Raw genomic sequence first — 56,437 nt, forward strand, 5'->3', positions numbered from 1 at the left:
CGGATGTCGTCCTGGCCGGGATAGTTGGTGCCGTCGGAGAACCAGAGCTTCAGGTCGCGGGAGCCGGTGCGGTCCATGATGTCCACGCACTCGATCAGGTGGTCGATGGCCTTGCGGCGCACCCCAGGGTCCGGGTTGGTGACGCTGCCCAGCTTGTAGTCGTTGTCCTGGAAGACGTTGGCGTTGATCGCGCCCAGGCGGACATTGTGATCCCCCGCGTACGCGGCCAGATCGGCGTAGTCGTCGACCCGGTCCCACGGGATGTGCAGCGCCACCGTGGGTGCGATGCCGGTGAGCTGGTGTACGACCGCCGCGTCGGCCACCTTCTCGTACGGGTTACGCGGCACCCCCTCCTGCGGGAAGACCTTGAAGCGGGTCCCGGAGTTGGCGTACGCCCAGGATGGCGTCTCGATGCGCTGGGACCGCAGGGCCAGCTTGACCCTTTCGAGGGTCTGCGCGTCGGGCTGCGTCATGGTGTCTCTCCCGTCGGCTCCCCCGGTCGGTGCACGGCGTGCACCGACCGGGAGTGCGGTCAGAACTGGAACTGGTCGATGTTGTTCTTGTCGAACACGGTGGGTGGGCCGAGGATGACCACTCCGTCCTTCGCGACGGTGAACTCGCCGAGCTTGCCGGCCTTGAACGTGTCGCCCTCGGCGCCGGTGATCTGGCCGGAGGCCAGGGCCGCACCGGCGTACGCGGCGAGGTAGCCGAGGTCGGCCGGGCTCCACAGGGCGAACGCGTCGACGGTGCCGTCCTTGACGTACTGACGCATCTGGTTCGGGGTACCCAGACCGGTCAGCTTGACCTTGCCCTTGTACTGCGATCCGCTGAGGTAGCGGGCCGCGGCGGCGACGCCGACCGTGGTGGGCGAGATGATGCCCTTGAGGTTCGGGTACGACTGCAGCAGACCCTGGGTCTCCTGGAAGGACTTCTGGTCGTCGTCGTTGCCGTACGCCACGGTGACCAGCTTGATCTTGCTGTACTCGGGCTTCGCCAGCTCGGTCTTCATCAACGCGATCCAGGCGTTCTGGTTGGTCGCGTTGGCGGTCGCGGAGAGAATCGCGATCTCTCCCTCGCCGCCGATCTGCTGTGAGACGAGCTTGACCTGGTTTTCCGCGATGCCCTCGGCGGTCACCTGGTTGACGAAGATCTGGCGGCACTCCGGCTTGGTGTCCGAGTCGAAGGTGACGATCTTCGCGCCGGCCGCCTTCGCCTGGTTGAGCGCCCCGCAGATGGCATTGGGGTCGTTGGCCGAGGTGACGATCACGTCCATGCCCTGCTGGGACAGGGTGTTGATATAGCTGACCTGGGACGAGGCGCTGGCCTCGGAGGGGCCGACCTCCTTGAACTCACCCTTGATCTCGGTGACCGCGTCCTTGCCGCCATTGTCCGAGACCGTGAAGTACGGGTTGTTGAGCTGTTTCGGCAGGAAGGCGATCTTCAGCCCTTCCTTGAGGGCGGCGTTGGGATTGGCGGCGCCGCTCGCCTGGTTGCCGGCGCCGGTGTCCTTGTCGGTGTTGTCGCGGGTGGTGCCGCCACAGGCCGTGGCGCTGAGCAGCAGTGCGGCGAGAGTGAGGCTGGTGGCCCCGACACGGAGCCCTCTGCGGTACGCGGACATCGTCATCCTTCCGGGGGGTGGGTGGTACGCGGGGGAGGTCACGGCACGACGGGGTGCCGCTGTCGTCGACGGTGCAGCCGGGCGCGAACGTCCGCGACGGCGTTGGGCAGTACGACGGATGCGATGAGCAGCGTGCCGGTGACGATCGTCAGCGCGTTGGCGTCGATGTCGGCGAGCTGCAGCGCGTTGCGGAGGACGCCGAGGAGGAGGACGCCCGCCAGCACGCCGAGCAGACCACCTCGACCACCGAAGATCGACACACCCCCGAGCAGTACGGCGGTCACCACGGTCAACTCCAGGCCGGTGGCGTTGTCGCCGCGGGCACTGGCGTAGCGGAGGGTCCAGAAGATGCCGACCAGCCCGCAGACGGCACCCGAGACCACGAAGAGCCAGAACTTCGTCCGGGCCACCGAGACGCCGGTGAACCTGGCGGCCTGATCGTTGTTGCCCATGGCGTAGAGCGCCCGCCCGGCCGGGGTGGCGTGCAGCACGACCGCGAAGACCACCGCGAGCAGCAGCAGCGGCACCACCACGACCGGGATCGACGTACCGGGAATGTCGCGCACCACGGCGGCCGTCCAGTCGGCCGGGAAGTCCGCGACGGCCTGGTCGCCGAGCACCACGAAGGACAGCCCCCGGTAGAGCGCGAGCGTGCCGATGGTGACCGCCAGCGACGGCAGGCCGAAGCCGGTGACGAAGAGGCCGTTCACCCCGCCGAGCACGGCGCCGAGCAGCACCACGAGAACGCAGATCAGCTCCAGGGACAGCCCGCTGGAGAGCCAGAGCTGGCCCATCAGGCTGCTACACAGGCCGACCATGCTGGCCACCGAGAGGTCGATCTCACCGGTGATCACGATCAGGGTCATCGGCAGCGCGATGAGCGCCAGCGGCACCAGATCGAGCAGCAGGAACTGCGCGTTGCGACCGGTGGCGAAGTTCTCCACGGTCAGGCCGGCAATCAGCACGGCCACCACGAGAGCGGCGACGATCACCGCGTCCCAGCTACCGAGCAGCCCGCGCAGGCTGGCGATGCGGCCCGCGCCGGGCTCGGCCTCCGCGGTGGGCGGTGCCGCGTACAGGCTGTCATGCGCCATGGGCGCTTCTCCCTCGGAGCCGGGCCGCCACCCGCAGGGCCAGGAGCCGGTCCAGCCCGATGGCGGCAAGGATGAGTGCGCCGACCACGGCCTGCTGCCAGAACGGGTCGATACGCAGGACGGCGAGTGAGCTGCCGATCGTGGTCAGCAGCACGGCGCCGAGCGCCGCGCCGTAGGCGCTGCCGCTGCCGCCGAAGATCGCCACCCCGCCGACCACCGCCGCTGCGACGACCTGGAGTTCCAGACCTGTGCCGGCGGCCGCGTCCAGGGTCCCGAACCGGGCCGCGTAGAGCACGCCGGCGAGGCCGGCGAGCGCGCCGTTGGCGACGAACACGGCGAACACCCGCCGGCCCACCGGGATGCCGGAGAGCCGGGCGGCGGCCGGTTCGGAACCGATCGCGTAGAGCTCCCGGCCACTGCGGTACGACCGCAGGTAGAAGCCGAGGGCGGCGACCACGACCAGCGCGACGAGGAACAGCACGGGTACGCCGAGCACCGTCTGGTTGCCCAGCCGCAGGAACGACGGGGGCATGTCGGCGGCGTTGATCTGGCGCCCGGACGCCCAGTAGTAGTCGACGCCGCGGAAGGCGTAGAGGGTGCCGAGGGTGATGACCAGGGCGGGCACCCGTGCCACCGCGATCAGGCCACCGTTGACAACCCCGCAGAGCGCGCCCAGCGCGACGCCCAGGACGAGCGCCACCGGCCACGGGGTGCCGGGCGCGGAGACGAACAGCGTGCCGGTGGCGAAGGCGACCAGACCCAGGATCGAGCCGACGGAGAGGTCGACGTTGCGGGTGACGATGACCAGGGTCTGGCCGACCGCCAGGATCACCAGGATCGCGCAGCCCAGCAGCAGGTCCTTGACGCTCTGGCCAGTGAGGAACCGGTCGTTGCGCAGGGTGGTGACCAGGACCAGCAGGCCGAGCGCGATCAGCAGGCTCAGCTCGCGTACGGCCAGCAGCCGCTCGGTGAGGCCGCGGCGCTGCCGGCCGGGGTCGGTCGGGCCGTCCACGGCGGCCCGCTCGGGCGCGCCGGCGTCAGTGAGGCTCATACGGTCGCTCCTTGACCGGTGGCGGCGAACATGATGGAGGTCTCGTCCGCCTCGGCCCGGGACAGCTCGCGGACCAGTCGCCCCTCGTGCATGACGAGAACCCGGTCGGCCATGCCGAGCACCTCGGGCAGCTCACTGCTGATCATGAGGATGGCCAGGCCCTCGCCGGCCAGCTCGGAGAGCAGGCGGTGCACCTCGGACTTGGTGCCGACGTCGATGCCACGGGTGGGCTCGTCGATGATCAGGATCTGCGGTTCGGTGGCCAGCCACTTGGCGAGTACGACCTTCTGCTGGTTGCCGCCGGAGAGGGTCGCCACGGGCGCCCCGAGTCGGGCGGCCTTCACCTGCAGCCGCCGCGTCCAACGGTGGGCTTCGGTGCGCTCGGCGCCGCCGAGCAGGAGGCCGAGCCGGCTCAGGGCCCGGCGGCGGGCCAGGGTGGCGTTGCGCTCGACCGACAGCTCCATGACCAGGCCCTGCTGTCGGCGGTCCTCCGGGACCAGCGCCATGCCGGCGGCGATCGCCCGACCCGGGTTACCGGCCCGGACGGCGCGGCCGGCCACCAGCACCTCGCCCGCGTCGTAGCGGTCGACTCCGAAGATGGCGCGGGCGACCTCGCTGCGCCCAGCGCCGACCAGCCCGGCGAGGGCGACGATCTCCCCACCTCGTAGGGAGAACGACACGTTGGTGAAGACACCGGCGCGGGTGAGCCCACGGACCTCGAGCAGGGTGTCCCGCAGCTCGGCGTCCTGTTTGGGAAAGAGCGAGGAGACGTCCCGACCGACCATGCGTCGCACCACCTCGTCGACGGTGAGGTCTGCGGTGTGATCGCTGGAGACCCAGGCGCCGTCGCGCAGCACGGTGATGCGGTGGCAGAGCTCGAACACCTCGTCGAACCGGTGCGAGATGAACAGCACCGCCGCCCCGCGCTCGCAGAGCGACCGGGTGACCGCGAACAGCCGCTCGACCTCCACACCGGACAGCGCGGCGGTGGGTTCGTCCATGACCAGGACCCGGGCATCGAAGGAGATCGCCTTGGCGATCTCGACGAGCTGCTGATCGGCGATGGAGAGCCCGCGAGCGGGGCGGGTCGGGTCGATCCGGACGCCCAGCCGCTGGAAGAGCCGCTCGGCATCTCGGTGCATCGCCGCCGTGTCGATGCGGCGCAGGCCGCGCAGCGGTTGCCGGCCCATGAAGATGTTCTCCGCTACCGACAGATCCGGGAAGAGCGTCGGCTCCTGGTAGATGACGGCGATGCCGGCGGCCCGGGCGTCACCGGGGCCGCGAAGGCGCAGCGCCTGCCCGTCGAGGGTCATCTCGCCGGAGTCCGGACCGTGCGCGCCGGCCAGGATCTTCACCAGGGTGGACTTGCCGGCCCCATTCTCGCCGACCAGGGCGTGAGCCTCACCGGAGTGCAGCTCCAGGTGCACCTCGCGCAGCGCGGCGACGGCCCCGAAGGACTTCGTCACGCCGTCGAGTACCAGCAGCGGAGCGCGGTCCGTGCCTGGTGCTTCGGCGGTCATCCGACCCCTCCTGAATCGTTTCATGCGTCGTTCATGGACGGTAGGGGCCGCCCTTCGAGAGCGTCAAGAGTTTCACCGCCATTTCTTCCTTGTTGCCGGTCCGGGCTGTCCGACCGCTCCGGCACCGCCCGCCCGATGACGGCCCGCCGCGCGGCACCTCGGACCGAATGGATGAAACGTTTTAGCCGCTATAGACTGCCGGGGCGATCTGGTCGTGCCGTCCCACGCCACCCGTGACCGGCCTTCCGGGGACCACCGCGACCGCGCTGCCCGACGCCGGGCGCGGGCCGCGACCACCGCACCAGGCATCGAGGGAGTCATGGCAACGGCGAACATCAAGGAGGTCGCCCGGCACGCCGGCGTCTCCCTCGGCACCGTGAGCAACGTGCTCAACCGGCCCGACATGGTCGCCCCCGCCACCCGCCAACGGGTGCTCGACGCCATCACCACCCTCGGCTACGTCCGCAACGACTCCGCGCGTCAACTGCGTGCCGGGCACAGCCGCACCGTCGCCATCGTCGTCCTGGACGTGGCCAACCCGTTCTTCACCGACGTCGTCCGGGGTGCCGAACAGGTGATCGAGGAAGCCGGCGCCATGCTCGTCGTCTGCAACAGCGGCGAGGACAGCGCCCGGGAGCGCCGCCACCTGGAGTTGCTGGAGGAGCAGCGGGTCCGCGGCGTCCTCATCACCCCGGTCGGCCACGGCCCCCAACCCAACCTGGACAAGCTCATCGAGCGGGGCATCCCCGTGGTGCTGGTGGACCGGGGCACGGGCCGGGCGAACCGTTGCTCGGTGGCGGTCGACGACGTCCTCGGAGGCCGACTCGCCATGGACCACCTGCTGGACCAGGGCCATCAGCGCATCGCCTACCTCGGTGGCCCGCTCTCCATCGCCCAGGTCGCCGACCGGCACGCCGGGGCCGCCGCAGCGCTGGAGGAACGTGGCAGCACAGCCGAACTCCGGGTGGCGGTGACCACCAGCCTGACCGTCGCCGCCGGCCGACGCGCCGCCGAAGAGCTGCTGGCGTTGCCGGTCCGGCAGCGCCCCACCGCCGTGTTCTGCGCCAACGACCTGATCGCCCTCGGCGTACTCCAGGAACTGACCGCGCGTGGGTTGCGGGTGCCGGCCGACGTGGCCATCGTCGGCTACGACGACATCGAGTTCGCCGACGCGGCGGCGGTGCCGCTGTCGTCGGTGCGCCAACCCCGCGACCAGCTCGGCCGCACCGCAGCGGAACTGCTGCTGGAAGAGGCCGAGTCCGGCGACACCCACCGGCACCGGCACGTGGTGTTCCAGCCCGAGCTGGTCGTCCGCCGCTCCAGCGACCAGCCCCGACGCGCCCGGCGCTGACCGGCCTCGGCGACGACCGAGAAGACGGGCGGATGCCCGCCCGCCTCCCCTCTGCAACACCCGGTTGGTCAGGCCGCCGGGACGGGCATCGACCAGACGTCGGCGATCGACGGGTCATAGCCGGTGCCGGTGTCCTGGTACCGCACCCGCACCACGCCGTCCCGGGTCGCGTCCGGCAGGTTGACGACGAACTGGTAGCTGACCGCGCCGGGCCCGCCCGCCGTGCGCTGCCACGAGCGGGTGTGCGCCACCACCCCGTCCACGACCACCTGGTAGTCCTTGAGCTGTGGCCCGTCGTACGTCTCCACCGAGCGCAGCACGAACGGTTCACCGGGCCGGACCGCGAGATCGAACTCGAACCAACCGCCGGGGCGGGTCACGTCGGTGTACCGGCGGGTCAGCCCGGCCTCGGTGCTGGTGGCCGAGTAGGTGGAGGCGGTGAGGCGGTGCGCCTGCTCGGACGCCGCAACGCCGAGGTCGACGTGGTCGTACGCGCCCGTCGGTGGGACGACCGCGAAGGAGTAGGAACCGGACCCGATCTCGTACACGGCGACCGCGCCGTCCATCCGGACGAACCGCACCCCGTCAGCCTGCTCCGCCGGCCGGCCGCCCTCGGTGACCGCCTCGCGTCCGGGCGCCGGGAAGCGCACCGTCGCCGTGGTGTTCGCCGGCAGGGTGAGGCGCAGCCGCATGTCGCCGCGCGCGTCGATGTCCCAGTCGCTGCCGATCGTCCCGTACGCCGAGCGATACGACGCCTTGGCCGAGGTGAGGTTGCCACCCGGCTGGGGGGCGAACGTGACGTGCGCGTACCCGGGGTTGGCGGCGTCGGGCTGGATGCCGGCAACCGTCCGATACATCCAGTCGCCCACCGCGCCGTACGCGTAGTGGTTGAAGGAGTTCATCCCCACGTCGCCGAAGCTGCCGTCGGGTTTGATCGAGTCCCAGCGCTCCCAGATCGTGGTCGCGCCCTTGGCGATCTCGTAACCCCAGGACGGGTAGGTGTCGTTGAGCAGCAGCCGGTAGGCGACATCCAGGTGCCCGGTGGCGGTCAGCGCCGGCAGCAGGTCCGGGGTGCCGAGGAAGCCGGTGGAGAGGTGCCAGTCGTGCCGTTGCACGTTGGCGACCAGCCGGTCGGCGGCCCTGGCCCGCAGCGGGTCGGTCAGCAGGCCCATGCCGATGGCCAGCACGTACCCGGTCTGGCTGTCGCCCTGCACGGTGCCGTCGGCCGCGACGTAGCTGTTGACGAACGCCTGGGTGATGGTCCTGGACAGCGCCGCGTAGCGGGTCGCATCGGCGTTGCGCCCGATGGCGGCCGCCAACTCCCCCAGCAGCCGGATGCTGTACGCGTAGTAGGCGGTGCCGACCACGCCGGCCGGCGTCACATCGTCGAGGTTGAGCCAGTCGAGGTACGGGCCGGCGTTGGTCCGCAGGTTGCCCGAGCTGGTGCTCTCCAACCAGGACGCGTACCGCACCATCGAGGCGTAGTGCTCCTCGACGACCCGGGTGTCGCCGTAGCGCTGCCAGAGCGCGTACGGCACGGTGATCCCGGCGTCGGCCCAGCCGGTCGCGCCATCCCCGCAGCAGGCGCGCGGTGCGACGTCGGGGTACGCGCCGTTGGCCGACTGCGCGTCACGCAGGTCCTGCAACCACTTGCTGAGGAACGTCAGGCTGTCCATGTTGAACGTCGCGGTGTTGGCGAAGACGTTGATGTCGCCGGTCCAGCCGAGCCGTTCGTCGCGGGCCGGGGTGTCGGTCGGAATGGACAGGAAGTTGCCGCGCTGCCCCCAGGTGATGTTGCTGTGCAGCTTGTTCACCATGGCGTTGGAGGTCTGGAACTCGCTGGTCAGCTCCCCGTCGGTGTGCATGACCAGGCCGGTGACCGAGGACAGGTCGGGGGTGCCCGGGTAGCCGGTCAGCTCGACGTAACGGAAGCCGTGGAAGGTGAACGTCGGCTCGTAGACCTCGGCGCCGCCGCCCCGCAGCGTGTACAGGTCGGTGGCCCGGGCCGAACGCAGGTTGGCGGTGTACGCGGTGCCGTTCGGGTTGAGCACCTCGGCGTGCCGGATACGGACCGTCGAACCGGCCGGGCCGTTGACCTTCAGCCGCACCTTGCCCACCATGTTCTGACCGAGGTCGAAGATCCAGGTGCCGGGAGTGGGCTGGGTCAGCGCCCGGGCCGGCAGTTCCTGCGTGACCCGCACCGGCGGGTCGACCTGGGCGACGATCTTGTCGGTGGCGTCGACGTCGTCGACGGTGGCGGGCTTCCAGCCGGCGTCGTTGAACCCCGGCTGGTTCCAGCCGGCCGGCAACCGCCGCGCGTCGTAGGTCTCGCCGTGGATCAGATCGCTCTGCAGGAACGGCCCGGCCGTGGCACGCCACGACCCGTCGGTGCCGATGGTCGCGCTACGCCCGTCGGTGTAGTCGATCAGCAGTTGGGCGCTCAGATGCGGCCGGGAGCCGTAGTTGTCGGTGCCGAACCAGGCGATGCTGCCCGCGTACCAGCCGTCGCCGAGCAGGGCGCCGAGGGCGTTGTCGCCCGCACGGAGCTGGCTGGTCACGTCGTATGTCTGGTACTGCACCCGCTTGTGGTAGTCGGTCCAGCCGGGCGCCAGCTCGTGGTCGCCGACCCGCTGGCCGTTGAGGGAGAGCTGGTAGACGCCGAGCGCGGTGGCGTAGATCCGAGCTCGGGCGACCGTGCCGTCGACCCGGAAGGCCCGGCGCAGCAACGGGTTCGCGTCCAGCGCGATGAGCATGGCCTCGGTGTCGCCGCCGACCCGCAGGCCGGCCGAGGTGACCGTGCCCGCCCCGAACGGGTTCACCCCGTCGGTGAGCGGGGCCGCGAAGAGCGTCTGACCACCGCTGGTCACCGAGAAGTTGGAGAAGACGCCGGACTCCAACCCGTTCGTCCGCAGCCCGACCGAGCCGGCCTGGTGCGCGGTGCTGGTGGTGACGTCGACCTGGGTGCCGTCGACCCAGGTGGTGATGGTGTTCCCGGCCACGGTGATGCGCAGGGTGTGCGGCGTGGTCAGCTTGTCGGCCGGTACGACACCGCTGAGCGACACTTCCTTGAGCACCGTCCAGGCGCCGTTGACCCGGGCGTGCGGGCGCAGTTTCGCGCTGCCGTTGGTGATGGAGAACTGCCACATGTACGCGTTCGCCGCGCCCCGGGCACGTAGGTAGATTCCGGCCGCGTCGCGTTCCAGCCGTACCGTCGTCTGCACGGTGTAGTCGGTCCAGGCCTCGGTCGGCGACGGCATGCCGATCCAGTCGGCCTGCCAGCCCGCACCACCGCGTACGCCGGTCTCCCAGGACGCGGGCGCGCTCCAGCCGGACGCGTTGCCGGCGGTGTCCCAGACCTGGACCTGCCAGGCGTACCGGGTGCGGGGTCGCAGTTGCGGGCCGGCGTACGGGACGAGGGTGCTCTGCCGTGACCGGACCCGGCCGCTGTCCCAGACGTCGGGGGCGCCGAGGCGATCCGCGCTGGTGGCGACGCGCACCTGGTAGGACTCCTGGAGCACGCCCCGGGCGGTGGCGTCGATCCGCCAGCCGAGGCGGGGTTGTGGCACGTCCAACCCGATCGGTGCGGTGGCCCGTTCAGCGGTCAGGTCGGTCGCCGTCAGCGCTGCGGCGGCCGGCGCGGCGGTGGCCGAGCCCGGCACCACCATCGGCGTCAGGCCGAGCAGCAGCACGAGAAGCGCGGAAAATGCGGCGTGGCGCCGCGACGTGCGCATCATTCCTGGTCCTCTTCCTTCTCTGCGTGGTTCGGCAGCAGGAGTACGTCGGGTCGCGTCGGCCTCCGCCCAATGAATCGTTTCAGGTAGGCTACGCGCTCGTTTTGGTCAAGTGAAGACGTTCACGTCGATGAATCTGTTCTGCCTCGACGGGTGATGATCGACGGCCGACACCAGCGGTGGAAACTGTTATCCCGGTGCGGCCGACCAGTCTCCTGAGGGGAGGCATGTAGCGGATCTTCCGCCACCCCCCACGACAGGTAGCGGTACGACCACAAGAAGGAGTCGAGACGATGCGCGGAACCGGTCCGGATGGAGCCGACACCGCAGTGGTGACCGGTGGCGCCCACGCGCGACGCCGGCGCGGGCTGCGCGGTCGCCTCCCGAGTGGCGCGACGCGTCTGCTGTGGCCGCTCGCCGTGGCCGCCCTGGTCGCCGTACTGGTGACCGGTGTGATCGTCGTGGTGCAACCGACCGGGCCGACGCCCGCCCCCGCGGCGACGCAGGCGGTCGACGCCCTGACGCCCACGGGTCCGGAGCCCAGCCCACCCACCGCGACCACGCCCGCCGCCACGACGAGCCCGGCGGGGGTGACCCCGACGGCAACGCCGACGGCGAAGCCGACGACCGGGCGTTCGGTCGCCCCGGCAGTGCCCGCGGTGACCTCGAAGCGCAAGGGTGTCGGGGTGTGGACCTTCGACGGCGTCAGCCAGGCACTGGCCAACTCCGGAGCGAGTTGGTACTACACCTGGGACGTGGCCCACCAGGGCGTCACCAGCCCGAAGGACGCCGAGTTCGTTCCGATGATCTGGGGGGCGAAGAGCGTCACCGCCACCAACCTGCAACAGGCCAGGAAGAACGGCCGCTACCTGCTCGGGTTCAACGAGCCGGACATGAATGGTCAGGCGGAGATGACCGTGGAGCAGGCGTTGGAGCTGTGGCCGCAACTGGAAGCCACGGGCCTTCCGCTGGGCAGCCCGGCGGTGGCGTGGGGCGGTGACCGGCCGGGCGAGTGGCTCGACCGCTTCATGGCCGGCGCGAAGCAGCGCGGTTACCGCGTCGACTTCATCGCCCTGCACTGGTACGGCGGCGACTTCACCACCGCCAACGCCGTCAACCAGCTCAAGTCGTATCTCCAGGCCGTGCACGACCGATACAAGCTGCCGATCTGGCTCACCGAGTTCGCCCTGATCGACTTCTCCAACGGCGTTCGCTTCCCGACCCAGGCACAGCAGGCCGCGTTCCTCACCGCGGCCACCCGGATGCTGGGCGGCCTGTCCTGGCTACAGCGGTACGCGTGGTTCGGCCTGCCCGCCACGGACAAGGACCAGACGGGGCTCTTCCGCACCGGCAGCACGGCGACCGCCGTCGGTCGCGCCTACCAGGCCGCACGCTGACCTGGACTACGTCTGGTCCACGTGGTTCCGCCAGGAGTGGCGCGGCTGGTAACCCAGCACCCGTCGCGCCTTGTCGATGCTGAGCAGCGTTTCGTGCTCACCAAGCTCCTTGCGGACCTCGACGCCCGGGTGGACCTCGGCCATGAGACTGGCGCTGGACCTGCTCATGACGGTGTCGGCGTTGGCGATGATGAAGACGTCGGCACCGGGCTGGTCGTGGGCGAGCGCACGCTCGACCGCCTGCGCCCCGTCGCGGGCGTCGATGTAGCCCCACAGGTTCCACCGGCGCAGCTGCGGGTCGGCGTCGAACGAGGGGAATGGTGCGTAGTCCTCGACGTCCATCACGTTGGAGAAGCGCAGACCCACCATGACCAGCTCCGGGTCCCAGCGGCAGAAGTGCCGCGCCATCTCCTCCTCCAGCGCCTTGTTCAGCGAGTACGTCGACTCCGGCCGCGGCGCGTACTCCTCGTCGACCGGCGCGTACGGCGGCGGGGTGTCGAACGGCAGCCCGAGCACCGTCTCGCTCGACGCCCACACCACTCGCTTGATCCCGGCCGCCCTGGCCGCGGCGAACACGTTGTACGTGGCGGCGGAGTTGTTCGCGAACGTGGTGGCGTTCGACATCAGCCCGGGGGCGGGGACCGCCGCCAGGTGCACGATCGCGTCGACCCCGTCGGCGTGCTCGTCGGCGCCCCCGGTGAACGCCTCCACCACCTGCCCGTAGTCGGTGAGGTCGACGAGGAGGAACTCGCCTGCCATGTCGCGGGGGTCGCGTCCGCCGGCGCGGTCCACCGCCAGCACGTCGACGCCCACGGCGCGCAGGTGGGCGACCACGGCGCGGCCGAGCTTGCCGGTGGCACCGGTGACGACAACACGCCTGGGCAGTGCGGAGTTGGTCATGACCACATCCTCTCCGGCAAGGCGCGATGCCGCTCACGCGGGTGCAGCTCTCTTACGCCATGCGCCGCCACGCTTTCTGCTAGCAGCAACCGGCCCTGTTCGACACCTACCCGACCGCGCGGCAACTGGATCAGGTTCCTCCGGAGCGGTACCGCTTCTGGTTCCTCGTAGCCCGGTACGCCTCGACAGCCTTGCGGGAACTTCGCCAGATGCCGTCCGACCCCTGCACTGCGTCGAGACGCCCGCGCTGGGCAGCCTGTCGCAACGCCGGAAGGCTGAACTCCGTTGTCACGAGGGCCGCGAGCGGCACGAGGCGGGCAGGGCCCGCGACGTTCGGCACAATGAAGCGATTTAGGTTGTCATACATTGCACGCGCGATGAGCTCTCCCAGCGCACCATAGTCTCCGACGTCCGCCCTCTGCATCGCGGCAAGATAGGCGTCACGCTGGCGCTTGAAGATGATCACGGGTGGGTAGCCGAGGCGTACGAGGATCAGGTTGAGCAGTAGCCGCCCCGCTCGCCCGTTTCCGTCAATGAAGGGGTGCACCCGCTCGAAGTCGTCGTGCAGCCGGGCGAGTTCCTCCGGCAACGGCCGATCCAGCGAGCCGCCGGCCGCAAGACGCTCCCCGGTCTCGCAGGCTTCCTCGACCCACTGGTCGACCTGGGCCGGCACCAGGGGCCATGCTGGCGGGGCCATCCCTGCGGAGAACGGGCGGATGTCATGCCGCCGGAAGTTTCCGGGCCCCTCGCTGCCGGTGGCCTCGGCGGGAGGTTCAACGTCCCAGACGGGAGTCATAGCGGTGCGATGGACCTGGCGGACCTCTGTGACGCTGACCAGACGGCCATCGTGCCATCCGTCGGGTTCCAGGGCCTGGCTGTAGACCCACCGGGCGGCGTCGGCATAGCCGCGGACCTCGTTGTATTCCCTCAGCGGCTTTGACCCGACGGCCCGGCCCCGTTCCAGTAGCGCCTGCACCTCGCGCAGCACTAGCGTGTTGCCCTCCAGCGCAGTGGAGTGGTGGGCCTCCTGGTGCCAGATGTCTTCCCAGATCGTCTGCGCCTCCTTTGGGTTAGGAAGGCCACCGAGACGCTGGTTCAGTTCCCCCAACGCGTGATCGAGCCGCAGGTAGACGGTGGCGCGGCTTGGACGACCCCTTCCGACCACACACACCTCTTCTCAAGCTATCTGCCGATCGGATATCGATGAACAAAACTTGTCACAGGATTCCGCTGGTCAATTGAACTTATCAAGTTCTGCGCATCGTTGAGGGAAGGCGCGCAGCAGGAGTAGCCACGCTGGTAACCGACCGAGCTACTACCTCCGCCACGATTCAGAACACAGGGCGACGGAGGAGCCGGGTGCGTAACGTGCAGGGGTAACCGCTGACGCGACGAGGAGACTTCATGTCCAAGCCACCGCTTCCCGAGGCCGCGGTCGCCATGCTCCAGAAGCCGAACCCCGCCGTGATGACCACGCTTCGCAACGGTGGTCAGCCGGTGTCCGCCGCCACCTGGTACCTGTGGGAGGACGGCCGGATCCTGGTGAACATGGACGAGAGTCGCCGCCGGCTGGAGCACGTCCGCAACGACCCCCGGGTGTCCCTCACCGTGCTCGACGAGGCCGGCTGGTACACCCACGTCAGCATCATCGGGCACGTCGCCGAGTTGCGCGCCGACGAGGGCCTCGCGGACATCGACCGGCTGTCTGAGCACTACACCGGTAACGCGTACCCACGGCGGGAGCGCGCTCGGGTCAGCGCCCTGATCGAGATCGACCGCTGGCACGGCTGGGGCTCGCTCAAGGACAACAGCCAGATCGGCTGAGAGGCTGGCCCGGTCAGCTGGGGGGTTGACCGGGCCAGCACCGGCGTCGGTCAGGGCGTCAGGGTGGCGGCGGATCGGGTGCCGACGCGGGTCACCAGGTAGCCGAAGGCCGCTGCGGTGAAGAACATGACGATGCTGTAGACGGCCCCCGGGATCGCCATCTGGGTGCTGTTGAGCAGCGCCGGGCTGAGCGCGATCGTGATGGCCAGGGTGCTGTTGTGGATGCCGATCTCGAACCCGGCGGCCGTCGCGGCGCTCCGGTCGACCCCGGCGAGTCGGGGCACCCCGTACCCGATGGCGAGACTCAGCAGGTTGAACGCGAGCACGGCCAGGCCGACCGAGACGAAGTAGTCGGCGATGTTCTCCCGTTCGCCGAGTACGGCGCCGGCGATCACCGCGACGAGCACGATGACGGACAGGATCCGGACCGGGCGGTTCAGGCGCTCGGCGACCTGCGGCAGCCGGGCCCGGATCAGCATGCCGATCGCGACCGGGACGAGCACGATGGCGAAGACCTGCAGCACCTTGTCGAACTGCAGGCCGAGGCTCCTCCCGTCCGGCAGGAAGTACGCGGCCGACAGGTTGACCAGGATCGGCAGGGTGAACACGGCGAGCACCGAGTTGATGGCGGTCAGGGTGATGTTCAGGGCCACGTGCCCGCCGAACAGGTGGCTGAAGAGGTTGGCCGTCGTGCCGCCGGGCGAGGCGGCCAGCAGCATCATGCCGACGGCCAGTTCCGGTGCCAGGTCGAAGGCGAGGACGAGGCCGAAGCAGAGCGCCGGCAGCACCAGCACCTGGCACACCAGCGCGATGACGGCGGCTCTCGGGTGCTGGGCCACCCGACGGAAGTCCGCAATGGTCAGCCCGAGACCCAGGCCGAGCATGATGATGCCGAGAGCGATGGGCAGACCGATCAAGGTCAAGGCTGAGTCCATGGCACAACATCGTTACCACCCGGTAACGCGTTCACAATCCCCCGTGTGGCTGGCCGGCTCTTGACCGAGCACCGTGATCGGCTTAACTTCATCAATCAGATAAGTCTCTTAACTAATTCTGCTTGATTCCTCATGGGAGTGTGCCGATGCGACCATTCCGCCACCGCCGTCTCACCGCCGTCGTGGCCCTGGCGACCCTACTGATCACCGCCGCCCCGCCCACGGCCGCGAGTGCGGGCGACAACCAGCAACGCCGCGCCGGTTACCACCGCGTCGGCTACTTCACCCAGTGGGGCATCTACGGCCGGGCCTTCCCGGTCAAGAAGCTCGACACCTCCGGGGCGGCCAGCCGCCTCACCCACGTCAACTACGCCTTCGGCAACGTCAGCGAGGACGGACGCTGCTACGTCGATGGCGGGCCGGGCGAGGGCGACGCCTGGGCCGACTACCAGCGACCCGTCCCTGCGGAGGAGAGCGTCGACGGCGTCGCGGACGCCCCCGGCCAGGCGCTCAACGGCAACTTCGGGCAGCTCGCCAAGCTGAAGGCCAAGCACCCCCAACTGAAGGTGCTGATCTCGCTGGGCGGCTGGACCTGGTCGACGTACTTCTCGAACGCAGCCCGCACCGATGCCTCCCGCAAGGCGTTCGTCACGTCCTGCATCGACCTGTACCTCAAGGGCAACCTGCCGGGCGGCCCGGGCGCCGCCGCCGGTGTCTTCGACGGCATCGACCTCGACTGGGAGTGGCCCAACTGGGAAGGTGAGCCCGGCAACGTCATCCGTCCGGAGGACCGGGAGAACTTCACCAAGCTGCTCGCCGAATTCCGCCGGCAGCTCGACGCGTACGGGCGCACGACCCGCGCGCACCACCCGCTGACCGCCTTCCTGCCGGCCAACCCCGCCACCATGGACGCCGGCTACGAGGGCCGCAAGATCTTCAAGTACCTGGACTTCGCGACCGTGCAGGGGTACGACTTCCACGGCGGCTGGGACGCGGTGACCAACCAGCAGTCGGCGCTACGCGTACCAGCGGGCGCTCCCGACAACCCGGACTTCTCCGCCGAGGTGGCCATCGACGGCTGGATCGCCCGTGGTGCCCCACGCGACAAGCTCGTCCTCGGCATCCCGTACTACGGTCGGGGCTGGACCGGCGTCACCGGAGGCGGCAACGGCCTGTTCAAGCCCGCCGCCGGGCCCGCACCGGCCACCTTCGAGGCCGGTTACGAGGACTACAAGAAGCTCAAGACCCTGGCCGGCAACGGCTACGCCGTGCACCGCGACCTCCGCACCGGGCACGCCTGGTTGTTCGACGGTACGACGCTCTGGACGTACGACGATCCGGCGGTCGTGCTGCAGAAGATGCTCTACATCCGGAAGGCTGGTCTGGGCGGAGCCATGATCTGGTCGCTGGACGGTGACGACGACAACGCCACGCTGACCAAGACGATCGGCCTCGGCCTGACGACCTGGTAGGCGCACCCGGCGTTGACGGTGATCAAGCGATGAGAAGCAGGTCGTGAGACGGAGCGGCTGTTCGTCAACCCGTACTGCCTCGTCGATCATGGAGTTGTGGTGGGCGACAAAGCACCCGTTATGTGGCCAAGTGCAGGCACCACAACTCCATGATCGGCGGGGCGGGGGCGGGGCGGGGGCGGGGCGGGGCGTCTAGGTCTCGGGGGTTACCGCGCGTATGGCGGCCTCGATGAGCGCGGTCACCTGGTCCATGTCCCGGGCCCGGCGTACGTCCAACTCGGCCGACCAGCCGTCTGGACAGGTGAGTCTCACCGTCACATCGTCGCGGCGGTGGGTCAGCCAGCTGGCGATCGCCTGCACCAGCACCATGACGGTGCCAGCGCCGTCGACCGTTACCCGCAGCACGTCCGCGCCGGCCGCCGACACCTCGTCCGGCGGCGTCGCGGTCACCCTCTCGCGCAGCCGGTCCTCGGCGCGCAGCCAGGATGCCAGAGAACGCCGTGCATCGGCGGAGGGAAGATCCGGGTGAGCCGAAAGTGTGATCGTCTCCAGAGACGGCGGCAACGTCTCCTCCTTCCGGTTGCGGACAACGAGTACGGACACGACAACCAATAGTGATCTATCTACCGCGCGGATCCCAGTGCCGCGTTCGTACCATCACGGCTGCGAGTTCTCGCCCGCTGACTGCCAGTGCCTCAGCACCGTGCGTGCGGCGGGCGGGGCCGGCCAGAGCTGGATGCGGAGGCGTTCCATGGTCGCCGAATCTTCGGCCGAGTCGATGTCGGCGGCCTGCGCCGCGGCGAGGTTGGCGCGGGACGCCCGGACCCGCAGCCAACCGGCGGGCACCTCAACCCGGGTGGCGTCCGGCAGGTAGTCCGTGCAGCCCATGACGACGAGCCGGCCCGAGCTGACCTCGATGCTGCCTTCGACCACGTGATCGAACGCCGCGACGTCGTCGACCGGAGGCTGCGCCGACACCTCCACCAGGACGGCCACGTCGACGCTGACCTCCGTGCACACAATCAGCGCGCAGCGGCCCACCACCAGACCATCGCCGAGCGCCTCGTCGGTGATCTCGTCGTCGAGGTCCTCGTCGGCAGCCTCATCGAACACGTGGATCTGCCGATAGTCGGCGAACAGCGTCAGCTCCGGCACGTCACCATCCTGCCAGCCGGCTCCGACGCCGGCATCCCACGCAATCACAGAAGTCGATCAGCTCTTGACCGCCGTATCGACGGTTCATAGGCTCCGGCCACTGCGAGGCTTTCCCCCGAGAAGGGAACCCGAGACATGGCTCCATCGTCGCGTCCGTTCTGGACGGTCCCCCCGAGGCGGCTGGCGAGTGCCGCCACGGTCGCGCTCCTCCTCGGCATGACTCCCCTGCTCAGCGGCACGTCGGCCGCGAGCGCCGCCCGCCCCTCCCCCTGTAGTAACGACCCGACCGCCCGGCTGAGCGCGGTGCCCACCCCGGAGGCTGTGCTCGGCTTCCCGCTCGGCGCGGGGCAGGAGCGGGTCGTCACGAACGCCGAGGTCCGGACCTATCTTGGGGCCGTGGACGGCGCCTCCGACCGCGTCACCACCGGCGTGCTGGCCACCAGTGTGCTCGGCCAGCCACTGCCGTACGCGGTGGTGTCCAACGAGCGCAACGTACGGCCCGCCGCGCTGCGTGAGATCGCCGACGATGTCCGGGACCTGCGCGACCCGCGCCGGACCAGCGCGCGGACAGCCGCCCGGACGGCGAAGGACAGCCCGGCCATCGTCTGGGTCACCGCGAACGTGCACGGCGGCGAGAAGAGCGGCACCGATGCGGCACTCAAGACGCTGTACGAGCTGGCGGCGGGTCTGTCCTGCGAGGTCGCCAAGCGCAACGACAACCTGGTCACCATCATCGTTCCCACCCAGAACCCGGATGGCCGCGACGCGACCCGGCGGCAGAACGAGTTCGGCTTCGACATGAACCGGGACTGGTTCGCCCGCACCCAGCAGGAGACCGACGGCAAGCTGGAACTCCTGCGCCGCTACCCGCCGCAGGTCTTCATCGACGCCCACGAGATGGGTGGCCGCGAGTACTTCTTCCCGCCCAACGCGGACCCGATCCACCACGAGATCGCCGGTGAGGCGGTGGACTGGATCAACCGGATCGGCGAGGCCAACAAGGCCGGCTTCGGCTACAACGGCGCCTGCGACGAGACCGTCACCACCGAGTGCTACTTCAACTACGACACGTACGACATGTTCTTCATGGGTTACGGCGACACGGTGCCGACCACCGGCTTCGGTGCGGCCGGTATGACGTACGAGAAGGGCAGCGCGTCGGCGGTGGCCGACCGGGTTCAGCAGCAGTTCAACACCCAGTGGTCGACGCTCGGCTGGGCCGCCGCGAACAAGCGTGAGGTGCTGAGCGGCTACTTCGACATCTGGACCGACGCGCTGGCCCAGGGCAGGGCGGGCACGCTGGAGCCGAACGAGGTGGTGCAGCCCACCAACGAGGTGCAGTTCCCGGTGCCGGACGTCAAGATCCGCTCGTACTTCCTGCTGCCCGACCGGCAGCTCGCCGACGTCCGCCAACTCGTCGAGCGGCTACGCCGCATGGACGTCGAGGTGTACGAGGTGCAGAAGCCGACCCGGGTGCCCACCGCGCGGGTCTTCGGCGGGCGGACGGCCACCAACCTGACCGTGCCCAAGGGCGCGTACTGGATCCCGATGGACCAACCGCAGAAACACTGGATCCAGGCCATCATGGGCGAGGATCCGTACACCCCGTTCCCCTACTTCTACGACGTGTCGTCCTGGAGCAACCCGCTGCTGATGGGTGTCTCCGCGATCTACACCGGAGACAACGTCCGGCCGAAGGCCGAACTGGTCCGCACGATCTCCGGCGGCCGGACCGCGCCGGCGTGGCCGTGGGGCTCGTACACGTACCCGCTGGACTCGGCGGCGGCGGCGGAGTTCACGTTCACCCTGCTCGGACGCGGCGTCCCCCTCGTCCGTGACCTGAAGACCAGCAGGGTCGCGCTCCCGGCGACCAAGCTGAGCCGTACGGTCGACGAGCTGGCCGAAAGACTCGGGGTGACCCTCACCCCGGGCGGGCGGCCCGCCGGCACCCGCCTCGACCTGCCGAAGGTGGGGCTGTTCCAGGGCACCGGCATTTCCACCACGTCGGGCTCCCACGGCGAGGCCCGGTACGTGCTCGGCAAGCGTTGGGGGCTCGACCTGACGCCGGTCACCACGGCCGACATCAACGACAACACCGAGGCGTTCACCGGACGTACCGTGCTGTTGGTGCCGGACGGCAACAGCGCGACCGGCGGTCTGACCGCCACCGGCCAGGCAAACCTGCGCGACTGGATCGCCCAGGGCCACACCTACGTCGGGTTGCGCAACGAGGGCACCCGACTGGCCCGCGCCGCCGGGCTCACCTCCACCACCGAGAAGACCAAGCCGGCTGACTACACGGTGATCGGCTCGCACCTGCGGGTCGACGTCGACCAGGACAGCCCGGTCGCCCTGGGTCGCCCGACGGAGGACTTCGAGTTCAACAACAGCGACCCGGTCCTCAACCCGAGCACCACCGGGATCAACGTGCTCAGCTACCCGACGGGTGACACGTTCTGGGCCAACGGTTACACCGTCGGCGAGGACACGCTGAAGGGGACGGCCGCCGTGGTCGACGAGCCGACCGGGGCTGGCCGGGCGGTGCTGTTCGCGTTCAATCCGCTCTTCCGGGCGTACAACGAGAATGGTCTGCACCTGGTCGCCAACGCGCTGCTCTACCCGGCGGGTGCGACCGCCGCGCCGGACGCCCGGCGCTCCGCCGGGATCGACCCGGCGCGCGCCAGCGCCGCAGCCGCGCCGGTGACGCCGGAGCTGGGCGGCGGGTGGCGGCCGATCACCATCGAGGTGGCGGCGGCGGACCTGCCGCGCACGACGGCGATCGTCGAACGCTTCACCACCGACGCGGAGACCTCCGCGAAGGGCAGTTCGGTGTACGTCGTGATCCCGAACCCGGAGGGACTCCAGTTCGACGAACACCCGTTCGCGGGAGATCTGGTACGCGCGCTGCACGCCGCCAAGGTGCCACTGCGCTCGATGGTCGGCTGACGGACCCTGCACAGCGAAGCGCCCGTCCCCTCGATTGGGGGCGGGCGCTTCGGCGCGTTCGGGGGGCTATGACTGCTGGGCGACTTCGGTGACGAACGCCCGCCAGGCGACCGGCCCGAAGACCAACGCTGGCCCTTCGGGGTCCTTGGAATCCCGCACACCGACGATGCCGGGCAGATTGTCCGCAACCTCGACGCAGTTGCCGCCGCCGGAGCCGCTGCGGGTGGACTTGCGCCACGTAGCACCGATCAGGTCCATGACGTCGCAACTTCCTTCATCAGTTCGATCGACTGACGGCGGGGTAGCGCCTCGCTGCGAACCATCTCCCACCTCGACATCAGAGTATCCACATCGTCGTCGCGGTCGATGACAACCCCGCCGAGCTGATTCTCCATCTCCCCCACCCACTTGTGGTCGGGCAGGCGCGCCAGGCTGAAGGGCCCGGTCAAGCCGACGTGCATGCTGACGTCGTCCGGCAGCACGTGAACGCTGATGTTCGGCCGCTCGGCGAGGGTGGTCAACTGCTTTATCTGCCCCGCCATGATGTCGCGGAAGTCCGCGCCGGCGCGGCGGAGCACCGCCTCGGCGATGACGGCGATGAACTGCGGCGCGTTCGCCTTCGTGATGATCTCCTGCCGGTCGATCCGGTTGGCCAGCCGCTTCTCGACCTCGTCCTCGCTCAGCGTTTCGTTGCAGCGGATGACGGCGCGGCCGTAGTTCTCCGTCTGGAGCAGGCCCGGAACAAGGTTCGGCTGAAAGGACCTGAGCTGCGTCGCCGTGCGCTCCGCGTCGAGCCACGGCAGGAACCAGGACGGGGCACCGAGCTTTCCCACCATGCGCTCGAACAGCCCGGCATTGTTCAGTGCTCGGTCCGCGCCCTTGATGAAGTCCATCGTCAGCGCTCGCGTCTCGCCCTCCACGGCGCTGACGTGCGATGCGCTGAAGCCGGCGCCCCGACCGAAGGCATCCTGCGTCATTCCGGCGGCCCCTCGGGCGCGGCGTATCTCGGCCACGATGAACGCGGCGAGCGGGTGCGGCAAGTCGGGCATTCGGCACTCCCCAAACCGGAAGATCAATTACTCACGCCGCCACCCGGCGTGGAACGTGTCGCCAGCTCAGCCCGAACCGGCGAACCACCTTCCGAGGGTAGTGGTCTCCACAGCAGAGTGTCACCAGCGGCGCGGCCGGTGGAGGACCCGAGACCCGGCGGACGCGTTCGTACCGGGGCCGCCCCTCTGGGCGAGCACTCACGGGGCGGCCCCTCCCAACGCGAGCCGGGGGAGGACCATGTCCACAGACCAGCCAACGCAGGTGCGGTCCGGTGATCTGCTGCACCTGACCCGTACCGCGAGCCCACAGTTCGCTCGACCCATCACCGTCCGGGTGATCCGCGCCCTCACCGACCGACACACGTACCACGGTTGGTTGTGGATCGACGCCTACCAGCTCGGTTCGAACGGTGACGCCATCGCGCGCCGCGAGCTGTACCTGATGCCGGCCGGCGCACGCTGGCTCACCTCGCTGCCCACCCCATTTGCTCGGCCCGCTGCCCGGCGTCCGATCCGGCAGGGTTCGCTGAGGGTCGGCTGATGGCCCGGCGCACCTCCGAGCATCGGCCGGCCCGCCCGACGTGGCGCTGCGGAACGTGCGGCATCGCCTGGCCCTGCTCCCCCGCGAAACTTCGGCTCCTCGCGGAGTACCGGCTCGACCGCGCGGCCCTGCTCGTCCACCTGGCGACGCTTCAGGCCGAGGCCGCCAGCAACCTGGCCGCGCTGAACCCGACCGCGCCGCCGGCCAAGCTGACCGATCGCTTCACCGGCTGGGCGTCAGCCCGATAACAGACCGCACTCCCGCAACGGCAGCGCGACGTCCCCGCAGATCTTGGACAGTTTCCGTTAACGGATAACGGAAACTGTCCAAGATCTGGCGCGGCGGGACGGCGGCGCGGCGGCGGCACGGGCGGCGCGGCGGCGCGGCGGCGGCACGGGCGGCGGCACGGCGAATAACGGGAACTGTCCAAGATCTGGTGGCGCGGCGGCGGTCCGGCGGCGAAGGCTGTCAGGATGCTGCCCGCCGATGACGCTGACGCACTCGACTGGCTCGCCTTCGAACAGGCGGGCGTGCTGACGACCGCACAGGTCTCCGGGCTGCTCAGCGAAGGCACGGTGCGCGGCCGGATCCACTCCGGGCGCTGGCGGTCGATCTGCCGAGGAATCCTGCTGACCGGCAACGGCCGACTGACCCGCGACCAACAGCTCTGGGTCGCGGTGCTGGCAGCCGGGCCGGGGGCGGTGCTGGCCGGGGTAACCGCCGCCGCAGAAGCCGGGGTACGGGGACTGCGGCGCGAGCCACTGCACGTGCTGGTGCCGGCCGCCCGCCGGGCCGCGCGGACCGCCCTGCGTCGACTTCCGATCGACATGCCCGCGGTGATCGTGCACCGCACGTCGGTGCTGCCCGAATCTCATCGTCAACTCGCTCGCCCGCCGCGCACCACGACGGCCAGAGCACTCGTGGACGCGGCGGGCTGGGCGGTTGGCGTGGACGAGGCGCAGGGGTTGCTGGCCGCCGGTTGCCAGCAGCGCCGGGTGCTGCCCGAGGAGTTGCAGGCGGTGCTCGACGTCCTCCCTCGTGCGCCCCGCCGGCGGCTGATCGGGCAGACCGTCAGCGACATCGCGGGCGGCGCACAGGCGCTCTCCGAGATCGACTTCTTACGGCTGTGCCGCCGGCATCGGCTTCCCGCCCCCGACCTGCAGGAACACCGGGTCGACGCGGCGGGCCGGAACCGCTGGCTGGACGCGTACTGGCGGGAGTGGCGGGTGCAGGTGGAGATCGACGGCGCGCATCACATGGACGCCCGGCAGTGGGCGGCCGACATGCGTCGGCAAAACGACGTCTGGACCAGCGGCGACCGTATTCTGCGCTTCCCGGCCTGGCTGGTTCGGGCCCGCCCCGACGAGGTCGCCGAGACCGTCCGCCGCGCACTCGTCGCAGCCGGCTGGACCCCAACCCCGCCCCTGCGCCACCCCGCACGCCAGTGACCCACAGCTAGGGCTTGCGGCCGACGCCGCTGTAGCCGGTGCGGGCGACCACCGGATCCTCGGTGGCCGGCGGCTCGGCGTGCGGCCACATGTTGACCAGACCGGGCGGTTCGAGGACGAAGTCGCCGAAGAACCGGGAGACGTCCGCGTGACTGCGCGGCACGAACGGGCTGTTCGCGCGCTGGTAGATCGCGGAGATCTGCGCCATCAGGTCGGGGTGCACGTCGGTGCTGGCGTGCGACAGCGCCAGATAGCTGCCGGGGGCAAGAGCGCCACGGTACGCCGTCACGATCTGCTGCGGATCATGGTCGTCGGGCACCAGGTGCAGGACGAACATCATGAGCACCGCGACCGGGCTGCCGAAGTCGATCGCGGCGCTGACCTCCGGGTGGCCGAGGACCTGCTCGGGGTTCCTCAGGTCGGCCTGCACCACCGACACCGTCTTCGTGTCGGCGAGCAGGGCACGCCCGTGGGCGCAGACCACCGGGTCGTTGTCGACGTAGACGACGCGCACGTCCGGGTCGATGCGGTGGGCGATCTCATGCACGTTGTCCTTCGTCGGCAGGCCGGACCCGAGGTCCAGGATCTGCCGGACGCCCCGCTCCCGCACGAGGTGGCGGACCGTCCGGGCGATCAGGTCGCGGCCCTGCCGGGCGGCCTCGGGCATCCACGGCGCCACCTGCAACACCATCTCTGCGGCAGCCCGGTCGGCGGCGAAATTGTCCTTGCCCCCGAGGTAGTAGTCGAACATCCTCGCCGCGTTCGGCTTGTCAGGTTGCAGGCCAACCTCGGGCTCCGACTGCGTCATCAACGACCACCTCTCCCCCGCCGATCCCGCAGCATAACGTCCACGCTGGTCGATCAACTGTCCCTCGCGTCGGCTAGCGGACACCCTCCGGGCCGTATCACGACAGCGGTCACGACACCCTGCGGCGCAGGCTGGCCGGGATCTTCGACTAGTGACCCACCCGGAGGAGGCGCGCGGCCCATGGGCGTACCCCGGGCAGGGTCGGCGGGCCGAGGCATGCTCGCCGGCTGCCTCGCTCTGCTGCTGATGGTCACGGCCGTCGGGTGCAGACGGTCCCGTCCCACCCCGGCCTCGACCGGCGGCACCGCGACGGTCGGTCTCAGCGTCAGCGCCTCCCAGCCGACGTACCGGGTGGGTGAGCAGGTCAACCTGCGGCTCAAGCTGGTCAACAACCGCGACGCCGAATGCCAACTGAGTCGGGTGCCGGACGGGGCGGTGACGGTGATGTCGCTGACCCGCGACGGCGCTGCGGTGGCACCCGCGGTCGGTGGTGCCACGTACTACCGGGACTTCACCGCGTACCTCATCGAGAACCTGGTGCGGGTGCCGCCGCGCGGGTCGGTGGAGCTGACTCTGGGCAGCGACCCGCAGAGCCCGATCGGCGCGGCGCTGACCACCTCCGCGCCGGACGGGCGCGGCGGGGCCACCGTCACCTGGTGGCCCGTCGACCAGCCGGGGGCGTACCGGCTGGTGCTGGGCTACCTGCGGGCGCCGCTGCGGGGTGTGCCGGCGGACGCCTGCGCCGCGACGACCGAGCAGGGCACGGTGACGTTCGAGGTGAAGGGCGGGTGACCGGGTTGCGGAGCCGAATACGGCTGGTTGTCGTGCTGGCGGGCGTCCTGGTGCTGCTCGCCCCACAGGCGGCGTCCGCCGTGGTCAGCGTCAACGCCGACCTGCAAACGGAGTACGCGGGCTGCGTCGGACAGATCCGCGGCTCCGGCAACGGCGCCGTGCTCGACGAGCTGGAACGCTCCGGCAAGCAGATCACAGTGCGGAGACCCATCTTCGGTACGGAGAGCAGCACCACCACCTACGTACCGGGCAGTGACGTGCAGATCAACTGGTGGCCGGAGAACGACGGGCGACCGCTGAAGGAGGAGGGGGCGGGCTTCACCGAGGACCAGTGCGCCACTCTGATCCACGAGATGAACCACGCCCTCGACGAGGCGAACGACACCGATCGGGGCAAGTTCTGCACCCAGGGTGGCCAGTTCGCCAGCGAGGTGGATCCCAGCGAGGTGCACGCGGTGCTGGCGGAGAACGCGTACCGCAAGGCCGTCGGGGTGCCGCTCCGCCCGACGTACAGCGGATTGAAGCTGCCGTCGAACGGCAAGGACTGCGACAAGCCCGCGCCCCGACGGCCCGGCGGTGGTTGTTCGATCTCCGTGATCGGTAAGGGTTACCGCTGCGCGAACAGCAACGGCGACCCGCACCTGCTGACGTACGACGGCCTGCGGTACGACTTCCAGGCGGCCGGGGAGTTCGTGCTCAGCCGCTCGACCAGGGACGACTTCGAGGTCCAAACCCGGCAGACGATGTTTCCGGCCAGTTCGGTGGTGGCCGTCAACTCCGCCGTCGCGGTGCGGGTGGCCGGCGACCGGGTCGGCGTGTACGCGACGCCCGACGGGCCGGTGACCCGGGTGAACGGAGCCCCGCCGGTCTTCGCGCCGGCCGGGATGAAGCTGCCCCGCGGTGGCACCGTCACCACCTGGGGCGACGGCACGGTGACGGTGGACTGGCCGGACGGCGCGCGGCTGGACGCGCACCCGATCGGGGTGTGGGGGCTAAGCGTGAGCGTCAGCGCGCCGACCGGACGGGCCGGGACGCTGGAGGGCCTGCTCGGCGACCACGACGGTGACCCCGGCGACGACCTGACCATCCGTAACGGAGGCCGGGTGGCGCAGCCGCCGACGTTCGAGGCCCTGTACCCCGGTTTCGCCGACAGTTGGCGGGTCGAGGCACGGCGGTCGCTGTTCGACTACGAGCCGGGCCAGGACACCGGCACGTTCACCGACCGACGCTTCCCCGACCGGCTGCTCACCGTCGGGGACCTGCCCGACCGGGCCACCGCGGAACTCGTCTGCCGGCGGGCCGGGATCACCGATCCGCAGATTTTCGCCGACTGTGTGCTCGACGTCGGCCTCACCGGGCAGGTGGCGTTCGCCGAGGACGCCACCCGGGCGCAGCGCGACGCGCCCGCCGCCGGCGACGTCGACCTGGAGGTGACCCGGGCCGGTGCCACCGCCGCCTTGAAGGTGCCCGGTCGGGCCGGTCAGAAGGTCTTCGTGGAGGTGCCCGCCGCCACCGTGCCGGATCGCTGCGGCGTGCTGTTGCTGCTGGACCCGCAGGGCCGTCAGCTGGCGACCGGCTGCGTCATCTCCGGTGTCGGCTTCATCGACGTGACCACGTTGACCGCCACCGGCGACCACCAGGTGGTGCTCGACCCATGGGACTCCGACCTCGGCCGGGCATCGGTGCGGGTCGTCACGGTGACCGACGAGGAGAAGGCACTCACGGTGGAGGGGCCCGCGGTGCGGGCGACGCTCGCCCAGCCGGGAGCGGTCAGCCGCCTGGCGTTCGACGGCCGCGCCGGCCAGAAGGTGTTCCTCCAGGTCACCGACGCGACCCTGCCGGACCGGTGCAACGTGCTGCGCCTGCGCGGCCCGGCCGGCGAGCAGGTGGCAACCGGCTGCGTGATCGGCGGCCAGGGATATGTCGACGGGTTCGTCCTGCCTGCGACCGGCCGGTACGTCCTGGAGGTCGACGGGACCTCCACCGACACCGGCTCGGCGGACGTGCGGCTCCGCGATGCCAGCGACGAGCAACTCGACACCGTCGCGGATGGACGGGCCGCCACACTGTCGGTCAGCCGGCCCGGCGCGGTGAGCCGGCTCCGGTTCAGCGCTGACGCCGGTCGGCGTCTCACCGTCGAGGTGACCGGCGCCAGCCTCCCCGACCGGTGCGCGATCCTGATCGTGAACGGCCCGGACGGCGACCAACTGGGCAGCGGCTGCGTCATCGGCGGGGCGGGGCGCTTCGAGATGGGTCCCCTCCCCAGGGGCGGCACGTACGCTCTCGTGCTCGACCCGTGGGCGGACGAAACCGGGTCGGCGACGGTCACCGTGCGCCAGGTCGGCTGAGGCAACGGCCTCCGGCTGGCCCGTTCGTTCGGGCCAGCCGGAGCATGCCGACGGTGTCAGCCGGTGGTGCAGACGGTGCCGTTGAGGGTGAACGCCGTGGGCAGCACGTTCGGCCCGCTGTACGCGCCGACGAAGCCGGCGCTCACGCTGCCGCCGGCGGCGATCTGCCGGTTGTCGTCGGTCGGGGTGACCCGCACGGCAGCGCCGACCTGCTCCCAGGTGGCGCTCCAGCCGCTGCTCACCTGCTGCCAGCCGGTCGGCCAGGTCCAGGTGAGCGTCCAGCCGTTGATCGGGCTGGTCCCATTGTTGATGATCTCGACGCCGCCGATGTAGCCGTTGCCCCAGTCGCTGTTGGTGGTGAAGCGGACGGTGCACGCACCGGCGGCCGGGCTGCCCGTGGCGAAGGTGAGCGGCGGTGAGGCCCAGGACACCCGGCCGGCGGTGTCGCGGGCCAACACGTTGACGGTGTACCTGCTGCCCGGAACGAGGTTGCCGACCGTGAACGAGGTGGTCGTCGTCTCGCCGAGTTGCTCGCTGACCGCGCCGTTCTGCCGGTACACCTCGTACTTGGCGATCGGGCTGCCGCCCGGGGTGGCGGCCGGCCAGGAGATCGTCGCGGCGCGGTCGGTGACGCCGCTGGCGGTGGGCTGGCCCGGCGCCGAGGGCCGCCCGGCGGTCGCGCCGGCCGGGCGCAACACGAGCGTGGTCAACGAGTACGCCGGCAGCGTCCGACTTGTCGCGGAGCCGGACTGGCTGGTGGCGATGCCGGTGGCGCCGTTGGTGAGGGTGGACACTGTCGGCGCGACGGTCGACGGGGTGAACCCGGCGTAGTCGATGGCGACCGGGTGAGCGTTGTCCGGGTCCTTGTTCACCAGCAGCACCGCGAGGTCGCCGTTGCCCCGGCGGACCGCGTGCGCGCTGACCAGCGGCTCATCGGTGCCGGCGCGGACGAACTGGTCGCCGGCCTTGGCAAAGAGCTTCATCATGGTCAACCCGTGGTACGGCGCGAACGGTGTGTTCAGTGGTGGCTCGCAGACCGAGCCGTCCGCGGTGCAGCCGCCGCTGGAGAGCATGCCGAAGTCGCCGTAGTCGGTCTGACCCGCCACCTCGGACACGGTGCCGATGCCGTTGTGCACGTTCCACCACTGGACGGTGAAGACGCCGTTCTCCAGCAGCCCGCTGTACACGTCGGCCAGGAAGAGTGCCCCCGGCTGGGTGTTCTGGCCGGTGCCGACGTTCAGCTCGGTGAAGCTGATGCCGACGCGGTCGGCGTTCGGGCCGGCGTACCGGGTGAGTTGCTGCCGCAGCAGGTAGGTCGCGTCGGGAATGTGGTTGGTGCGCGCCAGCGACTCCGCAGCGGTGCCACCCGGGTACCAGTGCACGTCCACGAAGTCGATCTTCGGGCCGGCGATGGAGAGCACCGTCTGGTTCCACGGGCCCGGGTCGCTGCCGGCGGTGATCCCGTCCGGCCAGTTGCCCGGCATCGTCAACACCGCGCCGACCTTGATGCTCGGGTCGACCGCCTTCATCGCGTCGGCGTACTCGACGACCAGCCTCGCGTACTGTGTCGCGCTCTTGTCCGGGTGGTCGTCCGCCTCCCACGCCGACCCGTAGTGGCCGTTGCCGTAGTTCTCGTTGCCCACCGTCCAGTACCGCGCGCCGTAGCCCTTCGTCACGTTGGCGTACCGCACCCAGTCGGCGGCCTCGGCGGGCGTGCCGGTGCCATAGTTCGCGATGATCATCGGTTGCGCGCCGACCCGCCGGACCGCCGCCATGAAGGTGTCGAAGTCGGTCCCCGGCGCGACGTAGCCGCCGGGAGCGGTGTGGTCCTTCCAGTGGTAGATGTCGGCGTACGAGCCGCCGGGATAGCGCATCATCTGCACACCGGCGTCGCGCAACAGGTCCGACGTCTCGGCGGTGCCCAGGTTCTGGTCCCAGATGGCGTGGTTGACGCCCAGCGCGGTGTTCGGCACGGTCGCCAGTCCTGCGCGGGCGTTCACGGTCACCACGACCGGGTCGGCCGCCGCGCTGGCGGTCGGTGGGTTGACGCCGGACAACGCGCTCGCGGCGAGCAGCAGGCTCGCCAGGAGTGCGGCACGGCTTTTCGGGATGTGCATGGCGGGGGTTCCTCCACGGTGAACGACGGTGAGTCGCCCAGCCGGACGGATGCGACGCGGTCGCGGGCGGACTCGTGGACGGACAGGACCCGGTGTCCCGTCCCTCGTGCCCCGTCCCCCCGAATCCGTGGTCTGGATCCCGGCTGCCCAGTGGACGGGCGTCAGCCCCGCGCGTGCGGCATGCAATCGACGGTAAAGAATGTCACACGCAAATCGATGATCTCAAGGAGTCCGGTCGAGCAGCTGGCTTCGGCGAGTCGGTTGGTGCCCGAATAGGCTCGCGGCATGCGGGGACGATTCGGTGCGTTCAGGCGGTGGTACGGGGAGCGTCGGCGGTTCGTCCGCGGCACGCTCCTCGCGCTGGTGGTCGGTGCGGTGCTGCTGACCGGCGGCACGGTGGCCAGTGTGGCGTGGATCCGCGACGCGGCGGACGGTCACATCTACAGCGAGGCTGCCGTGCCGGACGCGCCGGTCGCCCTGGTCCTGGGGACGAAGGTGGACGCGGACGGCACGCCGTCACCGTTCCTGGCGGCCCGGTTGGAGATCGCGCGACGGTTGTTCGACACCGGCAAGGTGCGGGCGATCCTGGTGTCGGGCGACAACATGAACGCGGACTACAACGAGCCCGTCGCGATGCTGGGTTGGCTGGTCGACCGGGGGGTGCCGGCGCGGAAGGTGGTGCTCGACTACGCCGGTTTCGACACGTACGACTCGTGCGCGCGGGCTGAACGAATCTTCGGGGTGCGGCGCGCGACGGTCGTGACGCAGTCCTTTCATCTCCCCCGCGCCGTGGCACTGTGCCGGCGTCTCGGCATCGACGCCAGCGGAGTCGGTGACGAGACCGCGAGGCGCTACTCCCAGACGTGGCGGGTCAGTTCGTCCCGCGAGAACGGCGCGTGTCTGAAAGCCGCGCTGGATCTGCTCTCCCGTCGGGACCCGGCACACCTCGGCCGCCGGGAGACGGGCGTCGACGACGCTCTCCGGGACAGCTGAACAGCGTCACGACGGCGGCCGCCCGCGCGGTGGTGGTGCGGCGCTGTCGCGGACGATGAGTTCGGTGGCGAGCTCGATCCGAGGGCTTTCGGTCTTCTCGCCGCTGGCGAGGCGCAGCACGGTCCGCGCGGCCAGCATGCCCATCTCGGCCAGTGGTTGACGAACGGTGGTCAGCGGCGGGGAGCACCACCGGACCTCCGGCAGATCGTCGAAGCCGACCACGCTGATGTCGTCGGGCACCCGGAGGCCGCGTTTGCGGACCGCCTCGTAGACGCCGAGTGCCATCTGGTCGCTGGAGGCGAAGATCGCGGTGGGCGGGTCGGGCAGGGCCAGCAGTTGCGTACCCGCGGTGAAGCCGGCCTCGTGATAGAAGTTGCCGGGCCGGATGAGGGTGTCGTCGACGGGGATATCGGCGGCGCCGAGGGCGGCCCGGTAGCCGTCCATCCGGGCTCGGCTGCACATCAGGTGCGGTGGGCCGGCGATGAACCCGATGCGGCGGTGGCCGAGGCCGATCAGATACTGGTTGGCGCTCAGGCTGCCCGCCCAGTTGGTGGCGCCGATGGTGGGTGACTCCTGCGGGTCCACCCCGGCGGGGTCGATGATGACCACCGGCAGGTGGAGCCGGCGCAGCTCGGCCTGCAACGGTGGGTTCACCATCGAGGTCACGAAGATGACGCCCTCGGTGGAGCGCGTACGCATGTTGTCGAGCCACTGCTTGGCCGACGAGATGCGCCAGTGGATGGCCGACACGACGGTGCCGACACCGCTGGTCTGGCCGACGTCCTCCACCCCGCGGATGATCTCCACGGCCCACGGGCTGTCCAGGTCGTTGAAGACCAGGTCGATGAGGGCGGCGTCGGTACGGCGGGCCGGCGACCGCCGGCGGTAACCGTGCCGGTTGAGCAGTGCCTCGACGCGTTCCCGGGTGTCGGGAGCGACGTCGGAGCGGCCGTTGATGACCCGGGAGACCGTGGGTACGGAGACACCGGCCAACCGCGCGATCATGGCGATGGTGACGTTTCGGCCGTTCTCCGAGCCCACGGTTCGCCCCTTAGTCTGGCTGGAAGCTCAGGTCTGCTCGCACTGGTGCGGGGTCACCCCTTGACGCTGCCGGTCAGGCCGCCGATGAGCTGGCGTTCGGCCACGGCGTAGAAGCCCAGGGCCGGAAGCATGGACAGCACGACGTAGGCGAGCACCCGTGCGGTGTCGTCGGCGTACTGGCCCTGGAACGCCTGGACCCCGACAGGGAGGGTCCACCAGCTCTGGTCGCTGAAGACGACCAGCGGGAGCATGAAGTTGTTCCAACTGGTGACGACGGCCAGCACCGAGACGGTGGCCAGTGCGGGACGGGCCATCGGCAGCAGGACCCGCCAGAAGAAGCCGAAGGAACCGCACCCGTCGAGGACGGCAGCCTCCTCGACCTCGGCGGGAATGGTGCGGAAGAACTGACGCAGGATGATGATGGTGATCGGCAGCCCGAAGGCGGCCTGGGGCAGGATGACGCCGAGCGGGTTGTCCAGCAGGCCCATGCCGCGCAGCAGGACGAACAGCGGAAGGATGGCCACCGCGAACGGGAACATCAAGCCGATCGCGAACAGGGTGACCAGGAACTCGCGGCCCCGGAAGGCGTAGCGCGCGAAGACGAACGCGGCCATGGCCGCCGCGCCGACGACGATGAAGGTGCTGCTCACGGCGATGAGGAGGCTGTTGCCGAGCTGCCGCCAGAACACCCCGTTGCTCAGGATGTCGAGGTAGTTCGGCACCCAGGGGTCGGGCCAGCCCAGCGGGTTGGTGGACAGCTGGCCGTTGTCCTTGAAGCCGCCGAGCACGCCGAACCACACCGGCACGACGATGAGCGCGCCGACGATGATGCAAATGAGGTGCAGCGCGACGCTGCGGGTCCGCTGGACGCGACTCGCCGTGGCGGTCATCGCTGGCCTCCCTGGTTGGTGATCGCGCCCGCGGTGTCACGACGCAGGACGACGCGTTGGTAGAGCAGGGCGAAGACGAGGCTCAGCAGGAACATGACGATGCTGATCGCGCTCGCGTAGCCGACCTCGAAGCGGCGGAAGCCGTACTGGTACATCGTGACGGCCAGGGTCTCCGAGGAGTGGATCGGACCACCGCCGGTGAGCACCCAGACCATGTCGAACAACTGGATGGTGCCGATGACCGACAGGAACACGCTGATCCGGATCGTCGGGCCGAGTAGAGGCAGGGTGACATGTCGGAACGCCTGCCAGGCGGTGGCGCCGTCAGTGACCGCAGCCTCGGACAGCTCCTTGGGGATCCCCTGCCGGGCGGCCAGGAAGAGCATCATGTAGAGGCCGAAGTACTTCCAGGACACCACCAGGAAGACGGCGAACAGCACAGTGTCCGGGTCGGCGAAGACCGCGCCCGCATCGGCGCCCAGCCACCGCGAAACCCCCTCGCCCAGCCCTCGGTTGGGTGAGAACACCAGGGTGAACAGGACGGCCGTGGTGACCTCGGAGAGCACGTACGGTGCGAAGAAGATCAGCCGGTAGACGGCCCGGCCGCGAAGTGGCTGGTTGAGGAGCATGGCCAGGGCCAGCGCAGCAGGCAGCTGCACGACCAGGGACAGCACCACCAGCACGAGGCCGCGCCGCAGGTCGCCACGGAAGGTCGGGTCGCTGAAGGCACGGGTGTAGTTGTCCAGCCCGACGAAGTTCTCCGGCAGCCCGAAGCCGTTCCACTTGTAGAGACTGGCGTAGCTGGCCACCACGATGGGTGCGATGACCAACAGCAGGAACAGCGCCAGGGCAGGCGCCAGGAACACGGCGAGGACGCCGCCCCGGCCCGGCCGGGGCTGGCGGCCGCGCTGACGCGCGGTGCCCGGCCCCGGTGCCGGCGGATCGGTCGCCGTGTCGCCGCGCCTCGTGTCCGACACGGTCGATGGCCTGGTCATTCCTGCTCCACTCGGGTTCTTCGGCCGGCTACGGATGGGTGCTGGTTCACGGTCAGGCGGTCTTCGCCACCTGCGTGATGTCCTTGAGGATCGCCGCAGGCTGCTTCTTGCCGGCGATGATCTCGGCGACGCTGTCGTTGATCTGCTGCCCGAGTGCGGGCGCGTACGCCTGGTCGAGGTAGAGCTGGAAGCCGGTGTTCTTGGCCAGGGTCTCCGCGACGACCTTGCCGTTGGCGTCGGGAATGGCCGAGGTGGCCTCCTTCACCGTGGGCAGCACCGCGCCGGTCTGGGCGGACCGGCGCTGGTTGTCGGCGCTGAGCAGGAACTTCAGGAAGTCGATGGTGGCGGCCGGCGCGTCCTTGCCGACGGCGAAGCCGTTGCCGCCGCCGAAGACCTCGGTCGCGGTGCCCTTGCCGCCGTCCACGGCGGGGAACGGGAAGAAGCCGAGCTTGTCGCCGAGGCCCTTCTTGCTGGTCGAGCTGGACGCCTGCACCGCTGGCGCCCACTGCCCCATCAGCTCCATGGCGGCGCCGCCGTTGCCCATGGTGGCGGCCTGCCCGTCGGGTGAGCCGTATTCGGCGCCGAGGAACCCCTTCTGGAAGGGCTGCAGGTCGACGAGTTCCTTGAGCCGCTCACCTGCGGCGGCAAGGTCAGGGGTGTCGAAGTTCTTGTCGTCGACGGCCTTCTGCAGCGCGCCCACTCCACCGATCCGCATGGCGAGGTAGGACCAGTAGAAGTGGGCCGGCCACTTGTCCTTGCCGGCCAGGGCGACCGGGGTGATGCCGGCGGCCTTGAGCTTGCGGACCGCGTCGAGCAGACCGGTCCAGGTGGTGGGGGCCTCGGTGATGCCGGCGCGGGTGAAGAGGTCCTTGTTGTACCAGAACCCGACCATGCCAATGTCGAACGGAATGCCGTAGATCTTGCCGTCGATCGTGTACGGCTGCATGGCGGCGGGCAGGATGCCGCCGACCAATGACTTCACGTCGTCGGTGAGGTCCTTGACCAGGCCCGCGTCCACCTGCTGCTTGAGTACGCCGCCACCCCAGGACTGGAACAGGTCCGGCGGATCGCCGGCCTGGGTGGCGGTGGTGAGCTTGGCCTTGAAAGCCTCGTTCTCCAGCGGCTGGATGGTGAACGTGACGTTGCTGTGTGCGGTCTTGTACTCGTTGGAGATCGCCGCCCACACCGGCAGCATCGGTTCGGTGTTCTGGATGTGCCACCAGTTGATGGTCTGCGGGGCGTTCGGGTCGCTGGACTCCCCGTCGCTACAGGCGCTGAGGAAATACGCGCCTGCGCCAGCGCCGGCAAGACCGAGCAGCGTTCGGCGGGAAACGTGCGTTGTCATGATCCATCCCTTCAGGGACTCACGGGGTGCTCGGACGCCGGTCGAGCCGGCGGGGTGGGAACCTGTATCTCCGGAACTTTCAATGCTTCGCCGGTATTACCGGGCGATGGCCGGCACGCTACGAGCTGTTGTCGCAACGGTCAAGACCTCTGTCCTATTGCGAAAAGACCGGCTAGCGTATGCAGGACTTCCAGTGAATCTGGACCGCAAGTTTCCGGAAGTTCCAGACAGTCGCCCAGAGGAGCCCTCGTGTCGACCGACATCGCTAACGTGGTGACCGCTGCCCGGTCGATCCGCAATCCCGTCCTCGCCGGGTTCCACCCGGATCCGTCGATCCTGCGCGTCGGCGATGACTACTACCTGGCCACCTCGACCTTCGAGTGGTATCCGGGTGTGCGTGTGCACCATTCGCGTGATCTCGTGAACTGGCGCACCCTGGGCGGGATCATCACCGACCGCCGCCTGCTCGACCTACGCGGCTGCGGTGACTCCAACGGAGTGTGGGCACCCGACCTGACGTACCACGACGGTGAGTTCCACCTCGTCTACAGCGACGTGGCCAGCTTCGCCAGCGGCTACTGGGACCCACAGAACTTCCTGATCACCGCCAAGGACATCACCGGCCCCTGGTCGGACCCGGTGAAACTGCACGGGCGCGGTTTCGACGCCGCGCTGTTCCACGACGACGACGGCACCACGTGGCTGCTGAGCATGAGCGCGGACTGGCGACCCGGCCGGGACCGCTTCGGCGGCATCGAAATCCAGCAGTACGACCGCGCCGCGCGCCGCCTGGTCGGCCGGCCCCGCATCCTGTTCACCGGCACCCACGTCGGCGTCACCGAGGGTCCGCACCTGTACCGCCACGACGGCTGGTACTGGCTGATCACCGCCGAGGGCGGCACCAGCTGGGAACACCAGGTCACCGTGGCGCGGTCCCGGGAGCTGTTCGGACCGTACGAGGTGGACCCGGACGGGCCGCTGCTCAGTTCCGTCGGGCGGCCTGACCTGCGATTGCAGAAAGCCGGGCACGGCAGCCTGGTCCGGACCCCCGACGACGGGTGGTACCTGGCCCACCTGGTTGCCCGCCCCTACTCACCGCTGGGCAGTTGCGTGCTGGGCCGGGAGACCGCGATCCAGCGGGTCGAGTGGCCGTCGGGTGGCTGGCCCCGGATCGCCGGAGGGGTGCCAGCAGAGGAGGTCGCCGCGCCCGACCTGCCCGCGCACCCGTGGCCGGCGGAGCCCGACACCGACCACTTCGACGCCCCCGAGCTGGCTCTGTGCTGGTCGACGCTGCGCCGGCCGGCCACCGCGGACTGGATCGACCTGCACTCCCGCCCGTCGCACCTACGGGTGCACGGCGGGCAGTCACCGGTCGGTCGACAGGCTCCCAGCCTGGTCGGGCGACGCGTCGGTGCGACGCACTGCTCCCTGGAGACCGTGGTGGAGTTCGACCCGGTCGACCACCGTCAGCTCGCCGGGATCACCGCCTACTACAACACCCTCAACTGGCACCACCTCTACCTGACCCGCGCCGACGACGGGCGGACGGTGCTGGAGTTGCTCAGCTCCGACAACGGCCGACTCATCCCGTACCCCGAGCTGACCGTCGACGTCAGCGCCGTCACCCGGGTCGGCCTGCGGGCCGTCTTCGACGGGCCGGTGGTGCGCTTCGACTACGACCTCGGCACCGGTTGGCAGCGGCTGGCTATCGACCTGGACGCGACCATCCTGTCCGACGAGCACGCCGCGCTGATCATCGACGGCGAGCCGGCGGCGTGGGGCTTCACCGGGGCGTTCCTCGGCCTCTGGGTGCAGGACCTCGGCGGCGACGGCGTGTACGCCGACTTCGACCTGGCTACCTACCGGGAGCACTGACCACGCGGACGGCACCCGGCCCAGTCGGGTGCCGTCCGCGCGTCAGCCGTACTACTTGACCTGAGCGGCGACGGTGCGCAGCTGGCCGAGGGTGGTGCGGAAGCCGCGACCGGACGCGGCCGGGTCCTCGGCGAGCAGACCGCTGACGGCCATGGTCTGCGAGCGGGTCGACGCGACGGCGTCGTCACCGGATCCGGTCACGTCGAACACGCCGAAGTCGCCGCTGAGCGTCCGGAACGTCGGGGTGGTCGGGTCCTGGGCGAGGTAGAGCACCACGACCTGGCCCGCCTCGAGCGTGGACATGTGGGCCATGTCCGCCACACCGGCGGGCAGGCTGGCGAGCGTGATCGGCGTCCCGGCCCGCACCGACGATCCGGTCGCCGCACGCAGCACCTCGTCGACCCGGAACCCGGCCGCTTCGACCTCACCGCGTACGACCAGGTCCGCGGTTTCGCTGAGCTCCCGCACGGTGACGTACCCGCGCAGCTTGCCCTTGATCGGCGGGGCCGCGGCGGCGGTCGGCGTGGCGGCGCTGCTCGTGGCGGGTGCGGCGACCGGGTCGGCGGCGTCGGCGCTGCCGCAGGCGGACAACGCCGCCGCGGCGAGCACGGCGGCGGCCGTGGCCCACAGAGGCCGGGTACGGCGGAGGTCGACTGCCATGGAACGCTCCTCGCGTCTCGGTGCCGTCCCGGGTCGTCTCGCCCGGGACGTGGCACTGCTTACGCCTTCTATCTGTGCGACCCGAGCAGCGAGTTCCATGTTTTTTCGGGCTCAGCCCCGCTCGGCCGCGAGCTGGCGAAGCTCGGCCAGCGTGGTGACGAACGCGCGACCCGCCGTGGTGGCGTCCTCGGTGCGCAGCCCGGTCACCGACATCGCCGGCGACCGGCTGGTGACTGTGTCCCCGGCGAGGTCGAAGATCCCGAAGTCGCCGCTGAGCGGCGTGTAGACGCGCGCCTCCGGGCCGCTGAGGGCCAGGTAGAGGACGGTCGGCTGGCCAGACATTCCGGCCAGCTCCGCCACCAACGTGATCTCGGTGGACACCGGGGCGTCCGGTGCGCGGTAGAGCACCTCGGCCACCCGATAGACGGCCCGCCCGCCCGCCACCGACACCACCTCACCGCGGACCACCAGGTCGGCCGCGTCGGTGAGTTGGCGCACCGTGCCGTACCCGCGGATCTTGGCAACCGCGCCCGGCGGCGCGGGCCGAGCGGCCGAACGGCTCGCCTCGGGCGACGGGAGCGCCGCCGGGGGCCGTCGCTGGACCTGACGGCGAGCCCGGCGCCCCCCGCCACGACCAGGACCAGCGCGACCACCGCGAGTACGGGACGCCGCAATGCGCGGGCCGGTTTCCGGGTACGCGTCTCCTGCGCGATCGCCGTCAGCAGACGGCTCCGGTGCAGCTCGTGCCGGCCCGCCGGCAGGTCGTGATCACCGGGGTGGGGGGCGACTTCCGCCCACTCGGACGGGTCCGGCGCGCTCACTGGCTGCCCTCCTGCACGAACGAGGCGTCCACGACCGGCAGCCGAGAGGCGCGCGGCGGGGCATCGACGAGGGTACGCAGGCGGGCGCGAGCCCGCGACAGCCGCGACCGGACCGTGCCGACCGGAACACCCAGCGCCTGCGCCGCGGACTCGTAGTCGAGGCCCTCCCACAGGCACAGGGTCAGCACCTCGCGCTCGGGCCGGCGCAACCGGGCCAACGCGTCGATCGCGGCGGCGATGCGTCGGCTGTCGTCAAGGCGGCCGGCGACCTCGTCGGCGTGATCGGGCAGGGTGAAGTCGGAGGCGAGCAGCGCGGCGGCCACCCGACGGTAGCGGCGGTTGCTGCGGGTGTGGTTGCGGGCCTCGTTGGTGGCGATGCCGAGCAGCCACGGCCTCAGCGACCCGCCCTCCTCGGTGACGCGCTCCCGGGAACGCCAGGCCTGCAGGTAGCTGGCTGCCATGACGTCCTCCGCCGTGGCCCAGTCGGCGGTGAGCCGGAACGCGTGGTTGAACACCGAGCGCGCGTACTGGTCGAAGAGCTCGGCGAACGCACCGGGATCACCGGCTCGCACCCGAGCACGCAGACTCGACTCCATGACCTTTTTCTGTCCGTCGGGCGGCGCTGGTTCCGATGGACCGGCCCGTTGATCCGTTGCGGCCCGACGATAGCCACCCTTCCGCACGCCGCGCCAACAACGAGATGAACACGCGCCGTCACGGCCTGCGGTCGTCAATTGACGACACATCGACCCACTGGTATCTGTTAATACAGTTTCCTGATGCTCGCGGTGCCCGCCGGGGCCGAACCGCCGCACCGGGCCACCGACCGGCCGGCGGCACGCCGCCCCTTCCCCCGAGGAACACCATGGTTCGCAAGAGAACAGCCGCCTACGTCGTGGGAGCCCTGCTGATCGGCGTCGCGGCCGTCGGCTTCGGCCTACCGTCGGCGAGTGCCGCATCCGCAGGCCCGATCACCGGCCTCGGCGGCAAGTGCATCGACGTCGCTGGCGCCAATCCGGCCAACGGCACGGCGGTCCAGCTCTACGACTGCAACGGCACCGCGGCCCAGACGTGGACGGTCGGCAACACCGACACCTCGATCCGGGCACTCGGCAAGTGCCTCGACGTCACCGCCGCCTCGACCGCCGACGGGGCCAAGGTGCAGCTGTACGACTGCAACAACACCGCCGCGCAGAAGTGGACCGCCAACAACGGGGCGCTCGTCAACACCGGCTCCGGCAAGTGCCTCGACGTCACCGACCGGAGCACCGCGAACGGTGCCCGGTTGCAGATCTGGACCTGCGGGGGCACCACCAACCAGCGATGGACCCTGCCCGGCGGCGGCACCCCCACGCCCACGCCCACCACCCCGGCCGGGACCAACCTCGACGACCCGGCGAAGAAGGACGTCGCCATGCAGCTCGTCTCGGCAGCTGAGAACTCATCGCTCGACTGGCGTGCGCAGTTCTCCTACATCGAGGACATCGGCGACGGTCGAGGCTACACCGCCGGCATCATCGGCTTCTGCTCCGGCACCGGCGACATGCTCGAACTGGTCGAGGCGTACACGCGCAACAAGCCGGGCAACGTGCTGGCCGCGTACCTGCCGGCGCTGCGTGCCGTCGACGGCACTCCCTCGCACGCGGGCCTCGACCCCGACTTCCCCCGCGACTGGCGGGCCGCGGCCAACGACTCGGTGTTCCGGGCCGCGCAGGAGGCCGAGCGGGACCGGGTCTACTTCAACCCATCGGTACGCGACGGCAAGAACGACCAGGTCAGGGCGCTCGGCCAGTTCGCCTACTACGACGCGGCGGTCATGCACGGGTACGAGGGCATGCGCCAGATCCGCAGCCGCGCCCTGAATCGGGCGAAACCCCCAGCTCAGGGCGGCGACGAGCGGACCTGGCTCAACGCGTTCCTCGACGAGCGGGTCATCGAGATGAAGAAGGAGGCGGCCCACGAGGACACCTCCCGCGTCGACACGGCCCAGCGGGTATTCCTCAACAACGGCAACTTCAACCTGAACACGCCGCTGGCGTTCGCCGTCTACGGTCAGCAGTTCCGTATCGGCTAGATTCACCGGCTCACACGGATGCTCAGGGCGTCGCCTCGCCGGCGGCGCCCTGAGCTCGTCTTGCGTTGACGCCAGCGGCAAGGTTTAGCGTGGTCACGACGGGCTGATCGAGGAGGTCGGATGCTGATCGGCGAGCTGGCTGAGCGGGCCGGCACGAGTACGCGAACCCTGCGCTACTACGAGGAGCACGGGTTGGTGCAGGCGCAGCGCTCCACCAACGGCTACCGCGTCTACGAGGAGACGGAGCTACGGGTCGTCCGCGAGATCCGGACACTGCTCGACGTTGGCTTCGGCCTCGACGACGTCCGCCCTTTCGTCGCGTGCCTTCGGGCCGGCAACTCGTCCGGCGACGTCTGCCCGGACTCGGTGGTGGTGCTGCGACGCAAGCTCGCTGAGGTCGACGCCTACATCGACCGGCTCGGCGCCGTCCGGCAGCAACTCCACACCCAACTGACCCACGCCATCGCGCACCGGGAGGAAACATGCCCCAGGAAACGGCAACCGCCTCGCTGATCACCGTCACCGACGACACGTTCGCCGAGTTGGTGCTGGCCAGCGAACGACCGGTCGTGGTCGACTTCTGGGCGGAGTGGTGCCCGCCGTGCAAAATGATCGAGAAGAGCCTCGTCGAGCTGGCACAGGAGTTCGGCGACCGAATGGTCATCGCCAAGCTCAACTCCGACGACAACCCGCAGGCCACGCGGCGCTACAGGGTCATGTCCCTGCCGACGCTGCTGGTGTTCCGTGGGGGCGAGGTCGTCGGCTCGGTCGTCGGGTCCAGGCCGAAACTCCACCTGCGGCAGAGCCTGACCATGCACGCCGGCCTGTGACCGTCACCGCTGGTCGAGTGCCGCCTCCGCCTCCTGCTGTTGAGCGTGGTGACGGCGCTCCTCAGCGGCGTCGTGATTTGCGGGTGAGCCGACCCCTGCTGCTGCTCGACATCGACGGTGTCCTCAACCCGTACGGCAGTCCTCAACCGCCGGTCGGCTACACCGAGCACCGCCTGTTCCCCGGCGCCTGGATCACCGAAGCGAGTACCGTCCTGGACATCGCCTGGGCCACGCCCTTCAGCACCCCTCAGGAACCTCTCCGCTCCGCCTGATAGCGATCGGTCATGACCACTGAGGTTGTCGTACACCTGTTCTAGTGTCTGGTCATGGTCGAGGAGTTGGCGCAGGCAGACGACGCGGTCGCCGCCTGCACTGAGGCGGCCGCATGGCCCCTCTCCGAGCACGATCTGATCGCGGCGCTCGACGCCGCGCACCGCGTCGAGCAACGTCTCGCCGCCGTCAAGCTGGCGTTGGTGCGCGAGGTGGACGGTCGGGGCACGGCGGTCACGCAGGGTGCGTCCTCGACCGCGGTCTGGCTCCGCGAACGACTGCGGTTGACCATTCCCGCGGCCCGCCGGCTGGTCGATCTCGCGGCCTGCGTCGACGCGGCCCCGACGGCCGTGCGGGACGCTCTGGCGGCCGGGGCGGTCAGCGTGGAGCAGGCCCGGGTCATCGCCGACACCGTCAACACCGTGCGGACGGCCGCCGGGCCGGAGGTCGCCGACAAGTCCGTCGCAGTGCTGGTCGACTGGGCCGGACAGTTCGACCCCACCCTGCTGCGCAAGCTGAGCACCCGCATCCTCAACCACGTCGCCCCCGACATCGCCGACGCCGCCGCCCGCGCCGCACTGGACGCCGAGGCCGCCCGGGCGATCCGCGACCGGCACCTCACCATCTCCGAGCAGGCCAGCGGCCGGCTGCGGCTCACCGGCACTCTCGACGCGGAAGCCGCCGCGCTGCTACGCGCCGCCATCGACCCACTCAGCGCACCCGCCGGGCCCGACGACAACCGCTGCGCCGGGCAACGCCGCCACGACGCCCTCGCCGACGTGTGCCGGCTCGCCCTGCGCGCCGGTGAGGTGCCGGAGAGCGGCGGCGATCCCGCCCAGGTCGTCGTCACCACCAGCTACGACGGGCTGACCCGGCAGCTGTCCGCCGGCGTCCTCGACATCGGCCTGCGGCTCACTCCCGACGCGGTGCGCCGACTCGCCTGCGACGCCGCGATCCTGCCGGCCGTGCTCGGCGGCGCCGGTCAGGTCCTCGACGTGGGCCGGCAACGCCGTCTCATCAGCGGTCCGCTGCGCCGGGCCCTCGTGCTGCGTGACGGCGGCTGCGCCTTCCCCGGCTGCGACCGGCCACCCCGCTGGTGCGACGCCCACCACATCCAGCACTGGGCCGACGGCGGCCCCACCAACCTCGACAACGCCGTCCTGCTCTGCGGCCACCACCACCGACACCTCCACCACAACGACTGGACTGTGCGGCTCAGCGACGACAGCCACCCCGAGTTCGTGCCGCCAGCCTGGCTCGACCCCGACCAACTCCCCCGCCGCAACCACTACCACCGACGAACATAGACACGACCAGCGGAGAGCAATCACTCCTGTCGTGGTGACGAGGCATGCCCTCGGGACGACTCCACGAGTAGTCGGTCGCGCCGATGCCGGACATCGGGCCCTTCTGCGCCGCCGTCGACGCGCATTGCCTGCTGCCCGCGACGGACAAACGCGTCGTCCCCTTGGCCGCCACGGAGATCGCAGTCTGAGTGGTGCTATCCCGTCTGGCCACGGCGGCCGGCGGAGAAAGGTTCGAATGTCGTCAAGGCCGACGAGAGCGTGTGTCGACGTCGGCTACAGCCTGGCTCCGCTGGGGTCGGTCAACCTCCGGCCGGTTCGGTTCCGGCTGCCGGGTCGCTGGACTCTAGACGGCCTCTGCTGGGTCCGGACGTGTTCGCTCGCCCCACCGGACGACCGCCGGGGCGGCGAGCCCGACCGCGACGAAGATGCCGCCCATCAGCAGCCAGCCGGGGGCGCCCCAGGCGATGCAGAGCAGGCCCAGTAAGGAAGGGGCGGCGACGTTGGCCAGGCCGGTGCCGAGGCCGGAGATTCCCGTGTACTGCCCCTGCGCGTGCGCAGGTGCGAGCCGGAACTGCAACTCGAGTGAGCCCGCCGCGTGCCAGAGCTCGCCGACGGTGTGCGCGACGACTCCCAGCGTCATCACCGTGACGGCAAGCCATCCGGGCATCGTCGACGTGGCGGCGATCAGGGCCATCCCGATCAGGAATGCCAAGCCGGAGCGGCGCACGGCCCGGCCTGCCGCTGGACTGGTGTCGACCCCCCGGCTCGCTCTGACCTGGAGAGCCGCCACTAGAGCGGTGTTGACCAGCACGGCCATCCCGACGAACCAGCGCGGCGCGTGGGTCTGCGAAATGATCCACACCGGTAACGCGAAGACCAGTACCTGACCCTGAATTCCCATGATGGCGTCGAGCACGGTGACTGCCATGTAGGGCTTGTCCTTCAGAGCGATCCAGCGCCCGGTCGTGTGGGGCGCTGGAACGGGCGGCAGTGAGGGCAGCCGAGTGATGATGGCGGCGCATGCCACGAAACTGATGGCGTTGCCGACAACCAGGGCCAGGTAGGCGGCGCGGGTGTCCAGTTGCACCGCGGCGCCGGCGGCGAGGGCGCCGCAACATCCGGCGAGGTTGGCGACCGAACGCAGATAGGCCCGGTACGGGGCCGGGTTGGTGCCGCCGAAGCCACGCACCAGCGGACCGCGACACGCCCCGCCGGCTGAGTGGGCGAGCTGGGCCAGGCAGACCAGGACGACGAACAGCCAGAACGTGTGGACGAAGGCCAGGGCGGCCATGGTGGCGGCTCGGATGATCAGAGTCAGCAGATAGATCTCGCGCGGCCCCCGCCGATCAGCGAGATGCCCCACCGGCATCCCGGCGATCATCCCGACGAGTGCGGCGATGCCCATGCCCAGAGCGACCTGCGCAAGGGGAAGCCCGACGGATCGGGTGAAGAAGAGCACGGCGCTGGCCATGAAGATGCCGCTTCCGAGCATGTTGACGAAGGTCGCGAAGGCCAGAACGCGCCGAGGCCCCTGATCGGGAATGAATCCTCGGGCAACGAGCCATGAGCTGTTGGGCGGTGGGATGGGAATGGACGACGTTGTCGTTGTCTGCAAAGCGCGGGGCCTCTCGTTGACGGTCGTGGACTCGTTGCAGGGCTGCGCCCTGCCGGGCACAGCTACTCGAGGCTGGTTAACTCTTCCGAAGACAGGCGCAGCACCCCGGCGGCCACGTTCTCGACCAGATGATCGGGGTTGCCGGTGCCGGGGATGGCCAGCAGGTGCGGCCCGCGGCTGAGGGTCCACGCGATCCGCACCTGCGCCGGCGTCACGCCGTGGGTGCGCGCGATGGCATGCACGGCCTCGTTGGTGGCCACGCCGCCGGCCTCACGTCCGTCGCCGGCGATCGCGAAGAACGGCACGAACGCGACACCCTGCTCGCCGCAGGTGCGCACGAACTGGTCGTGCATGCGTCGGGTGTCGACACCGTACGGGTTCTGCACGCAGACCACCGGGGCGATCGCCTGCGCCTGCGCGAGGTGCTGCGGGCGGATGTTCGACAGGCCGAGATGCCGGATGAGCCCGGCGTCGCGCAGGTCGGCCAGCGCGCCGAAGTGCTCCGCGACCGAGTCCAGCCCGTGCTGGCGCAGGTTCACGACATCCAGATGGTCGCGGCCGAGCTGACGCAGGTTCTCCTCGACCTGCCCGCGCAGCTGGTCCGGCCGGGCCAGCGGCAGCCACTCCCCCGAGGGGTCGCGGCCCGGCCCGACCTTCGTGGTGATGACCAGGTCGTCGGCGTACGGCGACAGCGCACTATTGATCAACTCGTTGGCCGACCGAAGCGGCGAGAAGTAGAACGCCGCCGTGTCGATGTGATTCACACCGAGCTCGACCGCCCGGCGCAGTACGCCGACGACCCGCGCACGGTCGCTCGCCGCGCTGCCGTTGCCCGTCAGGCGCATCGCGCCGAATCCGATCCGGTTGACGGTCAGGTCGCCGAGGGTCCAGGTGCCAGCGGAACTCGCAGTGATCATGTTGGTGGGCATTGGGCGAACTTAGCCACCGCCGCTGACCTGCGCAGCCGGTCATCTGCCCGATACCGCTCGCGCAAGGTCACTGCTAGTTTATTTATTGTGGGAAGCCCTCCGCCGGGGCACCGCAGTGACAGCCCGCAGTTCATTCCGGTCCTGACCACATCCGCGTTTCGCCTGTGACGCGGCCCTCCGAGGACGAGGGCCTGACTGGGTCCCGGCCGATAAGGCGTACACATCGAAGCGAACCCGGCTTACCCGCGACGGCGTTGGACAGGCGCCTGCAGCGGGTGGCGCGGAGGAGTGCCGTGGCCATCCCTGGCAAGGTGGAACCAGGACGCCCACCTTCGGGCCAAGGGGTCCAAGGGCGGCCGGCCACCAGCTTCGACCCGCACGTCTACCAGCAGCGACACACCGTCGAGCGCGGCATCAACCGGCTCAACCACAACGCGTGTCACTACCCGCTTCGACTCGCCGTCCGCTACGGAGCCTTCGACAAGCTCCACCTCACCCGGAGGTCCTCACCTTTTCAAGTTCCCAGCCATGTCACCAACGTCCATGGGCGAACGCACGGTCGCCGTCGCTCAGCACGGTCCCGATCAGCACGGTCGCGGCCTCGCCCTCCCGCCCACGGTCGTTCAGCGCTCGGGCCGGGTCTTGTGGCACCGGGGGGGTGCGATATCTTTCGCGCGAAATCGAGACGAGGACGGGATTCATGGCGCGCACGATGCCGGCTGGCTCAGCGATCGTCGGCGCGCTGACGTCGGCGGTCCTGCTGTTCACGACCGGGTGTTCGGGGCAGGCCGACACCCCCACGTCGGCAGCGGCTGCGCAGCCGTCGCCCCCCGCCGCGGCGATGCGCATCGACAAGCCGGCCAAGCTCCTGGGCACCTGGACCGAGTCCGTGGATCGGGGTTTCCATGACCGTGCCGAGCAGCAGATGGGCACCTTCAAGAAGCTGCTCAGCGCTGGGCCCACCAGCGCGATGGGCACCGCCTACGTGCGGGCCGAAGAGGTGTACTCCCGAGAGCGCGGGCTGCACATTCCCGACGACGACCAGCGAGTCGTCCTGATCAGTGCGGTGTCCGGCACGATCACCGACCCGACTGCGGCGCTGGACAAGACCTTCGCCGGGCTGCCGAACGTCACCGGCGTGGGGCCGATTCCACCAGGCCCGCTGGGCGGGGTGGCCGGTTGCGGCATCATCCAAGCCAAGACGGGCATCCCCGTCGACATCTGCGTGTGGAGTGACCAGTACACGCTCGGCATGGTGACCTTCGTCGGTTTCACCCAGACGGATGACCCGCATGGTGTGTTCGGTCAGATTCGCGGCGAGCTGGAACGCCCCGCGCGGTGACTTGACCTCAAGCTCGGGTGAGGTCCTAACCTCCGGTATCGGAGGTAAGGCATGAGCATGGAATTTACCGCGTGGACGTCGCTGCACCACGCGATGAACGCGCAGGAAGAACGACCGCTGTCCCGTGTCACCCTGAAGCGCATCGTGGAATTCGCGCGGCCGCACCGGGCCCTGATCGTCAGGTTCCTGCTGTTGAGTGTGGTGACGGCGGTCCTCACGGTGGCGGCACCGGTCCTCGCCGGACGGGTGGTGGAGGCCATCGTGGACGGCGCCGACGGCGGCGTCGTGATCCGTTTGGCGGTGCTGATCGCCGTGATCGCCCTGGCCGAAGCCGGCCTGGGTCTGGTGACGCGGTTCCATTCCGCCAGCATCGGTGAGGGGCTCATCGTCCAGCTGCGGACGGCCGTCTTCGACCACGTGCAGCGGATGCCGGTGGCGTTCTTCACCAGGACGCGGACCGGTGCGCTGGTCAGCCGCCTGAACAACGACGTGATCGGTGCGCAGCGGGCCTTCAGCGACACCTTGTCCGGGGTGGTCGGCAATGCTGTCACCCTGGCACTGACGCTGGCGGTGATGCTCAGCTTCTCGTGGCAGATCACGGTGCTGGCGCTCGTGCTGCTGCCCATCTTCGTTCTCCCGGCGCGCCGGATGGGTTCGAAGCTCGCCCAGTTGCAGCGTGAGGCGGCCGAGCACAACGCGGCCATGAGCACGCGGATGACGGAACGCTTCTCCGCGCCCGGCGCGACCCTGGTCAAGCTGTACGGGCGGCCGGCCGAGGAGTCGGCCGAGTTCGCGGCGCGGGCGCGTCGGGTGCGGGACATCGGCATCCGTGCCGCCATGCTCCAGTGGGTCTTCATCACCGCGCTCACCGTCGTCGGCTCGCTGGCGCTGGCCCTGGTCTACGGGCTGGGCGGTCTCTACGCCCTCCGGGGCAGCCTCGACGCCGGGACCGTGGTCGCCCTCGCGCTGCTGCTGTCGCGCCTCTACGCGCCGTTGACCTCGCTGGCCAGCGCTCGGGTGGAGGTGATGAGCGCGCTGGTGAGCTTCGAGAGGGTGTTCGAGATCCTCGACATCAAGCCGCTGATCCTCGACCGGCCCGACGCCCGCCCGCTTCCCGACGGGCCGGTCGCGGTGGAGTTCGACCGGGTACGGTTCGGCTACCCGTCAGCAGACAAGGTGTCGCTCGCGTCTCTCGAAGACGTGGTGAAGCTCGATGCCCGCAGCGGCGAGGAAGTGCTGCACGGGGTGTCGTTCCGCGCCGAGGCGGGGCAGATGGTCGCCCTCGTCGGCTCCTCCGGGGCGGGCAAGTCGACGATCGCGCAGCTGGTCCCCCGCCTGTACGACGTCGAGGACGGCGCGGTGAAACTCGCCGACGTCGACGTACGCGACCTGTCGGCCGAGTCGATCCGGACGGCGCTGGGCGTGGTCACCCAGGACGGGCATCTCTTCCACGAGAGCATCCGCGCCAACCTGGCGTTCGCTCAGCCGGACGCGACCGAGGACGAGATGTGGGAGGTGCTCCGCCGGGCCCGCCTCGACGACCTGATCCGCTCGCTTCCGGATGGGCTCGACACCGTCGTCGGCGAACGCGGATACCGCCTGTCGGGCGGGGAACGGCAACGGCTCACCATCGCGCGACTGCTGCTGGCCCGTCCGCGCGTGGTCATCCTGGACGAGGCCACCGCGCATCTCGACTCCACCTCCGAGGCTGCGGTTCAGGAGGCCCTCGCCGAAGCCCTGACCGGCCGGACGAGCGTGGTCATCGCGCACCGGCTCTCCACCATCCGCGCGGCCGACCAGATCCTCGTCGTCGAAGACGGACGCATCGTCGAGCGTGGGCGACACGGCGACCTGCTCGCCGCCGGCGGCCGGTATCAGGAGTTGTATCGCACCCAGTTCGACCAGGACCAGCCGGCGGTCCGCGAGCAACGGGTCGCCATCTGACGGTCCTCCCGTACCTGAGTCAGGGGCGCGCCTGCTCAGACTCGATGCCGCCGCCCGCCCCGGGTGATCCCCGTGGCGGGCGGCGGCATCGGGCGGTCAGTCGTCGTCGGAGCTGTCGTCGTCGTCATCGTCGTCGGACTGGTCGTCATCGTCGGACTGGTCGTCACCGTCGTCGTCGACCGGCTCCTGCTCGGCCTTGACCACCGAGCCGTTGTCCCGGTCGACGTCCACCTCGTGCTCGGTGTCGCCCGCGACGATCTCGACGCTCCACACCGGTCGACCGTGCTCCTGCTCGGCCTCGACCTCGACGATCCGACCGCCACCGGCCTTGGCGAGCGCGATCTCACCGGCGCGCTTCTCGTCGACCGCGCTGCCGGCCGGCGGAGTGCCGGTCGACGGCGTACTCGATGGGGTGCCGCTCGACGGCGTACCGCTGGTCCCCGGCGCGGCCGTGGTGGCGCTGTCGTCCGGCGCGTCCGTGGCCGTTGGGGCAACGGTTACCGCGGCGAGTGCCGTGCCGCCCGCCCGGGAGCCGTTCGCGGCGTTGACGCCCAGCGCGACCCCGGCCACCGCCAGCACCGCCGACCCGCCGACCGTCGCCAGAAGCAGATTGGTGCGCTTCATCGTGGTGTCCACCTTTCCTCGGTTGTCGACTCCGAGGATCGGCCAGATTGGGATAGCACCGCGCTGTCCAGACGCTAAGGCCGGGTTAAGCCCCGAGGTAACGGCAGCGCCGAATCCGTCTGAATCTTGGACAGTTTCCGTCAGCGGCTAACGGAAACTGTCCAAGATTCGCGATTTCGCTGGATGGCGGGCCTGATCGGCGTGCCTAAGAACAGACGGGGGTGGTGGGTCAGCCGCGCCGGTTGAGTTCCGCTTCGAGCCGCTGGATGAGCGTCTTGCGGTCCTTGCCCGCGTGCTCGTTGCGCAGTGCGGTCTTGAGCTGTCGCGTGTCGAGGCCACGGACCAGCTTCGCCGCCTCAGCGACCGACATCTCCGACATGCGGCCGGCCGTGGTGGCATCCTTACGCGCTCGCTTGGCTGGCCCGGTGTTGGCGACGTACTGCTTGCCGGACCGGGACGCTTCGCGCTTCTTGGTATCGGTCGCGCGCTTCTGGCTGTCCGACATCTCGTCCCAAGCCTTCTTGGGCAGGTAACGACTCGTCGTGCCGCCCTTGCGCGCACGAGTGTCGCCCTCTTTCGTCTGCCACTTCTCGTTGCCCCAGCGCTGGAGCGACTTCTGCCGCTCGTCCTTTTCGCCCAGGAATCCCCCTCCGCGCTTCTTGTACTCCTGGGTGACCAGCTGTGACTTGCGCGCCGACCACTGCCCCGGCCTGCCGCCCTTGTCGGAAGCCTTGATCTCTTCCTTGATCTGCTCTCTGAGCTCGGGTTTCGTGTACCGCGCCATAGGTGGCAGCTACCCGGGGGCGTGGCGGCTATGCCTCCCGGGGCGACGTCGGTGGTCCGAGCCGGAGCAACACCTCTGCCCCGCCGTCCGGGCCGGCCCGCAGCTCCAGCCGACCGCCGCCGGCCTGCGCGGCACGCCGGGCGATGTCCAGGCCGAGGCCCGTCGACCCGGCCGCGCTGGCGCCGCGCCGGACCGCGCCCGCCGGCATGCCCGGGCCCTCGTCGGCGACGGTGAGGACCACCTCCCCCGCGTCGCGCGCGAGCCGGACGGCGAACGGCGTCCCGTCGGGGGTGTGCGCGAAGACGTTGCCGAGCAGGGCGTCCACGGCCGCCGTCAGGTCGTCGGCGGCCACGCCGACAGGGAGCGGGCCGGGCGCCAGGTCGAGGGTGACGGCCCGGCCGGTGTCCTCGGCCAGCACCGACCAGAACGCGACCCGGTCGGCGACGATCGCCGCCGCGTCCGAATCGGCCGGTTCCGCCGTCGGTGAGTGGCGCCACCGGGCCTGCCGGATCAGCCCGGTGACCGCCCGTTCGAGGCCGTCGGCGGCGGCGGTGATCCGGGTGGCGTCGTCCGGGTCACGCAACGATTCCGCCTCCAGCCGCAACGCCGTCAGCGGCGTACGCAACCGGTGCGACAGGTCGGCGACCTGTTCACGCTCCTGCACCAGGAGCACCTGGATCCGGGTGGCGAGATGGTTGAGCGCACCGGCCACCTCGCGCAGCTCAGCCGGGCCCGCTGGCGTGACCCGGGCGTCCAGCTCGGCGTTGGCCAGCCGGTGCGAGACGTCGGAGAGGTCGCTGATCGGCCGGACCAGTGTGCGCGCCAGCCGGTCGGCGACAAGCAGCCCGATCAGCACGAGGATCACGCCGAGCAGCGCCAGCACCAGCCAGGCACGGGTGACCCCGGCGGTCAGCTCGTGCTGCGGCACCACGATCCGGATCACCCCGGTGCCGTCCGCCCGCCCCTGCACGGCGATCACCACCTCCCGGCCGGCCGCCGACTCCCCGGTGAGGCTCTGCCCGCGCGCGGCCAGGGCCACCGCGGGCGTACGAGGTGTCTGGGCGCCCAGCACCGTCCCGTCGGGCAGGAAGACGCTCACCGCGCGTCCGGACTCCGCGGCGAGTTGTTCGACGGTGAGCCGGATGGTCGTCGCGTCGGCGGTACCGACCACCGGCACCAGGCTCTGCGCGTCGGCGGTGGCCCGAACGGTGGCCCGGTCCTCGGCGACGGTGCGGACCAGCAGCGCCAGCGGCACCAGGAACGCGATGAGGGTGAGCACGCTGACCGCGGCGACCAGCAGCGCGAGCCGGGCCCTCACGGCTGCGCCGCCGGCGCTTCGAGGCGCACCCCGACACCACGCACGGTGTGCAGGAAGCGGGGCTGCTGGGCGCTCTCGCCCAACTTTCGGCGCAACCAGGACAGGTGCACGTCGACAGTCTTGTCGGCGCCGCCGTACGGGATCTGCCAGACCTCGGTGAGCAGCTCACGTTTGGTGACCACCTGGCCGGGCCGGCCGGCGAGGTGGTGCAGCAGGTCGAACTCGCGGGGCGTCAGCTCGACCGCAACGCCGTCCAGGGTGACCTGTCGGGCTCGGGGGTCGACGCGTAACCCGCCGACGACGAGCGCCGGGTCCTGCGCGTCCGCGCCGACGGGGCCTCGCCGCAGCACCGCCCGGACGCGGGCGTCGAGCTGCGCCGCGGTGAACGGCTTCACCACGTAGTCGTCGGCACCCGCGTCGAGCACCCGTACGATCTCCGCTTCGTCGTCACGCGCGGTGGCCACGATGACCGGCACCGAGCTGACCGCGCGCAGCATCCGCAGCAGCTCGCGTCCGTCCAGGTCGGGCAGGCCCAGGTCGAGCACGACGAGGTCGGGACGGTCCTCCAGGGCGTCGCGGAGCCCGGCCATCGCGGTCGAGGCGGCGGCCACCGCATGGCCGCGTTCCCGCAACGCCCGGATCAGCGGGGTACGGATGGTCAGGTCATCCTCGATGAGCAGCAGGCGGGCCACAGCTGGCAGGCTAACCGCTGCGGCTGGCAGTGCGGCGCGCGTTAACCATGCCTTAGCGTCCCGATGTGCCGACGACAACGATGGATCGGGGATAGTCAGGGGATGGGCCGTCGTTCGATCCTCGTCGCCACCGGTTGGGTGGCCACCGCCGCCGTGGCGACCCTGATCGGGTTGGGCGCGATCCGGCTGGTGGGTGAGAGCATCACCGGCACGCCGGGCGGGGTGCGCAGCGAGGCCGAGATCGAACGGGCGCTCGCCTCGCCCGAGCCGGCGCCCACCAGCACCGCCTCACCCGGGCCGGGGACGACGGGCACCGCCGCACCGAGCGCCAGTTCCGGGGTCCGCCGAGGGTTCGCCACCGACGGCGGCACGGCCGTGGCCGAGTGCGGTGCCGGTGGCGTACGCCTCGTCTCCTGGGCCCCCGCGCAGGGCTACCGGGTCCACGATGTGGACCGGGGCCCGGACGACGACGTCGAGGTCACGTTCGAGGGGTCGACCCGCAAGTACGAGTTGAAGGTGCGCTGCATCGGCTCAGAGCCCGTCGCCGTAGCCGACGACTAGCGCAACATCTGACTCCCCCAGGGCCCTCAGCTCCCGGGCCCCGCGATCTTGCAGGTTCGGTCGCCGTTTTGCGTGACATGCCCCTTAGATCGGGGCAGAAAGTGCAAGATCGCGCGGGCCGAGGGGGCCATGGCGTTGCGGCTAGGGCGTTGGGTGGTTGCGGTCTGCGGCCCGACCGAGGGCGACCATGCGCAGGGTCGCCTCTCGACGACGGACGAGCAGCGCTCCGGCCAGGAAGGTCACCGGTGGGACGAGCACCAGCATCGCCCACTGCGCGGGCACCAGGGGGATGACGTGTCCCATGTGCCCGGTGGAGGTGGCCCAACCCGCGAGGGCGCTGTCGATCACCAGAGCCAGTGCGGCCACCGGGAGGAGCATGACGACGATCCGTCGGCGTACCCCGGGGGCGAGCCTGGCCAGGGCGACCAGCATGGTCAGCACGGCGGCCACCAGACCCGCGACGTAGAGCCAGACGACCAGCTCACTGCCCGCCTCGATGCCGTAGAACACCTGGTAGGACGCGCCGTCGACAGGGTCGAACGCGGGACTGGTCACCCGGTTCGTCACCAACAGCGCGACCATCGCGGCCGGCGCGAGCAGCAGTGCCGCCAACCGGCGTACGCCCAGCAGCGCGATCACCCGGCGGCGCGGCACCGGCACGGTCAGCGCGGCGGCCGCCACGACGGCTAGGGCGAGCTGGGGCAGGGTGTCCACCACGTATGTCAGGTTGTCGCCGGCCTGCGGGGCGACCAGCGCGCCCCAGCCGATCACGCCAGCCCAGGCCAGACCGGCGGCCACCCAGCGCCATCCGACCAGCACGGCCGCGCAGACGCCCGCCCAGCCGGCGACCCGGAGCCAGTCGACGAGGTCCGCGCTGCCCGGCCCGAACCCGGGCGGTAGACCCGGGTGCCCGATGAGCTGGTCGAGCAGCGACTTCCCGGTCAGGGCGAGCAGGACGAGCCCGACCAGCAGGCCCGTGACCGTCGCCGCGTCCGGCCAGGTCGGCTCGGTGAACCCCCGTGCGCCCACCCGCAGCCGTGCCCGCAGCCCTGCGCCCACCAGGTTCCGCACGTCAGCGGCGGCGGGTCGCCGTTGACCCGGCCGCGCGTCGGCGAGGAGCACGGCCAGCATTTCGTCCTCGTACGATCGGCGGTGCTCCCACGGATAGACGGCCAGCAGCCGCCGATAGCGGCGCTCCAGATCGTCGCTGCTCACGCCGCACCTCCATCGGTCAGCAGGCCGCCGCGGCGCAGCCGCACACGAGCGGCGTCCGCGTTGTGTCGCAGGCGGTCCGCCTCCTCGGCGAGCCGACGTGCCCCCAGGGCGGTGAGGCGGTAGTAGCGGCGTAGGCGCGACTGCACCACCTCCTCGCGCTCGACCTCGATGAGGCCGTCGGTGCGGAGCCGGTCGAGGACGGCGTAGAGGGTGCCAGCGCGCAGGCGCACCCGGTTGTCGGAGATGCGCAGCACGTCCTCGATGACGGCGTACCCGTGCTTGGGTGCCTCAGCCAGCGCGGTGAGCACCAGAAACGTCGGTTCCCTAAGTGGACTCTCGGCCATATCGAGGAGCATATACCGATAGACGGTATATGCAAGAAGGCCGGTAGGTCAGGGACGGACGTGGCCGGCACGGACATCCGTGCCGGCCACGTCAGCGGTGGTGGTTCAGCTGGTGTACGCCTCCACCTCCCAGAGCGAGTGCCCGTACGGGGTGCCCCGGGCGGTGCCGTTGATCCGCAGGTAGCGGCCATTGGCTCCGAGCGCGGTGTGCTCGTCCACGCCGCCGTCGGCGCCGGTCACCGTCTTCACGGTGGTCCAGGTGGTGCCGTCGTTCGAGGTCTGGATCTGGTACGCGCTGCTGTACGCCGCCTCCCAGCTCAGCTTGACCCGACCGATCGGGGTGGGGGTGCCGAGGTCGACCCGGATCCACTGCGGGTCGGAGAACGTGCTCGACCAGCGGGTGGTGAGGCTGCCGTCCACCGCCTTGGCACCGGCCACGTCGGCCCCCTCGTTGCTGGACGTCAACGTCGGCTTGTTCAACAGCAGGTTGGTGCCGGGACCGGTCGGGCCACCGGTGCCGCCGTACACCTCGAACTCGAACAGGGAGTAGCCCCAGGCGGTGCCCCGGGTGGTGCCGAGGAGCCGAATGTAGCGGCCGGAGCCGGTGAGCCCGGTCAGGTCGTCCACACCGCCGTCGCCGCCGGTCACCGTCCGGACCGTGGTGAAGGTGACCCCGTCCGGCGAGGTCTGGATCTGGTACCCGCTGCCGTACGCCGCCTCCCAGGTCAGCTTGACCCGGTTGATGGAGTACGTGGCACCGAGGTCCACGTCGATCCACTGCGGGTCACCGAACGCGCTGCCCCACCGGGTACCGGCCACGCCGTCGAACGCGTTGGCCGCGACGAACGCGCCCTCGAAGCTGGACGCTCGGGCCGGCTTGCCCCGGGCCAGGTTGGCACCCGGCTCGGGGTCCGGATCCGGGTCCGGACCGGGACCGCCGGGGCTGGTGGAGAGGGTGAACTCGTCGATGTCGAACCACGGCCCGGCGCCCTTGAAGACCAGGAACAGGGTCCGGGTGCCGGTCGGGGCGGTGACCCCACCGGTGACCGTGGCGAAGGTGGCGTACCCGCCGGTGGGCACGACGGTGGCCGAGCCGACCAGCGGCCCGGTGGGTGAATCGACCCGCAGTTCCAGGGTGCCGCCGCCGCCGGCCGGGGCGCCAACCCGGGCGCTGAACGACTGGATGCCGGTCAGGTTGTAGGGGCGGAACGAAATCCAGTCGTTGTTGTCGATGTAGCCGACCGCGGCGCCGCCGTGCCCGGCTGCCCCGGCGACGATCTGGACGCCGGACGAGTCGCCGAAGTGCTCGGCCTGGCGCAGCCGCGGTTGCAGCACCGCCTGGGTGTGCGTGGTCAGCGGCGGTTGGCCGCCCCCGCCCAGGTCGGTGTATTCGGCGTCGATGATGCCGAAGATGTTCGCCGCCGAGTCGTGCTCGCCGTCGGCCGACGTCTGGATGACCCCGGTGCAGCCCTGCACGCTGCCGAGTTGGTGGCCGTGCGAGTCATGGCCGAGGACGTAGTTCACCTTCACCCGGGCGCAGTTGACCGCACCGTCCTGAGCGTCGGTGACGGTGACGGAGAACGGCACCGCGTCCCCGAAATTGAAGGTCTGCCCGTTCAACGGGGTGTTCACGGTGACCACCGGGGCACTGTTGCCGACCGTGACGACCACGCTCGCGGTGGCCGTCTTGCCGGTGGTGTCCCGGACCGTCAGCGTCGGGCTGCGGGTCCCGTTGGTGGTGTACGTGAAGGTCGGGTTCGCCGTGGTCGAGTCGGTGGTGCCGTTGTTGTCGAAGTCCCAGGCGTAGGTGAATGGATCCCCGTCCGGGTCGAGGGTGCCGGCCGAGGAGAAGGCCACGGTCAGCGGTGCGG

52 protein-coding genes (2 of these 52 running past the window's edge) are annotated in these 56,437 nt (G+C 70.3%); 20 read left to right on the forward strand and 32 right to left on the reverse strand.

Annotated elements, in window-relative coordinates:
* The 5 genes in view from rhaI to PCA76_RS19840 are tightly spaced (at most 59 nt apart) and all read right to left on the reverse strand, a layout consistent with a single transcriptional unit that may run on beyond the window.
* A protein-coding gene (rhaI, locus tag PCA76_RS19820; protein ID WP_272611946.1) for an L-rhamnose isomerase crosses the window boundary here: on the reverse strand, positions 1-473 show its 5' portion. It extends 709 nt beyond the left edge of the window; the window shows 473 of its 1,182 coding nt (coding positions 1-473); it begins with the start codon at positions 471-473; its stop codon lies beyond the left edge, outside the window.
* A 59-nt stretch (positions 474-532) separates the two neighbouring features.
* Positions 533-1,618, reverse strand: a complete 1,086-nt coding sequence (gene rhaS / locus PCA76_RS19825; RefSeq protein WP_272611947.1) for a rhamnose ABC transporter substrate-binding protein — start codon at positions 1,616-1,618, stop codon at positions 533-535.
* Between the two features lie 38 nt (positions 1,619-1,656).
* On the reverse strand, positions 1,657-2,712 hold the full coding sequence (locus PCA76_RS19830; RefSeq protein WP_272611948.1) for an ABC transporter permease: 1,056 nt from the start codon (positions 2,710-2,712) through the stop codon (positions 1,657-1,659).
* Positions 2,702-3,763, reverse strand: coding sequence for an ABC transporter permease (locus tag PCA76_RS19835; protein ID WP_272611949.1), 1,062 nt, complete (start codon positions 3,761-3,763; stop codon positions 2,702-2,704). Before PCA76_RS19835 ends, PCA76_RS19830 begins: the two co-directional genes overlap by 11 nt.
* A complete protein-coding gene (locus tag PCA76_RS19840; RefSeq protein WP_272611950.1) occupies positions 3,760-5,283 on the reverse strand; it encodes a sugar ABC transporter ATP-binding protein in 1,524 nt (507 codons plus the stop codon). Before PCA76_RS19840 ends, PCA76_RS19835 begins: the two co-directional genes overlap by 4 nt.
* A 319-nt stretch (positions 5,284-5,602) precedes the next feature.
* Here PCA76_RS19840 and PCA76_RS19845 point away from each other — a divergent pair, with 319 nt between their 5' ends.
* Positions 5,603-6,634: a LacI family DNA-binding transcriptional regulator gene (locus PCA76_RS19845; RefSeq protein WP_272611951.1), complete on the forward strand. Its 1,032-nt coding sequence runs from the start codon at positions 5,603-5,605 to the stop codon at positions 6,632-6,634.
* 68 nt (positions 6,635-6,702) lie between these two features.
* Here the strand turns inward: PCA76_RS19845 and PCA76_RS19850 are convergent, their stop codons facing one another.
* On the reverse strand, positions 6,703-10,365 hold the full coding sequence (locus PCA76_RS19850) for a family 78 glycoside hydrolase catalytic domain (protein WP_272611952.1): 3,663 nt from the start codon (positions 10,363-10,365) through the stop codon (positions 6,703-6,705).
* Between the two features lie 293 nt (positions 10,366-10,658).
* On the opposite strand from PCA76_RS19850, the gene PCA76_RS19855 reads away from it, so the two are divergent.
* Positions 10,659-11,762 carry a glycoside hydrolase family protein gene (locus PCA76_RS19855; protein WP_272611953.1) on the forward strand — a complete coding sequence of 368 codons (1,104 nt, stop codon included), beginning with the start codon at positions 10,659-10,661 and terminating at the stop codon, positions 11,760-11,762.
* Positions 11,763-11,768: 6 nt separating this feature from the next.
* Here PCA76_RS19855 and PCA76_RS19860 read toward each other — a convergent pair whose 3' ends face one another.
* Both PCA76_RS19860 and PCA76_RS19865 read right to left on the reverse strand, forming a co-directional pair.
* On the reverse strand, positions 11,769-12,662 hold the full coding sequence (locus PCA76_RS19860; RefSeq protein ID WP_272611954.1) for an NAD-dependent epimerase/dehydratase family protein: 894 nt from the start codon (positions 12,660-12,662) through the stop codon (positions 11,769-11,771).
* Between the two features lie 130 nt (positions 12,663-12,792).
* Positions 12,793-13,833 carry a Fic family protein gene (locus tag PCA76_RS19865; RefSeq protein WP_272611955.1) on the reverse strand — a complete coding sequence of 347 codons (1,041 nt, stop codon included), beginning with the start codon at positions 13,831-13,833 and terminating at the stop codon, positions 12,793-12,795.
* 233 nt (positions 13,834-14,066) lie between these two features.
* Between PCA76_RS19865 and PCA76_RS19870 the strand changes: the two genes are divergently transcribed.
* On the forward strand, positions 14,067-14,486 hold the full coding sequence (locus PCA76_RS19870) for a PPOX class F420-dependent oxidoreductase (protein ID WP_272611956.1): 420 nt from the start codon (positions 14,067-14,069) through the stop codon (positions 14,484-14,486).
* A 50-nt stretch (positions 14,487-14,536) separates the two neighbouring features.
* Here PCA76_RS19870 and PCA76_RS19875 read toward each other — a convergent pair whose 3' ends face one another.
* Positions 14,537-15,421, reverse strand: coding sequence for a bile acid:sodium symporter family protein (locus PCA76_RS19875; protein ID WP_272611957.1), 885 nt, complete (start codon positions 15,419-15,421; stop codon positions 14,537-14,539).
* A gap of 146 nt (positions 15,422-15,567) precedes the next feature.
* On the opposite strand from PCA76_RS19875, the gene PCA76_RS19880 reads away from it, so the two are divergent.
* Positions 15,568-16,893: a glycoside hydrolase family 18 protein gene (locus PCA76_RS19880; protein WP_272611958.1), complete on the forward strand. Its 1,326-nt coding sequence runs from the start codon at positions 15,568-15,570 to the stop codon at positions 16,891-16,893.
* Between the two features lie 192 nt (positions 16,894-17,085).
* Here PCA76_RS19880 and PCA76_RS19885 read toward each other — a convergent pair whose 3' ends face one another.
* Together PCA76_RS19885 and PCA76_RS19890 are read right to left on the reverse strand one after the other, a co-directional pair.
* Complete coding sequence (locus PCA76_RS19885) at positions 17,086-17,496, reverse strand: effector-associated constant component EACC1 (protein WP_272611959.1); 411 nt, start codon at positions 17,494-17,496, stop codon at positions 17,086-17,088.
* Between the two features lie 54 nt (positions 17,497-17,550).
* Positions 17,551-18,048 (reverse strand): hypothetical protein, encoded by a 498-nt coding sequence (locus tag PCA76_RS19890; protein WP_272611960.1) that lies wholly within the window; start codon positions 18,046-18,048, stop codon positions 17,551-17,553.
* A gap of 135 nt (positions 18,049-18,183) precedes the next feature.
* On the opposite strand from PCA76_RS19890, the gene PCA76_RS19895 reads away from it, so the two are divergent.
* A complete protein-coding gene (locus tag PCA76_RS19895; protein WP_272611961.1) occupies positions 18,184-20,994 on the forward strand; it encodes a M14 family zinc carboxypeptidase in 2,811 nt (936 codons plus the stop codon).
* Between the two features lie 66 nt (positions 20,995-21,060).
* Here the strand turns inward: PCA76_RS19895 and PCA76_RS19900 are convergent, their stop codons facing one another.
* Positions 21,061-21,252 carry a DUF397 domain-containing protein gene (locus tag PCA76_RS19900; protein ID WP_272611962.1) on the reverse strand — a complete coding sequence of 64 codons (192 nt, stop codon included), beginning with the start codon at positions 21,250-21,252 and terminating at the stop codon, positions 21,061-21,063.
* On the reverse strand, positions 21,243-22,043 hold the full coding sequence (locus PCA76_RS19905) for a helix-turn-helix domain-containing protein (protein ID WP_272611963.1): 801 nt from the start codon (positions 22,041-22,043) through the stop codon (positions 21,243-21,245). Before PCA76_RS19905 ends, PCA76_RS19900 begins: the two co-directional genes overlap by 10 nt.
* Before the next feature lie 238 nt (positions 22,044-22,281).
* On the opposite strand from PCA76_RS19905, the gene PCA76_RS19910 reads away from it, so the two are divergent.
* From PCA76_RS19910 to PCA76_RS19920, 3 genes are all read left to right on the forward strand, one after another.
* Positions 22,282-22,584: a hypothetical protein gene (locus tag PCA76_RS19910; RefSeq protein WP_272611964.1), complete on the forward strand. Its 303-nt coding sequence runs from the start codon at positions 22,282-22,284 to the stop codon at positions 22,582-22,584.
* Positions 22,584-22,832, forward strand: a complete 249-nt coding sequence (locus PCA76_RS19915; RefSeq protein ID WP_272611966.1) for a flavin reductase — start codon at positions 22,584-22,586, stop codon at positions 22,830-22,832. Before PCA76_RS19910 ends, PCA76_RS19915 begins: the two co-directional genes overlap by 1 nt.
* Before the next feature lie 225 nt (positions 22,833-23,057).
* Positions 23,058-24,032: an endonuclease domain-containing protein gene (locus PCA76_RS19920; protein WP_272611967.1), complete on the forward strand. Its 975-nt coding sequence runs from the start codon at positions 23,058-23,060 to the stop codon at positions 24,030-24,032.
* Positions 24,033-24,039: 7 nt separating this feature from the next.
* Here the strand turns inward: PCA76_RS19920 and PCA76_RS19925 are convergent, their stop codons facing one another.
* The gene (locus tag PCA76_RS19925) at positions 24,040-24,840 is read right to left on the reverse strand and encodes an SAM-dependent methyltransferase (RefSeq protein ID WP_272611968.1); all 801 of its coding nucleotides are present in this window, start codon (positions 24,838-24,840) and stop codon (positions 24,040-24,042) included.
* A gap of 180 nt (positions 24,841-25,020) precedes the next feature.
* Here PCA76_RS19925 and PCA76_RS19930 point away from each other — a divergent pair, with 180 nt between their 5' ends.
* Positions 25,021-25,632 carry a hypothetical protein gene (locus tag PCA76_RS19930; RefSeq protein WP_272611969.1) on the forward strand — a complete coding sequence of 204 codons (612 nt, stop codon included), beginning with the start codon at positions 25,021-25,023 and terminating at the stop codon, positions 25,630-25,632.
* Positions 25,629-27,980, forward strand: a complete 2,352-nt coding sequence (locus PCA76_RS19935) for a VWD domain-containing protein (RefSeq protein WP_272611970.1) — start codon at positions 25,629-25,631, stop codon at positions 27,978-27,980. The genes PCA76_RS19930 and PCA76_RS19935 overlap by 4 nt, the downstream gene beginning before the upstream one ends.
* A gap of 56 nt (positions 27,981-28,036) precedes the next feature.
* Here PCA76_RS19935 and PCA76_RS19940 read toward each other — a convergent pair whose 3' ends face one another.
* Positions 28,037-30,097: a cellulose binding domain-containing protein gene (locus PCA76_RS19940; protein ID WP_272611971.1), complete on the reverse strand. Its 2,061-nt coding sequence runs from the start codon at positions 30,095-30,097 to the stop codon at positions 28,037-28,039.
* A 285-nt stretch (positions 30,098-30,382) separates the two neighbouring features.
* Between PCA76_RS19940 and PCA76_RS19945 the strand changes: the two genes are divergently transcribed.
* Positions 30,383-31,090, forward strand: a complete 708-nt coding sequence (locus PCA76_RS19945) for a SanA/YdcF family protein (RefSeq protein WP_272611972.1) — start codon at positions 30,383-30,385, stop codon at positions 31,088-31,090.
* A 6-nt stretch (positions 31,091-31,096) separates the two neighbouring features.
* Here the strand turns inward: PCA76_RS19945 and PCA76_RS19950 are convergent, their stop codons facing one another.
* The 4 genes from PCA76_RS19950 to PCA76_RS19965 all read right to left on the reverse strand — a co-directional run bounded on the left by PCA76_RS19950 (position 31,097) and on the right by PCA76_RS19965 (position 35,361).
* Positions 31,097-32,095 (reverse strand): LacI family DNA-binding transcriptional regulator, encoded by a 999-nt coding sequence (locus tag PCA76_RS19950; protein ID WP_442930272.1) that lies wholly within the window; start codon positions 32,093-32,095, stop codon positions 31,097-31,099.
* An 89-nt stretch (positions 32,096-32,184) separates the two neighbouring features.
* Complete coding sequence (locus tag PCA76_RS19955) at positions 32,185-33,021, reverse strand: carbohydrate ABC transporter permease (RefSeq protein ID WP_272611974.1); 837 nt, start codon at positions 33,019-33,021, stop codon at positions 32,185-32,187.
* Positions 33,018-34,016 carry a carbohydrate ABC transporter permease gene (locus PCA76_RS19960; protein WP_272611975.1) on the reverse strand — a complete coding sequence of 333 codons (999 nt, stop codon included), beginning with the start codon at positions 34,014-34,016 and terminating at the stop codon, positions 33,018-33,020. The genes PCA76_RS19955 and PCA76_RS19960 overlap by 4 nt, the downstream gene beginning before the upstream one ends.
* Positions 34,017-34,068: 52 nt before the next feature.
* Complete coding sequence (locus PCA76_RS19965) at positions 34,069-35,361, reverse strand: extracellular solute-binding protein (RefSeq protein WP_272611976.1); 1,293 nt, start codon at positions 35,359-35,361, stop codon at positions 34,069-34,071.
* Between the two features lie 249 nt (positions 35,362-35,610).
* Here PCA76_RS19965 and PCA76_RS19970 point away from each other — a divergent pair, with 249 nt between their 5' ends.
* Positions 35,611-37,236, forward strand: a complete 1,626-nt coding sequence (locus PCA76_RS19970; RefSeq protein ID WP_272611977.1) for a glycoside hydrolase family 43 protein — start codon at positions 35,611-35,613, stop codon at positions 37,234-37,236.
* A 51-nt stretch (positions 37,237-37,287) separates the two neighbouring features.
* Here PCA76_RS19970 and PCA76_RS19975 read toward each other — a convergent pair whose 3' ends face one another.
* The 3 genes from PCA76_RS19975 to PCA76_RS19985 form a co-directional block, all read right to left on the reverse strand.
* Entirely contained in the window at positions 37,288-37,896 is a 609-nt protein-coding gene (locus tag PCA76_RS19975) for a hypothetical protein (protein ID WP_272611978.1), read from the reverse strand.
* Between the two features lie 111 nt (positions 37,897-38,007).
* Complete coding sequence (locus PCA76_RS19980) at positions 38,008-38,394, reverse strand: hypothetical protein (protein WP_272611979.1); 387 nt, start codon at positions 38,392-38,394, stop codon at positions 38,008-38,010.
* Positions 38,395-38,713: 319 nt separating this feature from the next.
* Complete coding sequence (locus PCA76_RS19985; RefSeq protein ID WP_272611980.1) at positions 38,714-39,313, reverse strand: RNA polymerase sigma factor; 600 nt, start codon at positions 39,311-39,313, stop codon at positions 38,714-38,716.
* A 269-nt stretch (positions 39,314-39,582) separates the two neighbouring features.
* Between PCA76_RS19985 and PCA76_RS19990 the strand changes: the two genes are divergently transcribed.
* The 5 genes from PCA76_RS19990 to PCA76_RS20010 all read left to right on the forward strand — a co-directional run bounded on the left by PCA76_RS19990 (position 39,583) and on the right by PCA76_RS20010 (position 43,198).
* Complete coding sequence (locus PCA76_RS19990; RefSeq protein ID WP_272611981.1) at positions 39,583-40,791, forward strand: chitosanase; 1,209 nt, start codon at positions 39,583-39,585, stop codon at positions 40,789-40,791.
* A 120-nt stretch (positions 40,792-40,911) separates the two neighbouring features.
* Positions 40,912-41,304: a MerR family transcriptional regulator gene (locus tag PCA76_RS19995; RefSeq protein WP_272611982.1), complete on the forward strand. Its 393-nt coding sequence runs from the start codon at positions 40,912-40,914 to the stop codon at positions 41,302-41,304.
* On the forward strand, positions 41,274-41,621 hold the full coding sequence (gene trxA, locus PCA76_RS20000; protein WP_272611983.1) for a thioredoxin: 348 nt from the start codon (positions 41,274-41,276) through the stop codon (positions 41,619-41,621). The genes PCA76_RS19995 and trxA overlap by 31 nt, the downstream gene beginning before the upstream one ends.
* Before the next feature lie 83 nt (positions 41,622-41,704).
* Positions 41,705-41,893: a hypothetical protein gene (locus PCA76_RS20005; protein ID WP_272611984.1), complete on the forward strand. Its 189-nt coding sequence runs from the start codon at positions 41,705-41,707 to the stop codon at positions 41,891-41,893.
* Between the two features lie 54 nt (positions 41,894-41,947).
* Positions 41,948-43,198, forward strand: a complete 1,251-nt coding sequence (locus PCA76_RS20010) for an HNH endonuclease signature motif containing protein (RefSeq protein ID WP_272611985.1) — start codon at positions 41,948-41,950, stop codon at positions 43,196-43,198.
* 343 nt (positions 43,199-43,541) lie between these two features.
* Here the strand turns inward: PCA76_RS20010 and PCA76_RS20015 are convergent, their stop codons facing one another.
* The 3 genes from PCA76_RS20015 to PCA76_RS20025 form a co-directional block, all read right to left on the reverse strand.
* Positions 43,542-44,789 carry an MFS transporter gene (locus tag PCA76_RS20015; RefSeq protein ID WP_442930273.1) on the reverse strand — a complete coding sequence of 416 codons (1,248 nt, stop codon included), beginning with the start codon at positions 44,787-44,789 and terminating at the stop codon, positions 43,542-43,544.
* Between the two features lie 86 nt (positions 44,790-44,875).
* The gene (locus PCA76_RS20020; RefSeq protein WP_272611986.1) at positions 44,876-45,742 is read right to left on the reverse strand and encodes an aldo/keto reductase; all 867 of its coding nucleotides are present in this window, start codon (positions 45,740-45,742) and stop codon (positions 44,876-44,878) included.
* A 531-nt stretch (positions 45,743-46,273) separates the two neighbouring features.
* Complete coding sequence (locus PCA76_RS20025; RefSeq protein WP_272611987.1) at positions 46,274-46,597, reverse strand: hypothetical protein; 324 nt, start codon at positions 46,595-46,597, stop codon at positions 46,274-46,276.
* Between PCA76_RS20025 and PCA76_RS20030 the strand changes: the two genes are divergently transcribed.
* Positions 46,584-47,084, forward strand: coding sequence for a hypothetical protein (locus tag PCA76_RS20030; RefSeq protein WP_272611988.1), 501 nt, complete (start codon positions 46,584-46,586; stop codon positions 47,082-47,084). The genes PCA76_RS20025 and PCA76_RS20030 overlap by 14 nt on opposite strands.
* Positions 47,085-47,135: 51 nt before the next feature.
* Complete coding sequence (locus tag PCA76_RS20035; protein ID WP_272611989.1) at positions 47,136-49,028, forward strand: ABC transporter ATP-binding protein; 1,893 nt, start codon at positions 47,136-47,138, stop codon at positions 49,026-49,028.
* Between the two features lie 96 nt (positions 49,029-49,124).
* Here PCA76_RS20035 and PCA76_RS20040 read toward each other — a convergent pair whose 3' ends face one another.
* The 4 genes from PCA76_RS20040 to PCA76_RS20055 all read right to left on the reverse strand — a co-directional run bounded on the left by PCA76_RS20040 (position 49,125) and on the right by PCA76_RS20055 (position 52,446).
* Positions 49,125-49,652 (reverse strand): PepSY domain-containing protein, encoded by a 528-nt coding sequence (locus tag PCA76_RS20040; protein ID WP_272611990.1) that lies wholly within the window; start codon positions 49,650-49,652, stop codon positions 49,125-49,127.
* Positions 49,653-49,881: 229 nt separating this feature from the next.
* Positions 49,882-50,436 (reverse strand): DUF5872 domain-containing protein, encoded by a 555-nt coding sequence (locus PCA76_RS20045; RefSeq protein ID WP_272611991.1) that lies wholly within the window; start codon positions 50,434-50,436, stop codon positions 49,882-49,884.
* A gap of 28 nt (positions 50,437-50,464) precedes the next feature.
* Complete coding sequence (locus tag PCA76_RS20050; protein WP_272611992.1) at positions 50,465-51,754, reverse strand: sensor histidine kinase; 1,290 nt, start codon at positions 51,752-51,754, stop codon at positions 50,465-50,467.
* Entirely contained in the window at positions 51,751-52,446 is a 696-nt protein-coding gene (locus PCA76_RS20055; protein WP_272611993.1) for a response regulator transcription factor, read from the reverse strand. The genes PCA76_RS20050 and PCA76_RS20055 overlap by 4 nt, the downstream gene beginning before the upstream one ends.
* Before the next feature lie 102 nt (positions 52,447-52,548).
* Here PCA76_RS20055 and PCA76_RS20060 point away from each other — a divergent pair, with 102 nt between their 5' ends.
* Complete coding sequence (locus PCA76_RS20060) at positions 52,549-53,007, forward strand: septum formation initiator (RefSeq protein WP_272611994.1); 459 nt, start codon at positions 52,549-52,551, stop codon at positions 53,005-53,007.
* Between the two features lie 141 nt (positions 53,008-53,148).
* On the opposite strand, the gene PCA76_RS20065 is transcribed toward PCA76_RS20060, so the two are convergent.
* The 3 genes from PCA76_RS20065 to PCA76_RS20075 form a co-directional block, all read right to left on the reverse strand.
* Complete coding sequence (locus PCA76_RS20065) at positions 53,149-54,222, reverse strand: hypothetical protein (RefSeq protein ID WP_272611995.1); 1,074 nt, start codon at positions 54,220-54,222, stop codon at positions 53,149-53,151.
* Positions 54,219-54,566, reverse strand: coding sequence for a PadR family transcriptional regulator (locus tag PCA76_RS20070; RefSeq protein WP_272611996.1), 348 nt, complete (start codon positions 54,564-54,566; stop codon positions 54,219-54,221). The genes PCA76_RS20065 and PCA76_RS20070 overlap by 4 nt, the downstream gene beginning before the upstream one ends.
* Before the next feature lie 105 nt (positions 54,567-54,671).
* Positions 54,672-56,437, reverse strand: the end of a protein-coding gene (locus tag PCA76_RS20075) for a ThuA domain-containing protein (protein WP_272611997.1). It continues 2,176 nt past the right edge of the window; the window shows 1,766 of its 3,942 coding nt (coding positions 2,177-3,942); its start codon lies beyond the right edge, outside the window — the gene reads right to left on this strand; it ends in the stop codon at positions 54,672-54,674.

It is taken from the genome of Micromonospora sp. LH3U1 (genome assembly GCF_028475105.1).
Taxonomy (GTDB): Bacteria; Actinomycetota; Actinomycetes; order Mycobacteriales; family Micromonosporaceae; genus Micromonospora.

Excerpts from the sequence above, each read along its gene's own strand:
- rhaS (WP_272611947.1), bottom strand. The coding sequence starts at position 1,618 with ATGTCCGCGTACCGCAGAGGGCTCCGTGTCGGGGCCACCAGCCTCACT.
- PCA76_RS19830 (WP_272611948.1), bottom strand. The coding sequence starts at position 2,712 with ATGGCGCATGACAGCCTGTACGCGGCACCGCCCACCGCGGAGGCCGAG.
- PCA76_RS19835 (WP_272611949.1), bottom strand. The coding sequence starts at position 3,763 with ATGAGCCTCACTGACGCCGGCGCGCCCGAGCGGGCCGCCGTGGACGGC.
- PCA76_RS19840 (WP_272611950.1), bottom strand. The coding sequence starts at position 5,283 with ATGACCGCCGAAGCACCAGGCACGGACCGCGCTCCGCTGCTGGTACTC.
- PCA76_RS19845 (WP_272611951.1), top strand. The coding sequence starts at position 5,603 with ATGGCAACGGCGAACATCAAGGAGGTCGCCCGGCACGCCGGCGTCTCC.
- PCA76_RS19850 (WP_272611952.1), bottom strand. The coding sequence starts at position 10,365 with ATGCGCACGTCGCGGCGCCACGCCGCATTTTCCGCGCTTCTCGTGCTG.
- PCA76_RS19855 (WP_272611953.1), top strand. The coding sequence starts at position 10,659 with ATGCGCGGAACCGGTCCGGATGGAGCCGACACCGCAGTGGTGACCGGT.
- PCA76_RS19860 (WP_272611954.1), bottom strand. The coding sequence starts at position 12,662 with ATGACCAACTCCGCACTGCCCAGGCGTGTTGTCGTCACCGGTGCCACC.
- PCA76_RS19870 (WP_272611956.1), top strand. The coding sequence starts at position 14,067 with ATGTCCAAGCCACCGCTTCCCGAGGCCGCGGTCGCCATGCTCCAGAAG.
- PCA76_RS19875 (WP_272611957.1), bottom strand. The coding sequence starts at position 15,421 with ATGGACTCAGCCTTGACCTTGATCGGTCTGCCCATCGCTCTCGGCATC.
- PCA76_RS19880 (WP_272611958.1), top strand. The coding sequence starts at position 15,568 with ATGCGACCATTCCGCCACCGCCGTCTCACCGCCGTCGTGGCCCTGGCG.
- PCA76_RS19895 (WP_272611961.1), top strand. The coding sequence starts at position 18,184 with ATGGCTCCATCGTCGCGTCCGTTCTGGACGGTCCCCCCGAGGCGGCTG.
- PCA76_RS19900 (WP_272611962.1), bottom strand. The coding sequence starts at position 21,252 with ATGGACCTGATCGGTGCTACGTGGCGCAAGTCCACCCGCAGCGGCTCC.
- PCA76_RS19905 (WP_272611963.1), bottom strand. The coding sequence starts at position 22,043 with ATGCCCGACTTGCCGCACCCGCTCGCCGCGTTCATCGTGGCCGAGATA.
- PCA76_RS19910 (WP_272611964.1), top strand. The coding sequence starts at position 22,282 with ATGTCCACAGACCAGCCAACGCAGGTGCGGTCCGGTGATCTGCTGCAC.
- PCA76_RS19915 (WP_272611966.1), top strand. The coding sequence starts at position 22,584 with ATGGCCCGGCGCACCTCCGAGCATCGGCCGGCCCGCCCGACGTGGCGC.
- PCA76_RS19920 (WP_272611967.1), top strand. The coding sequence starts at position 23,058 with ATGCTGCCCGCCGATGACGCTGACGCACTCGACTGGCTCGCCTTCGAA.
- PCA76_RS19925 (WP_272611968.1), bottom strand. The coding sequence starts at position 24,840 with ATGACGCAGTCGGAGCCCGAGGTTGGCCTGCAACCTGACAAGCCGAAC.
- PCA76_RS19930 (WP_272611969.1), top strand. The coding sequence starts at position 25,021 with ATGGGCGTACCCCGGGCAGGGTCGGCGGGCCGAGGCATGCTCGCCGGC.
- PCA76_RS19940 (WP_272611971.1), bottom strand. The coding sequence starts at position 30,097 with ATGCACATCCCGAAAAGCCGTGCCGCACTCCTGGCGAGCCTGCTGCTC.
- PCA76_RS19945 (WP_272611972.1), top strand. The coding sequence starts at position 30,383 with ATGCGGGGACGATTCGGTGCGTTCAGGCGGTGGTACGGGGAGCGTCGG.
- PCA76_RS19950 (WP_442930272.1), bottom strand. The coding sequence starts at position 32,095 with ATGATCGCGCGGTTGGCCGGTGTCTCCGTACCCACGGTCTCCCGGGTC.
- PCA76_RS19955 (WP_272611974.1), bottom strand. The coding sequence starts at position 33,021 with ATGACCGCCACGGCGAGTCGCGTCCAGCGGACCCGCAGCGTCGCGCTG.
- PCA76_RS19960 (WP_272611975.1), bottom strand. The coding sequence starts at position 34,016 with ATGACCAGGCCATCGACCGTGTCGGACACGAGGCGCGGCGACACGGCG.
- PCA76_RS19965 (WP_272611976.1), bottom strand. The coding sequence starts at position 35,361 with ATGACAACGCACGTTTCCCGCCGAACGCTGCTCGGTCTTGCCGGCGCT.
- PCA76_RS19975 (WP_272611978.1), bottom strand. The coding sequence starts at position 37,896 with ATGGCAGTCGACCTCCGCCGTACCCGGCCTCTGTGGGCCACGGCCGCC.
- PCA76_RS19985 (WP_272611980.1), bottom strand. The coding sequence starts at position 39,313 with ATGGAGTCGAGTCTGCGTGCTCGGGTGCGAGCCGGTGATCCCGGTGCG.
- PCA76_RS19990 (WP_272611981.1), top strand. The coding sequence starts at position 39,583 with ATGGTTCGCAAGAGAACAGCCGCCTACGTCGTGGGAGCCCTGCTGATC.
- PCA76_RS19995 (WP_272611982.1), top strand. The coding sequence starts at position 40,912 with ATGCTGATCGGCGAGCTGGCTGAGCGGGCCGGCACGAGTACGCGAACC.
- trxA (WP_272611983.1), top strand. The coding sequence starts at position 41,274 with ATGCCCCAGGAAACGGCAACCGCCTCGCTGATCACCGTCACCGACGAC.
- PCA76_RS20010 (WP_272611985.1), top strand. The coding sequence starts at position 41,948 with ATGGTCGAGGAGTTGGCGCAGGCAGACGACGCGGTCGCCGCCTGCACT.
- PCA76_RS20020 (WP_272611986.1), bottom strand. The coding sequence starts at position 45,742 with ATGCCCACCAACATGATCACTGCGAGTTCCGCTGGCACCTGGACCCTC.
- PCA76_RS20030 (WP_272611988.1), top strand. The coding sequence starts at position 46,584 with ATGCGCATCGACAAGCCGGCCAAGCTCCTGGGCACCTGGACCGAGTCC.
- PCA76_RS20035 (WP_272611989.1), top strand. The coding sequence starts at position 47,136 with ATGAGCATGGAATTTACCGCGTGGACGTCGCTGCACCACGCGATGAAC.
- PCA76_RS20040 (WP_272611990.1), bottom strand. The coding sequence starts at position 49,652 with ATGAAGCGCACCAATCTGCTTCTGGCGACGGTCGGCGGGTCGGCGGTG.
- PCA76_RS20045 (WP_272611991.1), bottom strand. The coding sequence starts at position 50,436 with ATGGCGCGGTACACGAAACCCGAGCTCAGAGAGCAGATCAAGGAAGAG.
- PCA76_RS20060 (WP_272611994.1), top strand. The coding sequence starts at position 52,549 with ATGGGCCGTCGTTCGATCCTCGTCGCCACCGGTTGGGTGGCCACCGCC.
- PCA76_RS20070 (WP_272611996.1), bottom strand. The coding sequence starts at position 54,566 with ATGGCCGAGAGTCCACTTAGGGAACCGACGTTTCTGGTGCTCACCGCG.